The sequence below is a fragment of the Lysinibacillus sp. VIII_CA genome, from assembly GCF_049943995.1.
Classification (GTDB): domain Bacteria; phylum Bacillota; class Bacilli; order Bacillales_A; family Planococcaceae; genus Lysinibacillus; species Lysinibacillus pinottii.
The window spans coordinates 57,672-103,612 of the sequence record NZ_JBNFXM010000015.1; the positions used below are offsets into that span (position 1 = coordinate 57,672).

General features: G+C 39.5%; 49 protein-coding genes, 1 pseudogene and 2 riboswitches (1 of these 52 only partly in view). Of the genes and pseudogenes, 37 read left to right on the forward strand and 13 right to left on the reverse strand.

Features of this window, described 5'->3' with window-relative positions; all coding sequences use genetic code 11:
* Positions 1-73: the 3' end of a hypothetical protein gene (locus ACP3VS_RS17525; RefSeq protein ID WP_036161547.1), read on the forward strand. Its footprint begins 284 nt before the window's first position; 73 of the gene's 357 nt are visible here — the last part of the coding sequence; its start codon lies off the left edge, out of view; its stop codon occupies positions 71-73.
* Positions 74-629: 556 nt separating this feature from the next.
* Positions 630-2,543, forward strand: coding sequence for a threonine--tRNA ligase (gene thrS, locus ACP3VS_RS17530; protein ID WP_012294302.1), 1,914 nt, complete (start codon positions 630-632; stop codon positions 2,541-2,543).
* Positions 2,544-2,650: 107 nt separating this feature from the next.
* On the opposite strand, the gene ACP3VS_RS17535 is transcribed toward thrS, so the two are convergent.
* Both ACP3VS_RS17535 and ACP3VS_RS17540 read right to left on the reverse strand, forming a co-directional pair.
* Entirely contained in the window at positions 2,651-3,121 is a 471-nt protein-coding gene (locus ACP3VS_RS17535) for a hypothetical protein (protein ID WP_036161549.1), read from the reverse strand.
* A 165-nt stretch (positions 3,122-3,286) separates the two neighbouring features.
* A complete protein-coding gene (locus ACP3VS_RS17540) occupies positions 3,287-3,457 on the reverse strand; it encodes an aspartyl-phosphate phosphatase Spo0E family protein (protein WP_025117185.1) in 171 nt (56 codons plus the stop codon).
* Between the two features lie 1,019 nt (positions 3,458-4,476).
* Here ACP3VS_RS17540 and ACP3VS_RS17545 point away from each other — a divergent pair.
* Positions 4,477-5,034 carry a histidine phosphatase family protein gene (locus tag ACP3VS_RS17545; RefSeq protein WP_031419699.1) on the forward strand — a complete coding sequence of 186 codons (558 nt, stop codon included), beginning with the start codon at positions 4,477-4,479 and terminating at the stop codon, positions 5,032-5,034.
* A 154-nt stretch (positions 5,035-5,188) separates the two neighbouring features.
* Here ACP3VS_RS17545 and ACP3VS_RS17550 read toward each other — a convergent pair whose 3' ends face one another.
* Positions 5,189-5,743, reverse strand: a complete 555-nt coding sequence (locus ACP3VS_RS17550) for a GNAT family N-acetyltransferase (RefSeq protein ID WP_426389378.1) — start codon at positions 5,741-5,743, stop codon at positions 5,189-5,191.
* Between the two features lie 173 nt (positions 5,744-5,916).
* Here ACP3VS_RS17550 and ACP3VS_RS17555 point away from each other — a divergent pair, with 173 nt between their 5' ends.
* From ACP3VS_RS17555 to ACP3VS_RS17565, 3 genes are read left to right on the forward strand one after another with little or no spacing between them, the layout of a single operon-like run.
* Positions 5,917-6,507 (forward strand): SMI1/KNR4 family protein, encoded by a 591-nt coding sequence (locus tag ACP3VS_RS17555; protein WP_031419703.1) that lies wholly within the window; start codon positions 5,917-5,919, stop codon positions 6,505-6,507.
* Positions 6,507-6,995 (forward strand): GNAT family N-acetyltransferase, encoded by a 489-nt coding sequence (locus ACP3VS_RS17560; protein WP_426389381.1) that lies wholly within the window; start codon positions 6,507-6,509, stop codon positions 6,993-6,995. The genes ACP3VS_RS17555 and ACP3VS_RS17560 overlap by 1 nt, the downstream gene beginning before the upstream one ends.
* Positions 6,992-7,420 (forward strand): GNAT family N-acetyltransferase, encoded by a 429-nt coding sequence (locus ACP3VS_RS17565; RefSeq protein WP_031419708.1) that lies wholly within the window; start codon positions 6,992-6,994, stop codon positions 7,418-7,420. The genes ACP3VS_RS17560 and ACP3VS_RS17565 overlap by 4 nt, the downstream gene beginning before the upstream one ends.
* Before the next feature lie 141 nt (positions 7,421-7,561).
* Here the strand turns inward: ACP3VS_RS17565 and ACP3VS_RS17570 are convergent.
* Positions 7,562-7,735 (reverse strand): annotated as a pseudogene (locus tag ACP3VS_RS17570) (transposase); the annotation flags it as partial.
* 301 nt (positions 7,736-8,036) lie between these two features.
* On the reverse strand, positions 8,037-8,774 hold the full coding sequence (locus ACP3VS_RS17575) for a class I SAM-dependent methyltransferase (protein WP_036161554.1): 738 nt from the start codon (positions 8,772-8,774) through the stop codon (positions 8,037-8,039).
* A gap of 897 nt (positions 8,775-9,671) precedes the next feature.
* Here ACP3VS_RS17575 and ccsB point away from each other — a divergent pair.
* On the forward strand, positions 9,672-10,841 hold the full coding sequence (gene ccsB, locus ACP3VS_RS17580; protein WP_289449045.1) for a c-type cytochrome biogenesis protein CcsB: 1,170 nt from the start codon (positions 9,672-9,674) through the stop codon (positions 10,839-10,841).
* A gap of 122 nt (positions 10,842-10,963) precedes the next feature.
* Positions 10,964-11,374: a hypothetical protein gene (locus tag ACP3VS_RS17585; RefSeq protein ID WP_031419870.1), complete on the forward strand. Its 411-nt coding sequence runs from the start codon at positions 10,964-10,966 to the stop codon at positions 11,372-11,374.
* A gap of 61 nt (positions 11,375-11,435) precedes the next feature.
* Here ACP3VS_RS17585 and ACP3VS_RS17590 read toward each other — a convergent pair whose 3' ends face one another.
* The 3 genes from ACP3VS_RS17590 to ACP3VS_RS17600 form a co-directional block, all read right to left on the reverse strand.
* Positions 11,436-11,636 (reverse strand): cold-shock protein, encoded by a 201-nt coding sequence (locus tag ACP3VS_RS17590; RefSeq protein ID WP_012294314.1) that lies wholly within the window; start codon positions 11,634-11,636, stop codon positions 11,436-11,438.
* A 214-nt stretch (positions 11,637-11,850) separates the two neighbouring features.
* The gene (locus ACP3VS_RS17595; protein WP_416277755.1) at positions 11,851-12,477 is read right to left on the reverse strand and encodes a response regulator; all 627 of its coding nucleotides are present in this window, start codon (positions 12,475-12,477) and stop codon (positions 11,851-11,853) included.
* Positions 12,452-14,650 (reverse strand): sensor histidine kinase, encoded by a 2,199-nt coding sequence (locus tag ACP3VS_RS17600; protein WP_426389384.1) that lies wholly within the window; start codon positions 14,648-14,650, stop codon positions 12,452-12,454. The genes ACP3VS_RS17595 and ACP3VS_RS17600 overlap by 26 nt, the downstream gene beginning before the upstream one ends.
* A gap of 189 nt (positions 14,651-14,839) precedes the next feature.
* On the opposite strand from ACP3VS_RS17600, the gene ACP3VS_RS17605 reads away from it, so the two are divergent.
* From ACP3VS_RS17605 to ACP3VS_RS17700, 20 genes are all read left to right on the forward strand, one after another.
* Positions 14,840-15,763: a hypothetical protein gene (locus tag ACP3VS_RS17605; protein ID WP_031419867.1), complete on the forward strand. Its 924-nt coding sequence runs from the start codon at positions 14,840-14,842 to the stop codon at positions 15,761-15,763.
* Between the two features lie 78 nt (positions 15,764-15,841).
* A complete protein-coding gene (locus ACP3VS_RS17610; protein ID WP_012294318.1) occupies positions 15,842-16,819 on the forward strand; it encodes a thymidylate synthase in 978 nt (325 codons plus the stop codon).
* A 139-nt stretch (positions 16,820-16,958) separates the two neighbouring features.
* The gene (locus ACP3VS_RS17615; RefSeq protein WP_230584398.1) at positions 16,959-17,186 is read left to right on the forward strand and encodes a hypothetical protein; all 228 of its coding nucleotides are present in this window, start codon (positions 16,959-16,961) and stop codon (positions 17,184-17,186) included.
* 44 nt (positions 17,187-17,230) lie between these two features.
* Positions 17,231-17,437, forward strand: coding sequence for a hypothetical protein (locus tag ACP3VS_RS17620; protein ID WP_031419865.1), 207 nt, complete (start codon positions 17,231-17,233; stop codon positions 17,435-17,437).
* A 114-nt stretch (positions 17,438-17,551) separates the two neighbouring features.
* Positions 17,552-17,965, forward strand: a complete 414-nt coding sequence (locus ACP3VS_RS17625; protein WP_426389387.1) for an Rrf2 family transcriptional regulator — start codon at positions 17,552-17,554, stop codon at positions 17,963-17,965.
* 72 nt (positions 17,966-18,037) lie between these two features.
* The gene (locus ACP3VS_RS17630; RefSeq protein WP_012294322.1) at positions 18,038-18,667 is read left to right on the forward strand and encodes an NAD(P)-dependent oxidoreductase; all 630 of its coding nucleotides are present in this window, start codon (positions 18,038-18,040) and stop codon (positions 18,665-18,667) included.
* Positions 18,668-18,952: 285 nt separating this feature from the next.
* Positions 18,953-20,374, forward strand: coding sequence for an aspartate ammonia-lyase (gene aspA / locus ACP3VS_RS17635; protein ID WP_012294323.1), 1,422 nt, complete (start codon positions 18,953-18,955; stop codon positions 20,372-20,374).
* Between the two features lie 158 nt (positions 20,375-20,532).
* Positions 20,533-21,777 (forward strand): methyl-accepting chemotaxis protein, encoded by a 1,245-nt coding sequence (locus ACP3VS_RS17640; protein ID WP_031419862.1) that lies wholly within the window; start codon positions 20,533-20,535, stop codon positions 21,775-21,777.
* A gap of 467 nt (positions 21,778-22,244) precedes the next feature.
* Positions 22,245-22,547 carry an urease subunit gamma gene (ureA, locus tag ACP3VS_RS17645; protein ID WP_012294325.1) on the forward strand — a complete coding sequence of 101 codons (303 nt, stop codon included), beginning with the start codon at positions 22,245-22,247 and terminating at the stop codon, positions 22,545-22,547.
* 14 nt (positions 22,548-22,561) lie between these two features.
* Positions 22,562-22,930, forward strand: coding sequence for an urease subunit beta (locus tag ACP3VS_RS17650; RefSeq protein ID WP_012294326.1), 369 nt, complete (start codon positions 22,562-22,564; stop codon positions 22,928-22,930).
* Positions 22,927-24,642, forward strand: coding sequence for an urease subunit alpha (ureC, locus tag ACP3VS_RS17655; protein ID WP_426389390.1), 1,716 nt, complete (start codon positions 22,927-22,929; stop codon positions 24,640-24,642). Before ACP3VS_RS17650 ends, ureC begins: the two co-directional genes overlap by 4 nt.
* A 52-nt stretch (positions 24,643-24,694) precedes the next feature.
* Positions 24,695-25,141 carry an urease accessory protein UreE gene (locus ACP3VS_RS17660; protein WP_197223982.1) on the forward strand — a complete coding sequence of 149 codons (447 nt, stop codon included), beginning with the start codon at positions 24,695-24,697 and terminating at the stop codon, positions 25,139-25,141.
* Complete coding sequence (locus ACP3VS_RS17665; protein WP_227256840.1) at positions 25,083-25,823, forward strand: urease accessory protein UreF; 741 nt, start codon at positions 25,083-25,085, stop codon at positions 25,821-25,823. The genes ACP3VS_RS17660 and ACP3VS_RS17665 overlap by 59 nt, the downstream gene beginning before the upstream one ends.
* 17 nt (positions 25,824-25,840) lie before the next feature.
* Positions 25,841-26,470 (forward strand): urease accessory protein UreG, encoded by a 630-nt coding sequence (ureG, locus tag ACP3VS_RS17670; RefSeq protein ID WP_036168136.1) that lies wholly within the window; start codon positions 25,841-25,843, stop codon positions 26,468-26,470.
* Entirely contained in the window at positions 26,463-27,269 is an 807-nt protein-coding gene (locus ACP3VS_RS17675) for an urease accessory protein UreD (RefSeq protein ID WP_426389402.1), read from the forward strand. The genes ureG and ACP3VS_RS17675 overlap by 8 nt, the downstream gene beginning before the upstream one ends.
* A gap of 28 nt (positions 27,270-27,297) precedes the next feature.
* Entirely contained in the window at positions 27,298-28,884 is a 1,587-nt protein-coding gene (locus ACP3VS_RS17680) for an ABC transporter substrate-binding protein (protein ID WP_230591388.1), read from the forward strand.
* A complete protein-coding gene (locus ACP3VS_RS17685) occupies positions 28,874-29,842 on the forward strand; it encodes an ABC transporter permease (protein WP_426389391.1) in 969 nt (322 codons plus the stop codon). Before ACP3VS_RS17680 ends, ACP3VS_RS17685 begins: the two co-directional genes overlap by 11 nt.
* Entirely contained in the window at positions 29,839-30,648 is an 810-nt protein-coding gene (locus ACP3VS_RS17690; RefSeq protein WP_289449042.1) for an ABC transporter permease, read from the forward strand. Before ACP3VS_RS17685 ends, ACP3VS_RS17690 begins: the two co-directional genes overlap by 4 nt.
* The gene (locus ACP3VS_RS17695; protein ID WP_289449041.1) at positions 30,641-31,387 is read left to right on the forward strand and encodes an ATP-binding cassette domain-containing protein; all 747 of its coding nucleotides are present in this window, start codon (positions 30,641-30,643) and stop codon (positions 31,385-31,387) included. Before ACP3VS_RS17690 ends, ACP3VS_RS17695 begins: the two co-directional genes overlap by 8 nt.
* A 13-nt stretch (positions 31,388-31,400) precedes the next feature.
* Complete coding sequence (locus ACP3VS_RS17700) at positions 31,401-32,126, forward strand: ABC transporter ATP-binding protein (protein ID WP_325881999.1); 726 nt, start codon at positions 31,401-31,403, stop codon at positions 32,124-32,126.
* A 42-nt stretch (positions 32,127-32,168) separates the two neighbouring features.
* On the opposite strand, the gene ACP3VS_RS17705 is transcribed toward ACP3VS_RS17700, so the two are convergent.
* A complete protein-coding gene (locus ACP3VS_RS17705; RefSeq protein ID WP_243432698.1) occupies positions 32,169-32,399 on the reverse strand; it encodes a hypothetical protein in 231 nt (76 codons plus the stop codon).
* A 44-nt stretch (positions 32,400-32,443) separates the two neighbouring features.
* On the reverse strand, positions 32,444-32,572 hold the full coding sequence (locus ACP3VS_RS17710) for a hypothetical protein (RefSeq protein WP_268988248.1): 129 nt from the start codon (positions 32,570-32,572) through the stop codon (positions 32,444-32,446).
* A gap of 101 nt (positions 32,573-32,673) precedes the next feature.
* Here ACP3VS_RS17710 and ACP3VS_RS17715 point away from each other — a divergent pair, with 101 nt between their 5' ends.
* The 4 genes from ACP3VS_RS17715 to ACP3VS_RS17730 all read left to right on the forward strand — a co-directional run bounded on the left by ACP3VS_RS17715 (position 32,674) and on the right by ACP3VS_RS17730 (position 35,990).
* Positions 32,674-33,054 (forward strand): PH domain-containing protein, encoded by a 381-nt coding sequence (locus tag ACP3VS_RS17715; protein WP_012294339.1) that lies wholly within the window; start codon positions 32,674-32,676, stop codon positions 33,052-33,054.
* A 319-nt stretch (positions 33,055-33,373) separates the two neighbouring features.
* A complete protein-coding gene (locus tag ACP3VS_RS17720) occupies positions 33,374-33,637 on the forward strand; it encodes a DUF4190 domain-containing protein (RefSeq protein ID WP_036216056.1) in 264 nt (87 codons plus the stop codon).
* Between the two features lie 232 nt (positions 33,638-33,869).
* Positions 33,870-34,103 carry a hypothetical protein gene (locus tag ACP3VS_RS17725; RefSeq protein ID WP_031419854.1) on the forward strand — a complete coding sequence of 78 codons (234 nt, stop codon included), beginning with the start codon at positions 33,870-33,872 and terminating at the stop codon, positions 34,101-34,103.
* A 712-nt stretch (positions 34,104-34,815) separates the two neighbouring features.
* Positions 34,816-34,999, forward strand: a riboswitch (cobalamin riboswitch).
* A gap of 232 nt (positions 35,000-35,231) precedes the next feature.
* Positions 35,232-35,990, forward strand: a complete 759-nt coding sequence (locus ACP3VS_RS17730; protein WP_325882000.1) for a hypothetical protein — start codon at positions 35,232-35,234, stop codon at positions 35,988-35,990.
* 108 nt (positions 35,991-36,098) lie between these two features.
* On the opposite strand, the gene ACP3VS_RS17735 is transcribed toward ACP3VS_RS17730, so the two are convergent.
* Positions 36,099-38,039 carry an elongation factor G gene (locus ACP3VS_RS17735; protein ID WP_197148379.1) on the reverse strand — a complete coding sequence of 647 codons (1,941 nt, stop codon included), beginning with the start codon at positions 38,037-38,039 and terminating at the stop codon, positions 36,099-36,101.
* 175 nt (positions 38,040-38,214) lie between these two features.
* A riboswitch (cobalamin riboswitch) is annotated at positions 38,215-38,402 on the forward strand.
* A 164-nt stretch (positions 38,403-38,566) separates the two neighbouring features.
* On the opposite strand from ACP3VS_RS17735, the gene ACP3VS_RS17740 reads away from it, so the two are divergent.
* The 3 genes from ACP3VS_RS17740 to ACP3VS_RS17750 all read left to right on the forward strand — a co-directional run bounded on the left by ACP3VS_RS17740 (position 38,567) and on the right by ACP3VS_RS17750 (position 42,352).
* Complete coding sequence (locus tag ACP3VS_RS17740; protein ID WP_036168159.1) at positions 38,567-39,562, forward strand: ABC transporter substrate-binding protein; 996 nt, start codon at positions 38,567-38,569, stop codon at positions 39,560-39,562.
* 52 nt (positions 39,563-39,614) lie between these two features.
* Entirely contained in the window at positions 39,615-40,292 is a 678-nt protein-coding gene (locus tag ACP3VS_RS17745; RefSeq protein WP_012294345.1) for a precorrin-3B methylase, read from the forward strand.
* A gap of 71 nt (positions 40,293-40,363) precedes the next feature.
* Positions 40,364-42,352, forward strand: coding sequence for a S9 family peptidase (locus ACP3VS_RS17750; protein WP_426389395.1), 1,989 nt, complete (start codon positions 40,364-40,366; stop codon positions 42,350-42,352).
* A gap of 86 nt (positions 42,353-42,438) precedes the next feature.
* On the opposite strand, the gene ACP3VS_RS17755 is transcribed toward ACP3VS_RS17750, so the two are convergent.
* Entirely contained in the window at positions 42,439-43,635 is a 1,197-nt protein-coding gene (locus ACP3VS_RS17755) for a class I SAM-dependent rRNA methyltransferase (RefSeq protein WP_426389397.1), read from the reverse strand.
* A 62-nt stretch (positions 43,636-43,697) separates the two neighbouring features.
* Complete coding sequence (locus ACP3VS_RS17760) at positions 43,698-44,615, reverse strand: alpha/beta hydrolase (protein ID WP_198695980.1); 918 nt, start codon at positions 44,613-44,615, stop codon at positions 43,698-43,700.
* A 161-nt stretch (positions 44,616-44,776) separates the two neighbouring features.
* On the opposite strand from ACP3VS_RS17760, the gene ACP3VS_RS17765 reads away from it, so the two are divergent.
* Positions 44,777-45,253 carry a dihydrofolate reductase gene (locus tag ACP3VS_RS17765; protein WP_031419846.1) on the forward strand — a complete coding sequence of 159 codons (477 nt, stop codon included), beginning with the start codon at positions 44,777-44,779 and terminating at the stop codon, positions 45,251-45,253.
* 59 nt (positions 45,254-45,312) lie between these two features.
* Positions 45,313-45,807, forward strand: coding sequence for an HIT family protein (locus tag ACP3VS_RS17770; protein ID WP_031419845.1), 495 nt, complete (start codon positions 45,313-45,315; stop codon positions 45,805-45,807).
* The last annotated feature ends 134 nt before the right edge of the window (positions 45,808-45,941 follow it).

The window sequence follows — 45,941 nt, forward strand, 5'->3', positions numbered from 1 at the left end:
GCAGAATGCTACGCCAATTATTCATATGCAATGGCAATCTGAAAGTGAGACTTTAGAAATAAAAAATCATTAATGACTAATAATAATACACTATTGATTAACAGGCATGTTTCCTATGCCATAGGCTTATTGTGCATGATGTGCCATGGTATATAATCGACCAGAACAAATGGATAATTTATTTATTTCTATGTTTGACAAAAAAAACTGTATTCGTTATAGTAATTAACAATTTCATGCAAAAATGAAATGGGCAATGATGAGGACAAGAGAATCGATTAACCATTTTCAGAGAGGGAGGCATTCGCTGCAAGCTTCCTAATGTTGTGATCCCTTCTTACTACCTTGGAGCTGTGCTTGGAAACTTGCACCGTCTTTTGCAACGTTACAGCAAAATCAATGAGCCACTAGTCTATTTACTAGTGGGAATTTGGGTGGAACCACGGGTAATGAACACATACTCGTCCCTATGCAGGGGCGGATATGTGTTTTTTTTATTTTGATTCCCATTCTAAAGCTGAATGAGGATCGTGTCTCGGGTAGGTCCATAGAATTTCGAATTGTGTGAGCACAAACAGGACTTCTATGACGCCAGAGCAAAATTGATAAAAATTAAAGGAGTCGAGAACATGTCAAATCAAGTTATTCACATTCAATTTCCAGATGGTCAACAGCAAGCATTTACAAAAGGCGTGACACTTACCGAAATTGCCCAAGCGATTCGTCCTGAGCTTCGCAAAAAGGCAGTCGCGGGGAGTGTTAATGGAACCATCGTTGATTTGACGCGCCCGATTATGGAAGATGCTCAAATTACATTGTATGATGCAAGCTCTAAGGAAGGGATTGAGGTTATTCGTCATTCAACGGCCCATTTGTTAGCACAGGCTGTCAAACGGCTATACCCCCATGCACGGTTTGGGGTAGGACCCGTGATTGAAAACGGCTTTTATTATGATATTGACATTGCGGATACACTGACACCGAGTGATTTACAACAGATTGAGAAAACGATGAAACAAATTGTGCGGGAAAATGTGCAGATCAAGCGACGAGAGGTTTCACGGAATGAAGCCAAGAAGCTATTTGCTCATGATGCGTTAAAGCTGGAACTGTTGGAGTCTATTCCCGCCGATGAAACCGTGACAATTTATGAGCAGGGGGAATTTTATGACTTATGTCGAGGTTCCCATGTTCCATCTACGGGGAAATTACAACACTTCCAATTAATGCATGTTTCGGGTGCATACTGGCGAGGCGATAGCAACAATCAGATGCTACAACGTATTTATGGGGTTGCCTTTGCTACAAAAGAGGAACTGCAAAAATACTTCGTGTTTTTAGAGGAAGCTGAAAAGCGAAATCACCGTAAACTGGGCAAAGAGCTGTCATTGTTTATGTTTTCAGAGGAAGCACCGGGAATGCCCTTTTATTTAGCAAACGGTCAAATTTTACGTAATGAGCTGGAATCCTATTTACGAAATTTACAAGCAAAATATGACTACCAGGAAGTACGAACACCTCTAATGATGAATCAGCGTTTATGGGAACAGTCAGGTCATTGGGATCATTATAAAGACAATATGTACTTTACGCAGGTGGATAATCAAAGCTTTGCCTTAAAGCCAATGAACTGCCCAGGACATATGCTAATCTTTAAAAATAACCTACATTCTTACAGAGATTTACCGATACGAATGGCGGAATTCGGGCAAGTGCATCGACATGAATTTAGCGGAGCGCTGAATGGATTGTTACGTGTTAGGTCATTTTGTCAGGATGATGCACATATCTTTGCTACACCTCAGCAAATTGAGGATGAAATTGCATTGGCACTAAACATAATTGATGAGGTGTACGACGTATTTGGTTTCCAATACACGGTTGAATTATCGACACGTCCAGATGACTATATGGGAGAATTGGCGCTATGGGATCAGGCAGAAGAGGCGCTTGAAAATGTTCTGTTAAATTTAGGCATCGACTATACAATTAATGAGGGGGATGGCGCTTTTTACGGACCTAAAATCGACATCCATATTAAAGATGCTATTCAACGAAGTCATCAGTGTGCCACAGTACAACTCGATTTCCAGCTACCTGAGAAATTCGATTTAACATACATTAATGAACACAATGAAAAAGTTCGACCGATTGTCATCCATCGTGCGGTGTTTGGTTCCATTGATCGTTTCCTTGGTATTCTCATTGAGCACTTTGGAGGGGCGTTCCCCATTTGGCTTGCACCGCAACAAGTGCAAGTCATTGCAGTAGCGGATGCACATCAAGACTATGCCATACAAGTAGTAAAAGCCCTGCAACATGAGCAAATTAGGGTGCAAATTGACGATCGTCAGGAAAAGCTCGGTAAAAAGATTCGGGAGGCACAATTGCATAAAATACCCTATATCATTGTTATCGGTGATCGGGAGACGGCCAATCAAAACGTCTCCGTCCGTAGACACGGACAACAAGCCTCTGTTGAATATACAGTATCACAATTAATGAAAGAAATAACAGAAGCCATCAAACAAAAGAGCTTATAAAAGAAAGCTTGCTTTGAATAGATTTACTATTCAGAGCAAGCTTTTAAAAAATAATTTCTATTTTTTTGAAATGACTACTAGAATCTAGATGCGATGCATACAATGAATTAAAGGTCCTTGGTCCTCTCTTGGAATTGGGATTGACCAAGTAAAACGGTTTGTGTTTCAGCGTCGATGATTAGAAATTTTCGATAGGTCTCATCGGTATTGTGCTGAAAAGATGCTAAAAAATAAACTTGTCGATTGGGATGAACAAAAGTATGTTGAGAGAGGTCTATTGTTTCTTGTTTACTATTGGTTTTTAAATAAAAGCTTTCCATCGCCTCCGCTATATCTCTATAGGCTATTTTTTGCCGAATATTCCATGAAGCATGGGGATATTCCTCGTAAATTGTACGATTTAGTTGCTGATAAAATTCGTCCTCATCACGAAACGATTGAAATTGGTTGTTTGGATATTGATATAGTGTATTTATTTCAGTTGGTGTGCAAAGTGTGGGTGCCGTAAGGTCTACTGAATGTTGGGGTGGCAATAATATTTTGGAAACAACCATAAAAGTTAAGATGAATACATGCATTATTCAACCTCCAAATGTCTTCTTATCCAAAACATCGCCTACTTTTTTTGGATCTATACATAAGAGAGGTTGTGCTAGCATGATGCAAAGATAAAACCAGCCAGAATAATGTAGGTCTGGCTTTACCCATATCTATACTTTCTTCTATTATATGCCTCGTTATGATTAGGAAGCTTGTGCTTGTTTTAAATATCTATTTAGTAGGACGTCCAATTCTTGACTGTAATCTACTACAGCCGGGTGAGTGAAACCAAGATCCTTTGCTTTTTTATACATAATTCTACGTTTGATCTCAATTTCCGCCTTCAAGAATTGTTTAAGTAATAAGTTTACCAAGATATTTTCCTCCTAATTTTTTATCCTTATTCATAAAATTAATTCCCTATGACCTCGATTCAACTTTTTCATTGTATATCACTTATATTAAAAAAAATGTCATATTGTGTATCGTAAATCAAATTCGTAATTTAGTCACAGATAGGGACCTTCATCCTGCAAAGTAAAAAACAAACTATTTTTACCTAATAGTAAAATAGTTTCTGATAAAAAACCATTTATTAAATATTAGCTAAGTATTATGACCCTAAATAAGAAGTTATTGGGGTTATTTTCATGTTTTTATTTAGAAAAAATTAAGTGTGAAAAAGATGGGGCTTAAACCATTTATACTATGAAAAAAGTTGTTATTTGATATTGAATTTTCTAACAATTCATGGCGTTATCCGTATCTTGTCACATTTTATCAAATTAGCTTTGATGTTGTTTAGAAATGGGGACATTTCATTGTGTGTGGAGAATTATTGAGAATCTTTGAAATTAATGGAATAATAGAAGGTGGAATGAGGTGGGGAGGTGCATGCTGAAAATGCTAGCTTCTGTCGTTTCTTTTCTATTTCACTAGTAGGAGGAGCCTTTTACAGGAACCATCCATTATGTATATCCAGTCAACCTCCATTCATTTTAGTTATGTAGAAGATTTCCTTTAACAAAAAAGAAGCCTACCCTCCATTTTTAAAATGATGGAAAGCAGGCATTTTCATCAGAGGAAATGCTGTTAATGATAGGAATGAGTGCTGGAGTCCGTATGGATGCATTATATGCCATTACATATAGCGAAAAAAATTTCCAAAAAAAAGCAGTACTATGATGAATCCCTTGAAGGTGATTTGCTCAAAGCGCATGTATTATATAGGTTTATGACCGAATAGTATTCCTGAAGCGATAGGCAGATTGCCCAACTGGAAATTTATGTAGGTAGCCAACGCTATATAGAGGCCTTTACATTACAATTGCAAGAGCGTATTTGGAAGATTCATTTACCTTGATTCAGCAAATGATGAATAGAGGTGACAGGAATGACCGAATTATATTTTGTGAGACATGCACATGCCGATTATTCAGAGGATGAGTATCACCGTCCGCTATCCTTAAAAGGGATTAGGGATGTGGATCGAGTAACAGCCTTATTGAACGATCAGCGAATCGATGCGATATATTCGAGCCCTTATAAAAGAGCCATTCAAACAGTACAGGGTATTGCTAAGTATCATGATGTGCCAATTAAAATAGTGGATGCACTAAAAGAACGACGGCTTGCCAATGGAACGATGGAAGATTTTCAGGAAGCGATACAACGAGTTTGGCAAGAACCAAGTTTTGCGTGGGCAGGTGGGGAATCTAATGAGCAGGCAATGAGGCGTGCTATACAGAGCTTACAATCCATCATTCTTTCTCACCCCCATGACAGCTTAGTTATTGGTACGCATGGCAATATTATGGTGCTGATGATGCAATCCTTTGATGCCCAATATGGTTATGATTTTTGGCAAAGGCTGTCTATGCCTGATGTGTATCGATTATCTTTCCGTGGGCTAACTTTAGTAGAGGTAGAACGTGTATGGCAAAAGGGCTGACAGACAACCAGTGAAGGTTTTTTTAAAGGACTATTACTGAGGCAGTTGGGCAAAACAACAATGTGTCTGTGGGGCAACGTGTTATGCCGATTCGTTAAATCTAGGAGAACCCCAAAGAAGACAAGATTTATGTATCTCCCTTGGGGAACAGCTACTATTTGATTTGTGTCCATTCAGAACGTAATAGACCAAATACTAATATGTCATGGAAGGTGCCGAAGCGGAATATTTCTTTTCGTAAATGCCCTTCCTTAGTAAAGCCGCATTTTTCATAGGAGCGAATAGCTGCCGTATTAAAGCTAAAGACTTGCAGCTTGATTTTTTGGATAGCCATGTATTGGAAAATGAATTCAATAAGTGTTTTCATAGCATCCGTGCCATAGCCCTTTCCTTGCCATTGCTGGCCAATTGAAATACCTACAGAGCAAGTGCTGTTTTGCCAGTTAACGGCGAAAACACCGCAGGAACCAATTAATTGCTGAGTCTCTTTTTCATAGATACCAAAGAAGAATTCATCTTTTTTTCCACTGATAGAACGGAAGAATGTGGAATAGTCCTCCATAGTTTGGGGAAAGGGAATTTCATCATTGGCTAGGAGTAAAGATTTTGTTTCACTTTCAATGGCTACAAATGATTCTAAATCAGCGGGGGCCATTTGCTGTAAAGTAATTAATTGACCCGTTAAAAATGTTTTTTCATAATGTTCCATGTATTATTCTCCCTTTAATAAGGGCTGCAAGTATTGTTACAACCCCTAGATTGATAGCAAAACGTTAGCATCTACTACATTTTTCGCACTCACAGGCACTACTCCTTTAATTAGAATGTTTAAATTGTACCATGTCTACCAATTTCGGGGAATATTTTTTAAGAGAGGAAGGAATGGCAGTGCATACAGCCTATTTTAAAAATTTACTACAATTTTTACCGCAGGAGGAGCAACAACAATTACAGAAGGCACAAGGTGCCTCAGATGCACAAATTGAAAGTTTACTAGAAATATTTCCTCATAGTCCGCAATCCTTAATTGAACTACTACAGGATGTCAACGGCACTTATCATTGCAAGCATGGAAAAGAAACTATCAGTGTGCTTGTACTAGGCTCTGATTTGGGAGATTACCCGTATTATTTAAAGTCAGTTGAACAAATCCTAGCAGATTTTCAACATCAGCGTGACACAATTTTTGAGCGTTATCAGGACTTTTTAGAGTATGTGGACATAGATAATAAGATTAATATGCATGTACCGTTGAATGAGCGATTATGTTTTGCAGATTGCATGAATAATGGGGGAACATCTAGTTTGTATCTTGATTTTTCGCCAACTGAAAGGGGCCAAATAGGGCAAGTGGTTCGATATGTCCATGATCCCGATGGCTTTGAAGTCATTGCCTCTTCGTTTGATGAATATTTACAGCAGCTTGTTGAGGGGGATTATGAATTTACAGCTCTCTACGAGGAGGAGTTTTGATGGCTCTGACTTTAATGCTTTATGAGGACAAGTCTCAATCGTTAGTAGAGCAATATACCATTACAGAAGAGCAGCTTCGTTATACAAAGTCACCAAAGGATAGCATTGAACTTGCTAAGTCGGATGACAGTAGACATGCTGTTTTAGCTTTAGATGGAGATAAGCTAGTAAGCTTTTTTGTGTTACATGAAAAAGAAGGAGTGAGGCCTTATTCCTCGAATGAACAGGCATTATTAATTCGCTCATTTTCTACCGATTATCATGAACAGGGCAAGGGCTATGCTAAGGAAGCTCTACAATTGTTACCAACCTTTGTTCGTCAGCATTTTCCATCAATTAACGAGCTAGTACTAGGCGTTAATATTCCAAATGTAGCGGCACAAGCACTCTATGCAAAATGTGGGTTTGTAGATGAGGGTAAACTGGCGATTGGCTTTAGCGAAGAGCTTAAGGTCATGAGTTATTATATGGAGGATGTGGAGATTTGAGCGATATAAAAGTGGCAAGGTTGGAGCATTTGGAGGCACTATGTGCAATCGATCATGAGGTGATTGGGAATTCATCCAGAAGTGATGAAATTCAGCAAGCGATTGAGGAGAAACGTTGTCTGCTTCACCATTTTGCTGATGATATTACAGGATTCTTAATTTTTACTCAGGACTTTTTTGGCTATGATTTCATTTCCTTGGTCATGGTTAAGCCATCAGAGCGAAGAAAAGGTATAGCCTCTGCATTAATTAATGCTTATGTAAAAACGTCCACAACGTTGAAAGTTTTTTCCTCTACGAATCAGTCTAATAAAACGATGCAAAATGTATTTCAGACGTTAGGGTTTGTCAAAAGCGGCGTTATTGAAAACCTTGATGACGGTGACCCGGAAATTATTTATGTAAAAATAGCCTCACCACAGTAGTAGGGTGAGGCTTCAGACTATAGACAAAAGCCGTCGAGAAGTTCATTCTCGATGGCTTTTGTTATTTTTCTATCTCTTTCATTTTCAATATTTGGTAAATCATTGCTGTATCCAACATACTCTTCGAGCATAGATGCTCTCTTAAGCTGTCTGCCACGTCCAAGTAGCTAGTTTCTTTAAATTCATGGCAGCAAAAGTAAGCATCGCCTGCATGGACCATTTTTTTAGACCTCTTAAGGTTGTCCATCGCATACCATGCTTTTCTTTTGCATCCGCAAAGACACGCTCAATCGTTTCTTTGCGCTTGGCATAAATTATCACCTCAAAAATTTACTTTTCAACTCCCTATATAGATAAAAGTAAGTACTTTATGTAGAAGTTGATTGGAACGAAGGGCGGCGACTCCTGCGGGAAAAGCGGGAAAGTCGAGATCCTGGACTGAGCGAAGCGAGGGAAGCAGCTCGACCCCGCCCGCGGAAAGCGTCCGCCCGTAGTGGAAATCAACGGCTTTACTTTATTTCATTGTAAAAGAAAAAAGACTGTAAGCAAACTCTCAAATTTTTTGAGTTTGTCTACAGTCTGTAGCCTCACCACAGTAGTAGGGTGAGGCTTGCATTTATTTTTTTGCTTTTACGAATAAAAAGGATGGTCGACGAAGCTCCTTTTCAATAGAAGGTAGCTGTTGAATAGCTTCATCGCTTGGATGAGGTTCAACAATTTTGTCAATTGATAAGCCATGATCAATTAATGTATTGATGATGGTAGCAATCGTGCGATGATATTTGACCACTCCCTCCACCAGCCATGTTTGCTGTCTTATGCCTTCCTCTTGGTAGTGATCCATTGCATAATGTAGCTGTTTACCTTGTTCATCATACATCCAATTATCCTCCGTCGTTCGACGAGCGGTAGCAATCGGGTGCTCCACTGAGAAAATAAAAACGCCGTCTGGACGTAGCATTCGGGCTATTTGACCAATGACTGCCTCAAAATTTTCAACATAATGAAGCGAAAGTGAGCTTGTGATACAATCAAAACGATTGGCGGATGCTTCATAATCCTCAATAGCTTGTAGTTTATAATCAATTTGTGGATGTGCATTTTCTGACTGAGCGATGGATAGCATATTGCTTGATACGTCCAAAGCAGTCACATGCTTGGCGTGGTGTTGGATACAGTATTGGGCGAATTCTCCCATGCCACAGCCAATATCGAGTACTTGTAAATTCGTTAAAGGTGGCAGTAAAGACTTCATGGTAGGTTGCTCTAAAAGACGATTATAATTAGTTGGTCTTTGACGTAATGCCTTGTATTGATTGAAAAATTCAGGATTGTCATAAATATTTTGTTTCATTTTAACCTCCAGCTTGTGAAACATAACGTTATGTCATTTGTGCGCACTATTATTTTCCCATGGGAAATGAAAAAGAAATAGACTTATAATACAATTTTTTGTAAGATGTAGATAGAGGCATGCCATTATTAAATCGTGTTTTAGTTCCAATTATTAACAATTATTTTTTCGGAAGAAAGCTAGTGGGTTCTACTCATCACAAAGTTTTCTATATAGCCTCACGTCTTTGGTGTATTATTTTCTAACTTTCCTGGAGCATGGTAGAGCGTTACTTGGTGCTACCATGATGATCCCCATGTCTATCGGTGATTCATGTTTAAAAGAATTTCACCCAGCGACCTGTTTTTTTACAATGTTTTCCTTCATAAAGCCTATATAATTATGGCTCCTATCCAGTATTTTCATATCCTTTTTGTTAAACCTCCTAATACTTTACGCATCATACTTCTTTTCATCATCACTCTTTTTCAACTCGTTTTGTTATACCTAATAGGGTTCACCATTGGTTCAGCCTCCGCGCTTTACTAAATTGACTGTCGAGGTAACGTACCTGTTTATTTACTGCCCCTATAGCTGAACTAGATAAGCCCATCCTATGCCAGCAGTGTGGATAGCCGCTTTTTTGTTGCTTACTTTCAATAATTCGTGAATGAGGTCAATCCATTGTGCCTGTTGCTATTTTTCATGGAAGGATGAATGTCTTTTATGGTTAGAATATGACCGTTTCTTCAGATAAACAAGACCTTGTCAAATATCTTATGATTTGTTTCGTCATAAAAATGTAACAATTCTTAAAAATAAAAAAATTTAAAAGGAAATTATGGCACTTCCTGTCATCCGAAGCGTTCTTATTATTTGGAAGCAAATTCCGTATTAAAAGACGTTGGAGGGATTCCGTTGAATCAAGAAACCTTATTAGCCATTAGTAGTAATGCCTTATTTTTTGCCTTCATCCTATTACTGATTGCCATTGTGCCATTAGGACTTGCTGTCAAATCGAAGGGGAAGATGTTTGGTCAGTTTGGTATACTCCTTACCTCTGTTGCCTTTGTCCTACAGCTCGTTTATTTTGTGGTGAGATGGATAGCTGTAGAACATGCACCCGTCAGCAATATGTACGAATTTATGACGTTCTTTGGCATCATGCTCACAGGGAGTTATCTCATCATCCATTTTTTATACAAGCAACTTGTTGTGGGGTTATTTACAATTCCTGTGTCCTTAATCATTCTTGGCTATGGAAGCGTTTTCGCAAAAGAAGTGTCACCACTCGTTCCGTCTTTACAAAGTCACTGGTTAACTATACATGTGATGACCGTCGCTTTTTCCAGTGCTATTTTATCGGTGTCCTTTGCCACTGGATTAATATTTTTATTAAAAACATTGGATGTTTCCAAAAAATCCATCAGTACATATTCGTTAGAATTCGTCTTGTATTGCTTGGTTGTCGTAATTGGATTTATCGGCATTTCGACTTTTTTTAGCCTTGCAGCGGATGACGTACAGGTACAATTCGAAAATGCTCAAGGTCAGTCAGAAAAAGTAATCTATTCCATGAAACCCTTGATTGTGAATAAAGGAGCGGTCACAGAAACTGGTGATGCGGTTGGATTCATCCAAATGACAAATAAAATAGATGCTAAAAAGTTCAATTCAATTGTCTGGGCATTTATGATTGGTACGGTCCTCTATGCTGCCATTCGTCTGGTCACAAGAAAATCGGTGAGTGCCATATTAAAGCCATGGACAAGTCGCGTACAGCCACAATTAATGGATGAAATCTCCTATCGAGCAGTTGTCATAGGCTTCCCGTTATTCGCATTAGGTGGACTGTTGTTTGCCATGATTTGGGCACAAATAGCTTGGAGTCGTTACTGGGGATGGGACCCTAAAGAAGTTTGGGCATTGATTACTTTTTTATTTTACGCAGCCTTTCTTCATTTCCGTTTATCCAAAGGCTGGGAAGGAGAGAAAACAGCATGGCTTGCCATTATTGGCTTCGGTATCATCGTGTTTAACCAAGTGTTTGTTAATCTAGTGATTGCAGGCTTGCATTCTTATGCGTAGGAACTCCTTTTCTAATTTGCAACAGGACCCCACTCCTAAATAAATGAGGGAGCCACTCATTCAGATAGATGGCGTGCTTCGAAGTATTCAAGCTAAGCCATACTTATGAAAGGAAAATTGCGATGAAGATGTCCTTTTTTCTAAAATTGAATATGGTTAGTCTGCTGTATGGTTTGATTTTCTTTCTATCTATGGCCTTACAACTCAATTATTATCGACTACTACGACTTACGGGCTGGGCAGGGGATAAGTTGGATCTTTTCCTTCTTATTGTTCAATTAGTGGGGCTTATTGTAGCGACGATATTTATGTATAGGCTCTCAGTTACATGGCTTGGGCATCGTCGATGGGTTTATGCAACAATGATTTTATGGTTCCCGTATACTGTGATGTTCACAATGATTTTTGCCTATCTGTTTCCTATTTCCCATCGAGGAGATATGCCAGTCCCAGTGCAAGGACTTATCCTGTTGGTCATGCTTGGGGGGTACCCGTTGTATATTGCCATCATAAGTCTTACTGCGAGAACATGAAAAAAGAGACATCCAATTTAAGGATGTCTCTTTTCATTTGCTCGTCTATGTGAGGTGAATATTATAGTTTCACTACATTCGTTGCTTGAGGTCCACGGTTGCCTTCTTCTACGCCGAATTCAACTTTTTGGCCCTCTTCTAAAGTTTTGAAGCCATCTGTTTGGATAGCTGAGAAATGTACGAATACATCATTGCCACCTTCCACTGCGATGAAGCCAAAACCTTTTTCTGCGTTAAACCATTTTACTGTCCCTTGTGTCATGTAAACACCCTCCCAAAAAAATTCAACAATCAATTTCTTCAATACATATAAAAAGCGTATTCCCTTTGAATACTCGTTTTTAATCGTAGCAATGAAGTAATGTAATTATTAGTTTTATTATAGTACAGAATTGTTTGTATATCCAGTAAATTCCGTTTTTAGTAAGAAAAAATTTACAATTGTAATCTATTAGTAATGAAACGATCTTCTAGCATTAGTCAATCCATGCCTTTTCCTTTGCAACAATCACTGCCTCCGCACGAGATTCAACGTTTAATTTAACGAATAGCTTGGATAAATAATTCTCAACGGTTCTTTGGGTAACACCGATGGCAGATGCAATGGCTTTATTTGTACAGCCTTGAGCCACGAGCTGTAAAATCTCCTGTTCTTTATCACTGAGCAATACTTCCTGGCGGTTATTCGGCAAGTTAGAGCGTTGCTGGACAAAGTCTAAGAAGTCTGCTGCCAGTAAAATTTCACCACGAAGGGCAGCTTGAATGGTTTGAATGACTTGCTCTTTGGTTGCCAGCTTTGATAATAAACCGTCGATCTTTTTCTCAATTAATAGCTCATAATAATCAGAAAGCTCGTAGCCTGTATATAAAATAATGAGGGCATCTGGTTGTTTTTTCTTAATCATTTCGGCAAGTTGGATACCGTTGATGGGTTTCATATTAATATCAATGAGAAATAACTGAAAGGCTTCTGTATCCATTCTTCGTATAACTGCTGTACTATCCTGTTCGGTTTCAATCTGGACATTGACTAAATCCTGTAACAATGTTTTTGTACCATCTAAAACGACAGGATGGTCATCTATAATAAGTATGTTCATCATATGAATCCCCGTCCTCTTGTATTTGAATAAAAATATGCATTCCTTCATTATGGCTAGATTGGATGGTAATGTCCCCATTAAAGGCACGGACACGCTCACGAATTCCATTGATGCCCATAGAAGCGGAAGACTGAATTAAATCCTCTATATTACAGCCTACACCGTTATCATCATATTGAAGAATAAAGCCTTGAGGTATCGCTTGAAGGATTAAAGACACTTCTGTCGCATTGGCATGTTTAATCGCATTATTTAATAGCTCCTGTACTAGGCGATAGACGACTAGATGGAGTGTGACATCCTTAAATTCTACTCGTTCAATTTGAGAGCTTACTAAAAAATTGGCTCGTATTTTTACCTTTTGAATTAATTTTTTTAAGGCCATTTGTAAGCCAAAGGTATCCAATAGGGGCGGGCTTAAATTCTCACAATATTCCCGTAAATCCTTTGTGGCATTCAGGAGCTGTTCACGAATATCCAAAATGGTTTCCCTTTGAATTATAGGGGTGCCAGCGAGGACATCAAGTTCTCTTGCTAAATGTAGCTGCTCCTGCAAAACCGTATCATGTAGTTCCTGTGCTAAAATACTCTTTTCCTTCTCAATGATATTCCATAATAGTTTATCAAGCCAAGGAAGGGGTGTATCACTCGTATTTTTCATTTGTTGAACTTCAAGTACTAAATCTTCAATTTGCTGTAAATTATTAATAGACATTGAAACATATAGTGCAAGTAGCTCGAGCCACAGCAGTTCTTCCTTTTGTAGCACATGCTTAATTTCTAACACTATTTTTTCGTCACCTGCATCATGTAGCAGCAATTGAGTATAGTGGGTTTCGGGCAGGGGAGCAGGTGTATCTTCTGTGACTATGCTTATATTGAAGGCTGTCGTGCCTAGCTTTTCGGTGATTTCATACTTAAAGCGCTCCAGTAAATCTTGTTGATTTTTAGCCTTCCCCATACGTTGAACGGCGGCATATAAATTATGTACATAATTTCCAGTAGAAGAAAAAATAATTTTTCGATACTTAAAATCAATACGTTCCTTTATATAAAAACTAGCCATCATCACCATGAAAACTAGTAAAAAAATACTTGTAACATGCACTATGGATAATTGTCCCATAAACAAAAGAGCAATACCTGTCGTCAGTAGGAGAGCACTGAAAAACGCCAGAGTCGAATAATAACGTAATCGAGATAATTGGTATTCAATATCAAATAATCGTTCGTTCACTTGGATGAACAGAAATGAAAAAGGTATAAATAATAAAAATAACGAGGCTATGTCAGCGTGTAATAACGGCTTATGCCCTAAAATTTCAGGTGTCACGAAAAACATCAGAAATGGTAAAAACGGAATGATAAAGGCAATGGCAATCAACCGAATTTTAGCCAATTTTGTGCGCAAATAACTCGTTAATAAAATATAAATAGCATATAGCACAAGGATGGCGAATATACCTAAGTTCAGGAGAGGGGTAATCTCTCGGAATGACGGTTTTAAGCCTTCCAATAAGTAACAACCAGGGATGATGAATGGTGAAAAATACAGCCACTTGCTGTCCATATAAGTCCATTGAATTTGAAGATAATGGAAAAAATGCTGTAAAAAATGAATGAAAAGCACCATGCATAAAATAATACCTATACCAATAACTACTTGGCCAATGAGATTGCCCCTTGCTGATGCCCCTGTACTAATATAAGCCAAGGAGCAGGTTAATAAAAATAACGTCAATAAAAATGTTGGAGGGTTATCCTTGTTGCGTCGCCATAAATAAATAGCTACACCAAAAGCGAGAAGAAAATAGAAAATCGGGAATAGAATTTGCAAATATAATTCTTCTGGCATATCTATATGCCTCACATCAATTGTTTGAATCGTCCCATCAGACTTTTGGATAGTTAGTTGTTTGGCACTTCTAATCAGTGAGAATAATTGCACAGAGCGATTTTCCCAGGAAGGTTGCCCATCAACGGCTAGAACAATATCACCCTGTTCAATATTTTGTTGAGAAGCCCAGGAAGAATAGTAGCTATCCATAATAGCTGCTTGCCCGCTTGTCGTATCTAGGGTGAGACTAATAAAAGGTGTTTTTATGGCAATTGCTAATACGTAGGTGCCGAGCATTAAATAGGTAAGAAAAATACCATATGTCCATTTTTTCATTATGAAACCTCTGTTTGTTAGATGATAATAAACTCCTATATATTATCGCTAATTATTGATAAATTTGGAATACCGAAATATAGGCTTTCGGAAAACCACTATTGCGTTTTCGGAATGACGAAATAGTTTTTTCGGACATGGCTATGATAGTGTAAATTTAATAATTATGACGAAAAGGGGGACTTTTACGTGAAAAAAGGCGTTTTAACACTGATTCTTTTTTTCTTGATTGCGTTGATTACGAGCCCATTGACCACGAAGGCTAAGATGGTTAATGAAGATAAAGTGGAAGTTGAAATTTGTCTAATCGGTAGTGATAACCATTTTGTTTATAAAATTCCAAAGAGATTACATAAAGATATCCCATATACGGAGATGAGAAATGGCATTCAAGCATCCCTAGCCAGCCATTGGGAAATTGAAGAGGCTCGTTACGATACCAATAAATCAGATGTATCCTATACCTTTTACATTCAGGATCTATTTCAAGAAAAACAAGATGGACAGCTAAAAGTAGCCATTCCTTATAGTATTTTGGTAGGAATGTTTGGCGAGCAAGATCCAATTCAATTGAAAATTTTAGCGAGTAAATTATCGAATTGGACGGTGAATACGAAGGATTGGGCAGCACTCGGTTTTATGGAGCCTTTTCCTTTTTTAAGTGAACGTCAATATGTGTATGAAGGAGCCGTTAATGATTTATTAAACCAAAGAGTCGGTCATTTTGATGGTACGATACAGAAACGTCCATTTATCCTTTATGCGGTCATTTATTTTAGTTTTATGGTGGTTCAATTGCTTGCTTGTTTTATTTTATCGAGACGGTTAAAAAGGAAAGTCATCGACAATCCAGCCAATTTACATCAGTTCCGTAAGCTAAATTACATGTATCAATCATTGCCAATCATGATTATTGTTGCGCAAATTGTATTCCTTGTTTTTTCGGGGCTGATTACAGCATTCGGTCTATATTTTAGTCCAGGCATCGATTTATTAGTGATTGTAGGCCCTGTTTTATTAAATATTATTTTGCTTCCTACCTTTTTTGTCACGACAGAGAATGAGATTTCGAGAGAGCTGAAGAACTCTTCCTCTCATTCAGGCTTACAATGAAATAATTTCTTCATACGAAAATCCGGGATGAAATGGTATAATGGTCAACAGCAAACTGGAAGGAGCTGTTGAAGAAAAATGACGCATCCAGAAATGGCGTACTTAAATTTACTACAACATATATTAGAAAATGGCACGAAAAAAGAGGATCGAACTGGGACGGGGACATATAGCGTCTTTGGTTATCAAATGCGTTTTGATTTAAGCAAAGGGTTTCCACTTTTAACGACAAAGCGCGTACCTTTTAAGCTTGTCGCGAGCGAATTGTTATGGTTCATTAAAGGGGATACGAATATCCGTTATCTATTGCAACATAATAATCATATTTGGGATGAATGGGCATTTAAAAGATGGGTGGAATCAGATGATTATACTGGCCCGGATATGACCGATTTTGGTCGACGTTGTTTAGTCGATGACGCATTTAATACCATGTACCAACAAGAGTTAGCCTCTTTTTGTGAGCGTGTTTTAGCCGATGATGATTTTGCTCAAAAATATGGAGAGCTTGGTAATGTCTATGGCAAGCAATGGCGTCATTGGTCAACTTCTACTGGGGAAAGCATCGACCAGTTACAGGATGTCATTCATCAAATAAAGCATAATCCAGATTCACGTCGGATTATTGTCAATGCGTGGAACCCTGAGGATGTAATCAATGCAGGTGCGAAGGGCAGTAAAGCCGCATTGCCACCATGTCATGTTATGTTCCAATTTTATGTATCTAATGGCAAATTAAGCTGTCAGCTTATGCAAAGAAGCTTAGACACTTTATTAGGCTGTCCTTTTAATATAGCTTCTTACGCATTGTTAACTCATTTAATTGCACATGAGTGTGGATTAGAGGTGGGTGAATTTATTCATAGCATTGGGGATGCTCATATTTATGCGAACCATGTAGAACAAGTAAAAGAACAGCTTGCTAGGGAGCCAAAGGACCTACCGACATTACACATCAATCCAAATAAAACTTCGATTTTTGATATCGAGCTTGAGGATTTATCAATCGAGGGCTATGACCCACATCCCGCTATTAAAGCGCCGATTGCGGTCTAACATAAGCAGCAGCCAGTTTGGCTGCTGTTTTTTAGGCTCAATAAGTAGGTCAAAATATATGTTTTACTAAATAGGCTAGCAGTTGGATGACTGATTGCTAGGAACTTGATTATAGTAATTGTGGGATTGTTAGCATGATTTGAAATGGAATGTCGGTCAAATTTATGGTAGAGGTGAAATGGTGAAGAAAACAACAGTACTTCAAGTGGAGGATAATCCCCAACAGTCTAATCATCTAGAACGAAAAATGGTTTCCGAGCAAAAGGCGCAGGACGCTCACACTTCCCATTTATCCCGGCAACAACTTTTCGACATGATGCAAGTGATTGAAGAAATTCGTATGAAAGGCTATAAAGAAAGACTATAAATGTAAGCGCCTTCTAAGCTATAATAGCTGTGGAGGTGTTTTTTATGAACGTAATCTTTCTAGATTCAGTCACGGGCGATGAATTATTACACATGGTTTCACACGATGTGGCAGGTATACTTGCGGCTGTACAGGGAGAAAGTGTGACTTTTCCGGTAGGTCATTTTAAATATGAATTTCATAATTTAGATTTTTATGAGGACAATGGGCAAATACGACAGGAGCTAGTGATATATGTAAATAAAATCTAAGTTGTATGTATAATGACATGAAGAAACGTAAAAATAAAGACAGGTAGTGAAAAACAAAGTGCTTGCTTTTTTACTTACCTGTAACTATAATGGTTACAACAGGTGGTGATACATATGGTGAACAGTCGATTTTCGGTGGCGATCCATATTCTTTCGCTAATTGCTACAACATCTGATAAAAGCTTACTTACATCGGACTTTATCGCTGGGAGTGTAAATACAAATCCAGTGGTCGTAAGACGAATGATTGGTGTTCTGAAAAAGGCAGGATTACTTTTATCACATTCCGGGGTTGCAGGGTACGAGCTTTTAGTGGAGCCAAAGAATTTAACACTTTTAGCAATTTATCAAGCAATCGATGGGCCAGAACAGCTTTTAGCAATTCATGATGAGCCAAATCCAGCGTGTGCAGTGGGACGAGAAATCCAACATACTTTGGAAGATGTGTATACATCTATTTGGCAGGCAATGGAAGCACAGCTACACGCACAAACTTTGCAGGATGTGCTAGATCAGCTTCGTACTTAAGCGAAGATGGTCTTTCTGTATCTAACCTGTAACTAAAATAGTTACAACTAATAATTTAAGGAGGAACATACAATGAAAATTGCTGTAATTGGTGCAACAGGTAAAGCAGGACAAAAAATAGTAGAGGAAGCGGTGCAACGTGGTCATGAAGTAACAGCCATCGTTCGTTCTGCAGCAAAAGTAACAACAGCTATCCCCGTAATTGAAAAAGACGTGTTTCATTTAACGCAAGAAGAAATGAAAGGCTTCGATGTAGTGGTGAATGCGTTTGGCGCACCAGCAGGTCAGGAGGATTTACATGTGAAAGCTGGTCGTCATTTAATCGAAATTTTTAAAGGCATTGATACAAGATTATTTGTTGTCGGAGGGGCAGGCAGCCTTTTTGTAGACCCTGAAAAACAAATTCGTGTGATGGAAACACCAGATTTCCCAGCTTTGTACCTAGCAACTGCGCAAAATCAAGGACAAAACCTACAGGATCTACAACAATCTGCTATCCATTGGACATTTTTAAGTCCGTCTGCATTTTTTGATCCAGAAGGTCCACGTACAGGTCACTATACAGCAGGGGTAGATCATTTATTAGTAAATGAAGCTGGTGAAAGTTATGTAAGCTACGCAGATTATGCAGTGGCAGTATTGGATGAGCTTGAAAATCCTCAACATCAAAATAGCCGTTTTACTGTCACATCGAATAAATAATAGAAGAAGGAACAAACCAATAGAATGGACCTAGTCGGTTATTCTATTGGTTTTTTTGGCATAATTGCTGAACGAGACAGTAGCTGTTGTAATACGATCTCAAACAGTTGCCTAATTATTTTGGTAATCGGCTAATAATGCTAGGGCATTATTAAAATGTGCTCGGTTTTTAGCGATTTCTTTGCTTTTTTGAAGGATTTTTTTCGTTTACAGAAAAATGACTGTTTACAATACGACTTTTATTAGCTACTATCAAGTGTGAGTATTACATAAAAGGAGACGACAATGATGTCAACACAACGTATAGAAAAAGATTTTTTAGGTGAGCGCGTATTACCAGCAGAGGCTTATTACGGAATTCAAACATTACGTGCAACGGAAAACTTCCCGATTACAGGCTACACAATTCACTCTTCACTTATTAAAGCGATGGGGATTGTGAAGAAAGCAGCTGCTTTAAGTAATATGGAAGTACACCTATTATCAAAAGAAATTGGTGAGGCAATTGTCGAAGCAGCACAAGAAGTAATTGATGGCAAATGGGATGCAGAATTCCTTGTAGACCCAATCCAAGGTGGAGCAGGAACATCCATCAATATGAATGCCAACGAAGTCATCGCCAACCGTGCCCTAGAAATTTTAGGAAAAGAAAAGGGTGACTATCATACAGTAAGTCCAAACAGTCATGTCAATATGTCACAATCAACAAACGATGCTTTCCCAACAGCTATTCATATCGCTGTGTTAAATTTAATAGATGAATTATTAGAAACGATGGATTATATGCAATCTGTTTTCCATCAAAAAGCAGAGCAATTTGCACATGTCATTAAAATGGGACGTACGCATTTACAGGACGCTGTGCCAATTCGCTTAGGACAAGAGTTCGAAGCTTATTGCCGTGTCATCAACCGTGATATTGTACGTATTCGTCAAACACGTCCAAACTTATATGATGTAAATATGGGCGCTACTGCTGTAGGAACAGGTTTAAATGCCTTCCCAGATTATATTAAATCTGTCGATGAGCACCTTGCAGAAATCTCTGGTTTACCATTAAAAGGTGCGACACATTTAGTTGATGCTACACAAAATACAGATGCTTATACAGAAGTATCGGGTGCGTTGAAAATTTGTATGATTAATATGTCGAAAATTGCTAATGACTTACGCTTAATGGCTTCTGGTCCACGTGCCGGCTTAGGGGAAATCCTTTTACCAGCTCGTCAACCAGGTTCTTCTATCATGCCGGGTAAAGTGAACCCTGTGATGCCAGAAGTACTGAACCAAGTGGCTTTCCAAGTAATTGGTAACGACCATACAATTTCATTAGCTTCTGAAGCTGGTCAATTAGAGTTAAATGTTATGGAGCCTGTTTTAGTATTTAACCTTATCCAATCTATCAGCATTATGAATAATGTCTTCCGTGCGTTTACAGAAAACTGCTTAAAAGATATCGAAGCAAATGAAGAACGTATGAAAGAATATGTAGAGAAAAGTGTAGGGGTACTAACTGCTGTGAACCCTCATATTGGCTATGAAGTTGCTGCTCGTCTTGCGCGTGAAGCGATTCTAACAGGTCGTTCAATCCGTGAACTTTGTATTGAAGCGGGTGTCTTAACAAATGAACAGCTAGACCTAATTTTAGACCCATATGAAATGACACACCCAGGTATCGCTGGCTCTAGCATCATGAATTTAAAATAATGGTAAGGACTGTAGATATGCCTTCGTGGCTGTCTACGGTCTTTTTTATGGAGATTTAGACCTTTATTCTTATGAAAAGGGGGCTTTTTCTTATGTTTTTAGGATTATTCAACTATAATAATGGTATGGAAGTAATATTTTAGTTGGAGGAATTTGTTATGAGTTTACGAAATAAGAGTTTACTTGGCTTTTCAGCTTTAAATGTGTTAATGATTATTATTTTATTTTTAGATTTGGCCAATGTAACAACATTAGAATGGCTTGCAACTGTTTTAACCATTTTAGGAATTGTCCTTACACTTTCGTACACGGTCTATGTCCATTTTAAAGTGATACAGCCCATCAAACAGCTGACGGAGGCTGCACAAGGGATTACTACTGGCAAATTAGATACAGTTGTCATTGAGGTACATGACAAAGGTGAAATCTCTCAGCTAGCACAATCTTTTTTAGACATGAAAAATCAATTACGAACAATGACGCAAAAAATTGCGAATAGCTCTACAGATTTATCGACGAGTATTGAAGAATTATCAGCAAGTACAAATGAAATTACGCTAGCTGTGGAAGAAGTAGACCAACAGATAGAGAAAACATCGGATGGCTTGAAGCAAGCTGCACAATCCGCTAGTGATAGTGCCCAAGCTATGCAAGAAACTGTTGATGGAATTGAACGAATTACGGTAGCTACACAGGATGTTTTTAGTCATGCCAAAGAGGCGAATGAGGTTGCTGGAAACGGGGTAAGCATTTTACATGTAGCGAAAGAACAGATGCAATATATTTCATCGTCAACAGAGATAACTAGTGGTCTTATGCAGCAGCTATCCACTAAAATGTCAGATATTAAATCGATGACTGATATGATTACAGCGATTACAGATCAAACGAATTTATTAGCTTTAAATGCTGCCATAGAAGCAGCAAGGGCGGGAGAACATGGTAAAGGCTTTGCAGTAGTGGCCGAAGAGGTGCGCCAATTAGCTGAGCAATCGAAGCAATCTGCTACGCAAATCGTTGACTTAGTCGTAGGTATTGAACATGATACAAAACAAGTCGCTTCCTCTGTGGACGAGGATTTGAAAAATGTTCAGCAAGGTGTTTATGTCATTGATGAGGCGACAAAATCATTTGGGACAATCTCTCAGCATGTAAGTCGAATGAATAACCAGCTTGAAGACATTTCCGCAACAGCTGAACAGCTCGCTAGTAGCGCGAATGAGGTGGCATCAACCGTCATAACGATTGCGGATGGAATGGGCAGATTATCGAATTATACAGAGGCTGTTTTGCAATCAATGGATGAGCAAACTGCGTCTATGCAAGCTGTCAATCACGTCACACAGGATTTAAGCATACAAGCTGATGATTTACAAAAATTAACAAATAAGTTTGGGGTATAAGATATAAGTGAAAAATTTCAAGGGTTTATAGCCCTGAAATAATAACCCTAATAACATAAAATTACAATTTTTTTAGTATAATTTTATTTTCACTTTACTCAACATGATAAGAGGCTTATTTACAGTTGACCGATTTTCTGTAAAATAAGCCTCTTTTTTTGTGAGTTATTTATAAAACTTGTAAATTCACAGATAAATAAAAATGTTGAATTTTTTAATGTAGTTTTTTATAATGGACTAGCTGTTACCTCTATTACTCACTTCAACTATTGCAACCCGCGTTTGCCGGGTCAACAAGTCATTTCTATTTCTCTTCGCATATCCCTTGCGAAATCATAATTTGTAAGACAACAATTATATGCTAAAAAACTAAATGGTTATTAAAAAGCACATGCAATTGAAAGGAAGTATGCTTCGAAAATTGTTATTGAAAGATAATTCTGAATATAGGAAAGAGAGAGATTAATTTGAAGCTATCACCAGTAGAACAAGAAAAACTACTCCTCCATGTAGCAGGAGAACTTGCGCTGAAAAGAAAAGCTCGCGGCTTAAAGTTGAATTATCCAGAAGCAGTTGCTCTTATTAGCAGTTTTATAATGGAGGGTGCTAGAGATGGAAAAACTGTTGCACAGCTAATGAGTGAGGCAAAGCATGTTCTGACAGCAGAGGACGTAATGGAGGGTGTCGGTGACATGATTTCAGATGTACAGGTGGAATGTACCTTCCCAGATGGTACGAAACTGGTCACAGTTCACCGTCCAATTCAGTAAAGGAGTGTGGGTAAATGATTCCTGGAGAAATCCGACCAAAGAAGGGTGTAATTGAAATCAATGTAGGCAGGGCAACCAAAAAGGTACTAGTAGCCAATACAGGAGATCGCCCGATTCAAGTAGGTTCACATTTTCATTTTATCGAAGTCAATAGATTTCTAGAATTTAATCGAGAAGATGCAATCGGTATGCATTTAAATATTCCATCGGGGACGGCCGTTCGCTTTGAACCTGGGGAAGAAAAAGAAGTAGAGCTTGTCGAATTTGGTGGTAAGCAGCATGTCTTTGGCTTAAATAAGCTAACAGAAGGGTCTACCCATCATAAAGATGAAATTTTAGACAAGGCAATTGAAGGCGGCTTTAAAGGAGCGGAAGAAAAATGAAGGTAACACATGAAGCTTACGCGAAAATGTTCGGTCCTACAGTTGGCGACAAATTGCGTTTAGCCGATACGGATTTGTGGGTCGAAATTGAGAAGGACTATACATCCTATGGAGATGAAGGTGTCTTTGGTGGTGGTAAATCATTGCGTGTTTCGATGGGGCAAAACGGTAAAAATACACGCAATGAAGGTGTGCTAGATACCGTCATCACAAACGTCGTCATCATTGATTATACGGGTATTGTGAAGGCTGATATCGGAATTAAAGATGGTCGAATTATTGGCATCGGCAAAGCTGGCAATCCGAATAGTATGGATGGTGTCGATCAGGACATGATTATCGGCGTAGGGACAGAGGTATATGCAGGTGAAGGGCTTATAGCTACAGCAGGTGCTATTGATACCCATATCCATTTCATCAGTCCCGATCAAGTAGAGACGGCCCTATTAGCAGGAACAACTACTTTTATTGGCGGCGGAACAGGACCAGCAGCAGGTTCAAAGGCGACAAGCTTAACTGCAGGTGAATGGCATCTACATCGCATGTTACAGGCCATGGAAGGCTTTCCAATCAATGTTGGACTACTTGGAAAAGGCAGTGCCTCAGACCCAGCACCAATTATTGAGCAAGTTCGTGCAGGTGCCATTGGTTTGAAAATTCATGAGGACTGGGGGGCAACACCTTCTGCACTAGACCAAAGCTTAACTGTTGCAGATGAATACGATATTCAAGTAGCCCTGCACTCCGATACATTAAATGAAGCAGGATTTGTAGAAGATACAATCAATGCCATCGGTGGACGTGTTATTCATATTTTCCATACAGAAGGTGCTGGTGGTGGACACGCGCCAGACCAGCTAGTAATGGCATCTTTACCAAATATTTTGCCAGCTTCGACGAACCCTACGAAACCATTTACAACGAACACGATTGATGAGCATTTAGATATGCTGATGGTGTGCCATCACTTGAAGCATGATGTGCCAGAAGATGTCGCATTCGCAGATTCACGTATTCGTCCTGAAACGATTGCTGCAGAAGATATTATGCAGGACTTAGGAATCCTGAGCATTATGTCTTCGGATTCACAGGCGATGGGCCGTGTGGGAGAGGTGACGATTAGGACGTTCCAAACAGCAGACAAAATGAAAAAGCAACGTGGACCTTTACCACAGGATGAGGGCAAGGAGCATGATAATTACCGTGTCAAGCGCTATATGGCGAAGCTAAATATTAACCCAGCAATTGCACATGGTATTAGCCATGAAGTAGGTTCAATGGAAGAAGGAAAATTAGCCGATATCGTTTTATGGGACCCAGCATTCTTTGGCGTAAAGGCAGAAGTGGTCATCAAGGCTGGTATTGCCGTCTATGGGATTACGGGAGATCCAAATGCATCCATTCCAACACCACAGCCAATGAAAGGCCGTCAAACTTATGGCTTCTATGGACAGGGTCCTCAAAATTGTGGCATGACATTTTTACCAAAAATAGCTGTCGAAGAAGGTTTGCCAGAAAAATTAGGCTTGAAAAGAATGATTGGGACGGTTTTGAATTGCCGAAATATTCAAAAATCTGACATGAAACTAAATAGTGAGACGCCAAAAATAGATGTGAATCCAGAAACCTATGAAGTAAAAATTGATGGAGAATTAGCAACATGCGAGCCAGTGGATGTACTACCGATGGCTCAACGATATTTCTTATTCTAAGCAATTAAAGTGAGCGTAACAGCCAATAAAAAGACGATGAGGTGCTAAACATATGTTAATTGAAAAAATCATGGGGAACATTGCACATGAAGAAGAACATCATGAAAAGAAAACAGAGTGGATTGAACTAGAGTGGGAGGAATTAAGCAAACGAATCCTACGCACAGAAACAGATCAAGGTACGGACATTGCTTTACGTTTAGAAGGGGATGAACCATTAAAATATGGCGATTTATTATGGGAGGATGAACACCGTCGTATCGCCGTCCGTACAAAATTAGAGCCTGTTATTGTTATAACGCCAAACGACATGCATGAAATGGGAAAATCAGCTTTCGAATTAGGGAATCGCCATACCCCTTGCCTAATTGAAAACAATGAAATCATCGTACGAGCGGATCATACGATTAATCCATTATTAGATGAAATAGGGGTGCACTATGAAACAACAGAAAGACGTTTCAAGCAGCCATTCAAATACCGTGGACACTCTCACTAATTTATCTATACTGCAACTATTGCAAATTCATGATTCGGCATTTCCAATAGGTTCTTATACACATTCCTATGGTATGGAAACGTATATTCAAGCAGATCTCATTCGCACAAAGGATCAATTAATCGAATTTTGTCAGGGCTATTTATTTCATAATTTAGTGCATGGAGATGCGATACTAATTCAAGAAGCATTCCACGCAGCAAAAGACAGAGATCTTGCTCGTCTTACAGAGCTGGATGAACTTTGTGGGGCTATGAAGCTGGCCAAAGAATCTAAAGAGGCGAGTGTAAACGTAGGGAAGCAATTTGTGCGAACGGTGACACCACTTATGGAATGCCCTTTTTTATTGCAATGGAAGGAGAAAATTGAGCGTGAAGAAGTGAAGGGACATTACGCTGTGCTTTATGGAATTTATTGCGAGGCACTTGGTGTCAATGTCTTTCACGCAGTGATGACCTTTATGTATGCTTCAATTAGCGGCTTAGTACAAAATGCTGTACGTGCTGTACCATTTGGTCAAAATACAGGTGTCCAAGCATTGAATGAGCTATTGATTTCGGTAGAAGAAGCAGCGCAAACAGTGATGTCGTTAACGATGGATGATTTAACGAATAATGCGTTAGGGATTGAATTGGCATCCATGAAACATGAGTTTTTATATTCCAGATTATTTATTTCATAGAAAGAGAGAGGATAACAATGAAACCAATACGTATTGGCATCGGCGGCCCAGTTGGGTCAGGAAAAACGTCATTAGTAGATCAATTAACACGTGTGATGCATGAGCATTATCAAGTAGCGGTAATTACCAATGATATTTACACAAGGGAGGACGCCCAATATTTAATTACGAATGGTGTTTTAGCCGAAGAGCGTATTATTGGGGTAGAAACAGGAGGTTGTCCTCATACAGCTATTCGTGAGGATGCATCAATGAATTTTGCAGCGATTGATGATTTAACTAAACGCTTCAAAAATTTGGATATAATTTTCATTGAAAGTGGTGGGGATAACTTATCTGCAACATTTAGTCCTGAGCTAGTGCATGGCTATATTTACGTCATTGATGTGGCAGAGGGACAGGATATCCCACGTAAAGGCGGTCCAGCGCTAACGCGTTCAGACTTACTGCTAATCAATAAAACATCATTGGCGCCTCATGTGGGGGTCGATCTAGACATCATGGATCAGGATGTGAAAAAAATGCGTGGTGGCCGTCCATACATTTTTGCAGATGTTCGTTCTCAAACGAATGTAGATAAGGTGGTTGAATGGATTCAGCACCATATGCTACTTGAAGGTGCAGAAGCCGTTGACAACCATGGTTAATCCACAGAAAATAAATCATTTTGGCAAATTAGAAATGGTCTTTGAGCCTAGGAGGGGCTATACACGACTGGTTCATGTGTACCAACAGCCTCCTCTAAAGGCTAGCCGTGAATTATATGAAGGTAGTGATCCAACTGCCACAGTATTCTTGATGGAATCCTCTGGTGGGATGGTAGCAGGAGACCGCAATGAAATCAATGTCAAACTTGCGTCAGGAAGCCGAGTAAGGCTGAAGCAACAATCGGCATTGAAAATCTATCCCTCGCATACAGGCAATCATTGTACCCAGGTTATTACCGTTGAGATGGCTGATGAGGCACGATTAGAATGGCTCCCTGAAGTGACTATTCCATTTGAACGAGCCAAGTTTCAAGCAGATACAACCATTCGCATGAAGGAGAGCTCGACATTAATTTGGGGTGAAATTGTTGCACCAGGTCGAGAAATGCGAGGGGAAGTCTTTGATTATCAAGCCTACCAGTCGAAATATAAGGTCTATGTAGAGGAACAACTTATTGCGTTTGATTCCATCCATTTCAAACCACAGGAAATGAATTTTGCAGCGCTTGGCTTGCTCGAAAAAGCACTTTATATCGGCTCTTTATGGATTGTGTCACCACTAGTGAAAAATCTTAACATGCGAGATTTACAGGATTTAATTCAACAGGAGCAATCTCTTCAGGCAAGCGTAACAAAGCTAACAGATCAGGCGATTCATTGTAGATGGCTCGCCAAAGAGCAACGAACACTTCACAAGGAAATAAATCGTATGTTTGAACAGATGACAGCATTATTGTAATTTCTGTTGTGATAAAGGAGATAGTGAATTGAAAAAGTTTTCAGTATGGATCCTTCTAATGATACTTTGTCTTGCGGGCTGTACGAAAGAGTCCAGTCAAGGCGAGGAGAAACAGTCATCTGCTTCGTCAGCTTCTCAGGCGAATGAGCTTGTTTTTGCTTCTGAGTCAGAGTTTGCAGGTTTAAACCCTCTTTTAGAGGAAACGAATTTAGATGCCTTTTTATTTAGAGGTTTGATGCGTTTCGATGAACACAATGTACCAGTATTTGATATGGCTAAAAGTATTCAAATATCAGATGACCAGATGACGTATACAATTGTGATTAATGATCATGTGCTATTTCATGATGGGCAGGCTTTAACGGTGGACGATATTATTTTCACCATTGAAAGTATTCTTGACGATGCAAACGGCTCCTATTTAAAATCTGATTTTATCCATGTGACGGGCATGAAAAAAATCGACGACACGACAATGACCATCCAATTAGATGAACCATTTACACCGATGCTAGACAAATTAACTGTGCCTATTTTGCCAAAGCATGCCTTCGAAGGACAGGAAATGAGAACCGCTTCATTTAACCAACAACCAATCGGCGCAGGGCCTTATAGGTTTGAACAATGGGATAAAGGGACAAGCCTGACGCTAAAAGCATTTCCTACTTTTTATGGGACAAAGGCTTCGATTGAACAAGTCATTTTTAAATTTATCCCTGATAGCAATGTGCGTGCCCTACAGCTAAAATCGGGTGAGGTGGATATTGCATTACTTGATCCAAATCAGGTTGAGGAACTGTCAAAAGTCGAACGTTTAAAAATGTACGAGGTTGAATCCGCTGATTATCGAGGTGTTTTATTTAATATGAAGTATCCTATTTGGAAGGATGTTTCACTAAGAAAAGCAATTAGCTACGCAACGGATCGTGCAGGCATTGTAAAAGGTATATTACATGGCTATGGAACAGAAGCTTATTCACCGCTACAACAACATAATTTTGTAAATGAAAAAATCGAACATTATACTTACGATGTAAAAAAAGCAAATAAGCTGCTCGAGCAAGCAGGCTGGCAATTAGCCGATGACGGTTTCCGCTATAAGGATGGTCAAAAATTAACATTTACCATTACTGCGCCCATAACTGATACTGTGCGTGTAAATATGGCCAATTATGTGGCAGAGGGCTATAAAGCTGTTGGGGCAGATGTGAAAGTGGCCGCGCTAGATTGGAGCAATATTGTTATTGAAGAAACAGAAGCCTTTATGGTTGGATGGGGAAGTCCCTATGATGCGGACCATCATACCTACAGCCTATTCCATTCTGGAGAATCCAGTCTCACAAGTGCTGGCTATAATTACGGCAGCTATGCCAATGCAAAAGTAGATGCATTGCTAGAGAAAGGCCGTACTACAGTCGATCCTGAGCAACGTAAGAAGGTCTATATGGCATTGCAGGAGGAGCTAGCTCAAGACCCACCTTTTGCCTACTTTGCTTATGTAGATGCTGTATATGGTATCGATAAACAAATTAATGGTGTTAAAGAGCGAATTTTAGGTCACCATGGGGCAGGCTTCTTATGGAATGTTGAGGAGTGGAAATGGAATGATCGCTAAATGGCTTGGGAAGCGAATGATAATGGGGACAATTGTCCTCATTATCGTGAGCTTCCTCTCTTTTTTCATGATGCATGCCGCTCCTGGTAATCCCGCAGCAGCTTATTATGGAGGCAATGCCCAAACATTATCGACCGCAGAGAAGGAACGTATTGAACAAGCCTTTGGACTCGATCAACCTGTTCTCTTACAGTATGGACGGTGGTTAGGTGAAGCACTACAAGGTAATTTGGGATATTCAGCTAAAGAAGGAAGACCTGTTTTGACGATTTTACTTGAGCGGTTACCCAACACACTACAGCTCGTTGTTCTGACGTTATTTCTAGTAACGATTGCCTCTATTTGGCTAGGCTTACAGGCTGGCATGAGGGAGGGCTCATTACTCGACCGCGGACTTTCCATCTTTAGTATTGCAAGCTCAGCCATACCACCATTTTGGCTAGGCATAGTAATCATCATGGTCTTTTCCATAACATTAGGGTGGTTTCCATCTTCAGGAATGAATGATGTGCGGGGCGATGGAGGGTTCATGGATCGTTTATATCATATGGCACTCCCGCTTATAGTCCTCGTGATGTCGCATGTGGGCATCTTTGCCCGTTTTTTGCAGGATAGTGTGAAAGTAGAGAATCATAGCTACTATGTTCAAGTAGCACGCGCGAATGGAGTACCAGAACGTGAAATTCGAAGGATGATTTTACGAAATGCTGTCATTCCTTATATCAATTATGTTGGGGTGACCATCCCATCATTTTTCGGAGGCTCCATTGTGGTCGAAACATTATTTGGTTGGTCAGGCTTAGGACAGCTTTTGGTAAAATCCGTCATGCTCAAAGATTTCCCCGTTTTGATGGGGGCTATTTTAATCATAGGCGTGGTCGTGGTCATCTGTTTATTCGTCATTGACATACTGATGATTGGTTTGAACCCTCGATTAAGAAGAGGGGGCTTTGTATGAGAAAACAGCGATATCCGATTTTTTGGCTTGTGCTTTTAGCTCTTATTTTTACAACGACTATTTTTTCTTCATTATTAGCTCCTTTTGAGCCTAATGTAATGGATATGAATCAAATTTATCAAGCACCTAATGCCACACATTTATTAGGGACTGACCAGTTGGGTAGAGATGTCCTTTCTCGCTTATTGGTGGGGGGGAAGGTGACGCTATTTATTGCCATTGTATCGGTCGTCCTATCTAGCATAATTGGTATCATATATGGGGGCATAAGTGGTTATTTTGGTGGTGCCATTGATGCAGTAATGATGCGTATTCTCGAAGCCTTTTTAACAATTCCTTCATTGGTCATCGTGCTAGCTCTACAGGCAATGATGCAGGGCAGTATGTGGCGTATGGCGATGGTGATGGGTATCACGGGATGGTTTGTGACAGCTCGTATCGTCCGCTCAGAGTTTATCCGATTAAAGGAAAAAGAGTTTGTGCAGATGGCGAAAATGTTCCGCACACCGTTGTGGAAAATTCTCTTTGGCCATTTATTACGTAATTGTATGCCTGCGATATTTGTGGTAACCATTTTTAATTTTGCTGGGGCTATTTTTACCGAAGTTTCCTTAAGCTTTTTAGGAATTGGTGTCCCACCAGCTACTCCATCATGGGGAACAATGCTGTACACAGCGCAAAATGATTTACTTGTGGGGGCTTGGTGGATGGGTCTTTTCCCTGGACTGTTAATCTTTATAACGATTTTATGTGTGCAAGTTATTGGAGGTACTTTCAAACAAGGAGGGAACCGAACGCATGTTTAAAGTTGACAATTTGGCTGTTCAATTAGACGGCAAATCCCTTATTCAAGGCTTGACTTTTACTGTACCTAAAGGTCAAATTACCGCTATCATTGGCGAGAGTGGCAGCGGCAAAAGTACGACCCTTTCAGCTCTGCTTGGGATGCTACCAGCACGAGCAACTATGGAGGGTTCCATTGTATTTAATGAAAGAAATGTCATGACAATGTCAGAACAGGAGCGTGTGAAGCTACGCAAAAAGCACTTTTTTACCATTTTTCAGGATGCAATGAATAGTTTTTCACCCACCCAAAAAATAAAGCATCAACTCTATAGGTTGACCGCTTCGAGACTAGGGCAAAAGGAAGAGGAGTTTTTAGATAAAATCACAGCCATTTTAAAGGAGTTAAACCTACCTAAGGATGTGTTAAATCGCTATCCATTTGAGCTTTCAGGTGGCATGCTACAACGCTGCATGCTTGCCTGCGCCTTCTATCATGAACCAGACGTTTTGATGGCGGATGAACCAACCTCTGCTCTAGATATGCTCCATCAACAAGAATTTATCAAATTGCTAAAAAATCTCCATGCCCGCTTAGGGACGACGATACTATTGATTACGCATGATTTAGGAGTTGCTAAGATGGCTGATTCTATTCTGGTGATGAAAAATGGCGAAATAGTAGAAAGTGGGAGAATGTCTGAAATTTTTAAGGAGCCCAAGCATCCATATACGAAGCAGCTTGTCGCTCATCATTTTTAGGAGGCGGTTGATATTGTTGCTTCATGTAAATCATGTTAGTAAAAGCTATCGAGCAGGACAGCAAGTATTACAGAATATAAACCTAACCGTGGGAAAAGGTGAAATCGTAGGACTCGTAGGAGAAAGCGGCAGTGGGAAAAGTACTTTAGCCAAAGTGATAATGCAGCTAGAAAAGCCTGAAAAAGGGGCGGTGTTTTTTGAAAATCAATTGATGACGAAGCAAAATCGCTCGCATTTTTATGAGAACTGCCAAATCATTTTTCAAAATGCTACGGCTGCCTTAAATCCCGTATGGACCGTCAAGGAATTGTTACGTGAGCCTCTAATGGCAGCACATAAGTCTTTGACTGATCGCGAACTACAGATAATGCTAGAAAAAGTGATGCTCCCAACCGATATATTAGAAGCCCTGCCATCTGAGCTAAGTGGAGGGGAGCGACAACGGGTTAATTTACTAAGGTCGATTTTAGTCGAACCCCAACTATTAGTTTGTGATGAAATTGTTTCGAGTTTAGATCGCTTGATTCAACGAGAAATGATAGATTTACTAATAACTTTAAAAAAAGAAAAAAACATGGCCATTTTATTTATATCGCACGACTTAAAGGCGGTTTCTTATTTGTGTGATCGTATTTATGTCATGAAGTCGGGTAAAATTGTCGATGTGAGCCATAAAGGCGAAGGTGGCTTTGCTTTTACAGACCGATATGCGCAAATGCTGTTTCAAGCCGTAGTATGATTAATCCAAAAACACTTTCCTTATTTGAATGGAAAGTGTTTTTTATTCTTGCAGCAATGATCTAAGTGGGGCAATCAAATCTTCAGAGATGCTATAAATCGTATGGGTATCCTTCACGTTCATCAACGTTCCCTTTTGACCCATTTCCCCTACCCAAAGATGGAAGCCATATTGGTTTCCATCCATATCCACTACTTGTACATCATATGGAGGGGTAGCCATATTAACAATTCCCTTATTTCTCACAGCAGTAGTAATGACTTCATGGAACATTTCAAGAGACTCTTCATCCTCATATTCTTAGATAAAATCAGTATTCACAGTGTCAAATCCTTCGCCGTTAGAAATGCTGACCTTCGCCATTTTTCCACTGCTAGCTCTTTATCCGTACAGCCTAAAACAACTGTAGCTAGGAGGGACATGATAATAAATAGAAATGCTCGCAATGAACCCCCTCCTTACAGAAAAAATAATACCAAAACTTGGAGTCGTAGCCCGGTTCTCTTCATAATATATTAAACAAACAAAAGCTGAAAGGGGATAAAGCATGGGCTTATTTGATGGATTAATCGGCAATGCAAGCGAGGTGAATTTTGAAAAATTACAGGAGGAGGTCAAAGATTTATTAATTCCAAACGAAACCATCAAAAATGCCTATAAAATTATTAGAGACATATTTATTTTTACGAATAAACGATTAATCCTCATTGATAAGCAAGGAGTTACTGGTAAGAAAACGGAATACCATTCGATCCCCTATAAAAATATTATTCATTTTTCAGTAGAAACGGCTGGTACATTTGATTTAGACGCAGAGCTAAAAATATGGGTATCAGGCAGTTCGCTACCTATCCAAAAAAGCTTCAATAAGGCGACCAATATTTATAAAGTGCAAAGTGTTTTAGCGCAGTATGTTTTAGTCTCGTAATAATGAAATAAAGCCACAATCACGAATCACATACAAAGCCCGCATAGATGCGAGGCTTTTTTGGCTGTGCTTAGAAAGGGGGAATAGGGATGGGGAAATTACTATGTGAGGGGTGTTGCTGTCGCCCCGTTCCAATTAGGGAGCAAGCGCACAGAGCTTAGAAATTAGCAAAGAAACGCTGACTGGTTCTACCTTACGCATAACCTTTTATATTGTAAAATAATAGATATATTTCAATAATATTGATAGAATTCAATGGATGGAACTGTTTTTTGAAGAAGTGTGATTCGTAACATTAGATTGTTGGGGGGTGAGGGAAATGGTTGAAAAAATTGAAATGAATAATAAATCTATCATTTCATTAACGCTTGGTATTCTTTCTATCATCGTACCATTTATTGGATTAGTTCTTGGGATTTTCGGAGTAGTTTTATCAAGAATGGCAACAAAGGAAATTGCTAAAAGAAATGAAAATGGCAGAGGTTTGGCAATTTCTGGTTTAATTTGTAGCGTGATCGGGATTATCATTCAAACCTTTGCAGTATTGTCTATTATCCTTTTTTATTCAATTACTGGTGTTTAGCTTAGTATTTGACCTTAGAAAATACCGTTTTAAGTTGGACGGGAAGAGGAAAAGTGGAAATGGCCATGAGTCAGGATACCAGCCTGTTACGAATACACACCATAAACCTCTTTTTTTGTGTTGAAAATGCATGACCTTCCCAAGCCCCCTGTTTTTAAGATTTTGCTCAAAGCTTTTTTCTTTTTGAAGAATAATAGTTATACACATTACTATTTGTAAAGATGGTGAAACGATGGAACAGATGCTAAAGGAAATAATGTCTCCAAGTCATCAATATAAAGTTCAAATTATAAAACGGAGAGATGGTCTTTTTACAACAGACGTATATATGTGGCAAGAAGACTGCGGATATGAATTTTGGAGTCCTATTAAAAAAGGATTGAGTTTGATTGAGACTGAGGAAGTAGCCGTAACAGTAGCCATTGAACAATTAAGACAATACTCTGGTGAAGTTATTACTCTTTAGTTACATCACTCAACGCTGTCAGATGTAGCGAGAATCGTTGAATCGCGTAGTTGTGCGTATAGGTTTGTCTAAGGTGCGTTTATAGGTTGTTTATGTTAGTATTTCAAAATGATGCAAGTGTCTTATCCCGATTTAACTTGCGGTTTTGCGTTAAAAAAATGAGCGCAGGAATCCCCTGCGCTCGTAACTTATTTTATCAAATATTACATAACTAATAACCTAAATTAAAAGTGTCGTAAATCCTTTTTTAAAAGCCGTTAATCATTCGCTAAAATTTATTCTCATGCGAGTATATACGCCGAAAAATAGATGAAGGTGATACGGATGTTAAAAAGAAGATATTCGGTAAAGGACGTATTAGGAGAAAACATTAACTAGTTTCGCTGATTTAATATGTGAAAAAGACGACCATTTTGCTGATTCGTTGGAAAAGACCAGAACGTATAGCGGTAAAGAAATCGAAGCTATTCAGTATTATGCTGCGTAGAAAATTCGAGGGGATTTCGAAAGAGATGACCCACATGAAGCTGAGGAAGTATCATACCATGAAAGTAAATAGGAAGACATGTTGTCAGAATTTCAGAGTTTGTAAGATTAAGTGAAGAAATGGTTTGGAAAATATTGTGATATTTGACTTTAGAAATCCACTACTTTACAATTGATTTTAGTAATCTAATAGGAATGTGGAGCACACCCGATTCCTATGACAATTGAATAGCGTGTAGTAATAGGTGTAAATTGCGTGCAATTTGCTTAAAAGGGAAGTCGGTGTGAATCCGACACTGTCCCGCAACTGTAAATGTGAGCGACTTTTCAGCAACCACTGTCAAATGATGGGAAGGGGAAAAGTGGCGATGACCATGAGTCAGGATACCTGCCTGTTATGAGTACACACCATAAACCTACGAGGAATAGGAGGTGGCATGTTGACAAAACAGAATGCTCTGTTCGTCACAGTACGTCAAACGCCCAAAGTTCATGAAAGGGTTCATTTTCGAACTCCTTCACATTTACTTAGGGTTTGTTTGGCATTGTGTGATGAATCACATTAAAGCGAAGGATTTCCTCAAACATAGAAGGAAGTCCTTTTTGTTTTGAAAATATGTACGCAAAGGGGATGCACATAGGATGAATATTCATGCAACGATAACACAGGAAACGCCTTTTGTAGATATGACCATTTGTAAGCAGCCAAGGACAGAAATTGCTAAAAAAGCGAAAACAAGAATGGTGGTTGAATCACTGATTGACCAATTATTAGCAACGAAGCTGATTCGCAACAACCGCTTTTTTGAGCGAATTTTATATAATAAAGACATTATTTGGATAAGAAATGGTGAGGTAGAAGGCCATCTTTTTGCTCTGGCAACGTTAACGGATCAACTGAAAACGAAGACGAATAGCTTTATGATGTATATGCCGACGAACCCTATTATATATGAGGTGAACGGGGAACCTTATCACTTAATTACACGCATTGATTCAACACGAGCAAAGCCTAACCTTGATCGCCTTTCACAAGAGCCCAATCCCGTGTTAAGCGCTGCACGTGTCAATGACTTACTATGCTCGATTGTTATACGTTTTTATGAAACTTATATAAATGATTTAATGGAAATTTCTCATCAGGATCAACTAATCGCATTCGCGCAGCAGGAATATAAACAATTTCTGGATGCGGTTCAGGAATTAAATAGTGATCACTTAAATTGGCATCCACGAGGGAACGGCCATGAGCTATTGTTAACATTAATTGATCAACTACAACTATTAAAAAGTCAGCCTGGTAAAGTTTTAATCGACTTCACTAATACGCAGGGCTATGTGGTGGTTGAACCTGCTTATCAGGTCCATAAGCCCTCAAAGAAAGCTGTCGGTGCGATATGAAAACAAGCCCTCCATGAAGCGGGGGGCTTGTTTTATTTATGCCAGCGTATCATGCTTCATCTGAGGCTATTAGCCTAACACACCGTCCTTGCAAATACTTTACTTGACTTATCCCTGACAGTGCATGGCTGCTTGAGCCTCTTGCCAAGGGACAGTATAGCCTTTGCCTTTAGCGCAAAAAATGCTGGAAGAACTGTATTCAGGGTCCGCATTTTTATCATAGCCTATCTGGGCTATTACTTCTTCTGCATTATGACACACATCATAGCCATCAAATTGGAGGGTAAGTGAGCCTTTCCCATTGGTATAGGCAGCAAAGATTGTGCTATAGCTCATAAAGGTTGCTACAGGTGCACGTCCTGTCAAAACAACGTCAGTTTCGGTGAGGTCTGGGTCGTCGAATGTGCCGGCAGCCTGTTGAATGTCAGTCATCATACGGCCAATAAAATCATTGGAAGCTTTCATTTTAAAGCGATAATATGGCTCAAGCAGGATGTTCTGTGCTTGTTCTAGTCCTTGACGTAGTGCTCGGAAAGTAGCTTCTCGGAAATCACCACCAGAGGTATGCTCATTGTGACCACGCCCCGTTAATAGCGTAAAATGAATATCTGTGACGGCGTAGCCTGTGAGTAAGCCGTGATGATCACGCTCAAACAAGTGCTTCTCAACGAGACGCTGGTTGCCCACTGATAAATCATCGGCATGACAGGCATTACTAAAGGTAATTCCTGCTCCGCGTTCATTAGGCTCCATTAATAAATGAACCTCTGCATAATGCTTGAGTGGCTCAAAATGACCGTAGCCTGTAACGGTTGTCCCAATTGTCTCCATATATAATATTTGCGGCTCTCCAAAAGAAATGTGTAATGCAAAACGTTTCAATAACACGTCAATCAGGACTTCTAACTGAATGACACCCATTATGTGCACATGGATTTCCTGAAATTTTTCCTGCCACACGACACGCAATGACGGCTCCTCGGCCTCTAGTAAACGGAAAATCCTTAATACTTCTTTTATATGTTGCTCACCCTCATATTGAACTTTTGCCTGTAATGTAGGGACAAGCTCATAGGGCAGTGATAGCAATTTACTGCCAATTCGATCCCCAATATTTGCCTGACTGAGCCCTTTAACAGCGAAGATTTCACCAGCCTCAACTTGCTGAACAGTTTCAAATCGACTGCCGTTATATAGGCGAATTTCTGTTACTTTTTCTGTGATATCTCCAAATGTAAATTCATCCCGAACATGTAACTTGCCTGTAAGGGCCTTGATGAACGTTAAACGTTGATGTCCATCATGGCGTATTTTAAAGACCTCTCCTTGAAAAGGTGCTTCTGGCTCGAAGTGAGTACCCGTTAGGAATGGAAGTTGAGCAATAAATTCCTCAATGCCTTCATCCTTCAACGCAGAACCTATAAAACAAGGAAAGGCATCCTCATTTTTAATCATCGTTTGTAGTCTAGTCATGCATTGGCGATGTTCCAATGTTTCATTCAAAAAGTTATCTAGCAGTTCTTCATCACGCTCTGCCAGCCATTCCATAATCGTGCTTGAAACATAGTTTTCCTGCAGTGGTTCATCTATGAGGATTACATGTTCTGAGAAATCCTTATGCAGCTGAGTCATAACAGCTCTCACATCTGCTCCGTCACGATCTATTTTATTAATAAAAAAGAATGTAGGGACATGATAGTTCCGTAAAAGCTGCCATACAGTTTCTGTATGACCCTGTATACCCTCTACAGCACTAATAATAATGATGGCATAATCCATGACACGAATGGCACGCTCCATCTCAGGGGAGAAATCGACATGCCCTGGTGTATCGATCAGCGTATATGTATCGTCGCCGATAGTCATGCGACCTTGCTCGGCAAATATTGTAATGCCACGTTTACGCTCAAGCTCATGATTATCTAAATAGGCATCCTGATGATCGACACGCCCCCGCGCTTGAATACTATTGGTATGATAAAGCATTTGCTCAGAAAAGGTTGTTTTTCCTGCATCAACATGAGCAAGAACCCCAATCGTCTTGTACATACTAAATCCTCGTTTCTATAGGTGGCTATGTTCTCATTGTATCAGAATACTAGCACAAATAATTCTTGTAAAATGATTCGTCTTTTTGTCGAAATAGTGCTAATATAATGATGATTGCAGATTTTGCAATTTACTCTGATTGCGAATTAACTCATGAACTGCTAGTCTATCAATAGAATGAATAGAACATATTGGTGCAAATGGCATTTGTCATTTTGCTTAAAAGGGAAATCGGTGTAATTCCGATGCTGTCCCGCAACTGTAAATGGGGAGTCTATACAGGATGCCACTGTAGTTTAACTATGGGAAGGTGTATAGATGATGAACCTAAGCCAGGATACCTGCCAGTATGTGTATGCTAACTAAGAACCACGAGGATGGGGATAGTGATAAAGGTAACTATACCGTTTTTTCACTATGCTACTCTCTTGGCGACAAGAGGGTTTTTTTATGCCCTTCCAATGATCCTGGTAGCAAAGAAGTCTCTGATTTCTTTCTATATTTATGACAACAAAGGAGAAAAGGACATGAAAAAATGGAGAAGTATATGGCTGGTCATGCTCATCGCGCTCATCGCAGTTTTAGGAGCGTGTGGTACAAAGGACAAGCCTGATTCAGCAACGCAAACTGAAAAAGTTGAACCGTCTGAGGCGACAACGACTGAGGTAATCATTAAAAATAATGGAACTACCCAAACCTATAAGGAAGCACCTACAAAGGCAATCAGCTTAAATCAGCATGTGACAGAAATTATGCTTGCATTAGGGCTAGAGGATTCCATGGTAGGGACTGCTTATTTAGATGACGAAATCTACGAGCCGCTTCAAGCAGCCTACGATAAAGTTCCTGTTCTTTCAGATCAATACCCAACGAAGGAGCAAGTCATTGATGCCGGGGCAGATTTCTTGTATGCAGGCTGGAAAAGTGGCTTTGGTGAAAAAGGTGTAGGAACACCAGAGGAGCTTGAGGAATTAGGAATTCATACGTATTTACATACAGCTTCTAATATGACAAAGCCAACATTAGAGGATATTTTCACTGATATTCGTCATATTGCAGAAATATTCCGCGTGGAAGATCGCGGCGAAGCATTCATTGAACAAATGACAAAAGATGTCGAAGAAGTTCAAGCTAAATTACCAAAAGATAGAGAAAATTTACGTGTGCTAGTCTTTGACAGTGGTGAAAAAGATGTATTCACAGCTGGCCAAAACTTTATGAATGAGCTGGTGACAATCGCTGGCGGTCAAAATATCTTTGGAGATGTGGAGTCAGGGTGGACAACCGTGTCGAAGGAAGATGCAGTAGATCGCAATCCAGAGGTGGTTGTCATAATTAATTATGGTGAAACAACGGCTGAACAAAAGATAAATTTCTTAAAAAATGATCCAGCCTTGAAGGAAATGGAAGCAGTCAAAAATGATCGCTTTGTCATCCTTCCACTTTCAGCGGCATCTGAAGGGGTCCGTGCAGCAGAGGCCATTCAAATTTTAGCTAAGGGCTTCTACCCAGAAAACTTTTAAAAATTTCGAGCTAGCAAAGTGCTAGCTCCTTTTTCTTAAGGAGCGATAACTATTGAACGCATTTCGTCAAAACATACCAGATAAAACATTTGAGACCCTTAATCAGCAAGGTGGATTTTCGCGATTAGCAGTAAGCCCTGGCATTATCAATAAGCATTACACACCAGCCCAATTTCAAAAAATAGCAGAAATTGTAGGGGAGAAGGGAGCCATTAAATACTCGGCTTCCTATAGCATATTATTATCGATTCCCTCTAGCGAATTAACTGAAGCTACCCGTGCCTTACAGGAGGCTGGACTGTTTGTTGCATCGTCAGGGCCTCATATTGTTATGAAAGCATGTGATTTTTGTGACGGTGAAAAAATGGAAGCAGTTCCTCAAACAGAACAGCTCTATCAGGCGCTGGATGGTATAACCGTGCCTGTAAGAATGCGAGTCAATGTGAATGGCTGTGCATCCGCCTGTTATAATCCCACATATGATGACATCGGTTTGGTCTATCAGCATGAGAGCTTTGATGTTTATCTAGGAGCCATTCCTATGGGGACGAAAGCACAGGCGGGTACTCTCTTTGCAAAGAGAGTAGGGATCGACCATATTGAAGATTTTTTGCTACAAATCATTCGTCTTTATCAGGACCAAGCTCGTTCCAATGAACCTTTTTATAAGTTTTATCGCAGAACAAAATCGAATGCTGATTGGGAACTAGTAAAAAAATCGATCGAGTAGCAGGAATAATACTTAGGGTGTCGAAATATTGTAGTAGAGCATAGAAAATGACAATACAAAGGAGCAAGAACATGACATCTAAACAAGTGATTCAACCAGAGGATCTTTATCGCTTGAAATCAGTGGCAGATCCACAGCTCTCACCTGATGGGACTGAGGTAGTTTATGTAGAGACACGTATTGATGAGAAGAAAAAAGACTATATATCTAATCTGTTTTATATAAATTTAAAAGACAAACGTCCTCAGCAATGGACATATGGTGACTATCGAACAAGCTCTCCTGTGTGGTCGCCGGATGGCAGTCAAATTGCTTTTTCTTCTACAAGATCAGGCAAGCCGCAAATTTTTGTGCTTTCGAAAACAGGTGGGGAGGCAAAACAAGTAACGTATTGTAAAAACGGTGCGTCAACGCCTGTCTGGTCTCCATGTGGAGAGAAAATTGCCTTTTCCGTTATGCTCGGTAAAGATGAAACTATTCTAGATAAAGCTGAAGATGACAAGAAAGAAGAAAAAGAACTAAAGCCGCTAGAAATCGATAAGATGAAACATAAATCAGATGCTGGTGGATTTACGGATATGGACCAGCATACCCACATCGCTATTGTCGATTTAAAATCTGGTGACTTAGAGCAAATGACAGAAGGGAACAAGCATTGCCATCTGAGTACATGGTCGCCCGATGGCAACTATCTTACGTACTTAGCAGATCAAGCAGAGGATTTAGATTTTTCATTTAATGCGGATATTTACTTATTAGATATAGAAACAAAAAAGAGTCGCAAGGTAACCGAGGGAATTGGCTCTTATTACCAAACATCATGGTCTCCTAATAGCCGCTTCCTTTCCTTCGTTGGGGGAAAACGTGAGTTTGAAAATGCCACACAAGCGAAGCTATGGATTTATGATATGGAACAAAATCTGCTAAACTGTGCCACAAGTGAATTTGATGCCCCTGTCGGTGACTATGTCATCGGTGATTTCCTGCAAGGGGTAGCAGCTCCACCTGTGCAATGGATGAATGATAATCATAGTTTCTACTTCCAAGTAACAGATCACGGCAATGCAGCAATTTATTTTGGTAATGTGGATGGAGAGATTTATCCAGCTATTCACGATGATCAATATGTTTATGGATTTTCATTAGATGCTCAAAATGACCAAGCAGTTGTCGCAATAAGTACGACAACAAATCCGGGCGATTTATATTACGTCAACTTAAAGACGGGTGAAAAAGAACGGTTGACAACCGTCAATGAAGAAGTTTTAAAGACGAGAGAGATAGCTGTTCCTGAGAGTATTGAGTTTGAAGGAGCTGAGGGCTGGAAGGTCAATGGCTGGATCATGAAGCCAGTGGGCTATGAAAAAGGGAAGAAATATCCTCTTATTCTTGAAATCCATGGTGGTCCACATGCGATGTACGGCAACACTTATTTCAATGAATTCCAAATCCTAGCTGCTCAAGGCTTTGCGGTGCTGTATACAAATCCGCGCGGAAGTCATGGCTACGGACAAACGTTTGTGGATGCAGTACGTGGTGATTATGGTGGCAATGACTATCAAGACCTAATGGCTGCAGTGGACTATGCTTTAGAGCACTATGATTTCATTGATCAGGATCGACTAGGTGTAACAGGTGGGAGCTATGGTGGCTTTATGACCAACTGGATTGTTGGGCATACGAACCGCTTTAAGGCAGCAGTTACACAACGCTCAATTTCAAACTGGATTAGCTTTGCAGGTGTGAGTGATATCGGCTATTACTTTACAGACTGGCAAATACAAGCGGGGCTCGATAATATGGAGAAGCTATGGCATCATTCTCCATTGAAGTATGTAGACAATGTTGAAACACCGTTGCTCATTTTACACGGTGAAAAAGATTATCGTTGTCCGATTGAACAGGCGGAGCAATTATTTATCGCCTTGAAATATCGTAAGAAAGAAACAAAATTCGTCCGCTTCCCTGAATCGAATCATGAACTGTCAAGAAGCGGAAAACCAACATTAAGAATTCATCGTCTGGAATATATACGAGATTGGTTTGTGGAAAAACTTTAACAAAGAGGTGGCTTAGGAAGTGAACATACTTCTTAAGCCTTTTTTATCGAAAAAAAGAATCACAGCAAAGTGTGATTCTAGATCAGTTAGTCGATTTTTTGAATAAAAACGACCTTCAAATAATTAAATTCAGGATATTCACGAGGCACACGGAAATCCTTTGGTAAACCGTATTCCTCTACAATTTTATAGCGTGTACGAGTCTCTTTAAATGCTTGGTCGATAAATCCTTTAAACTTTTTCATACCGAAGCTTGCATTATTTGTAGAAGCCACAATAATACCATTTTTGGCTGTAATCGCAATTGTATCCTTCAGTAATTTTGGATAGTCCTTCGCCGTTGAGAACGTCATTTGCTTTGTACGAGCAAAGCTAGGTGGATCTAAGACAACAAGGTCAAATTTTAATGCGTGACGCTGTGCATATTTAAAATAATGAAAAACGTCCATTACTTTTATATCCTGGGCTTCATAATCAATTTGATTGACGCTAAACTGCTCAATTGTTTTGGCTAAACTGCGCTTCGCAACATCAACACTTGTTGTTTTAATAGCTCCTCCAAGCGCGGCTGCTACTGAAAATGCCCCTGTGTAGGAGAAGGTATTAAGCATATTGGCTGTGTTTGCATAGCGCTCACGAATAGCTAATCGTACTTCCCGTTGATCAAGAAAAATCCCTGTCATCGCACCATCATTTAAATGGACTGCATAGGTCATCCCATTTTCCTTGACCAAAATTGGAAATTCGCCAGGAGTCCCCATAACAAAATCATCCTGTTCCATATATTGGCCTTTACCATCAAATCGTTTTTTCTCATAAATAGCTTGGTAGTTGATGGTTTCAGCAAGCGCCTCATAAACGACTTCTTTCAATGAGTAAATACCCTCGCTATACCAACTCACCATATAGTAGCCATTAAAGAAATCAATCGTTAGGCCACCAATGCCATCACCCTCACCATTGAAAACACGGAAGGCTGTTGTATGTTCATTCTGGAAAAATGTTTCTCGGAGTTGTATGGCTTTTTTGAACTTTTTAATGAAAAAAGCTTTATCGATGGTTTCATTGATATCAGTCGTCAAGACCCAGCCAATCCCTTTATTTTGAATACCGAAGTAACCTGTACCAATACAACGATTATGGTGATCCATCAGCTTAAGTAGTGTCCCTTGCTCGGAAGGGAGTTGTCGTGCATCCACCGCATCTTTTGAAATTAATGGGTAGCCTTTTTTTAATTGATCAGCAAAAGGCTGCTTTATTTGTAGGGCAATTGTTTGTGTCATGTTGTCATCCTTTAAAAAACGTTTTGCTCTATTATCGCACTGTTTGGACGGGATAGCCAAACTTATTTCAGGAATTCAGCAATTTTTGCCACTGTTTCGATGGTCGCCTCTTCAAAATAATTCATCTTGCTAAAATAGCTATGAATCAAACCAGACATGGTCATATGCTCTACAGGTACTCCTGCGTCCGCCAGTTTTTGGGCATAACTTAAACCTTCGTCAAAGAGTACATCTGCCTCTGCTGCAATGAGGAGGGTTTTAGGCATATGGCTTACATCCTCAAGTTGTAGAGGAGATACAAATGGATTCGCATAGTTGGATTCCTCTGTATAGTGCTGAGAAAACCATTGCATACCTTTTTTATCGAGGCCGAAATTTTCACCATAAGCCTGATAGGAAACGGTCGTGAAATCTACATTCGTAACGGGATAAATGAGTACTTGTGCTTGCAAAGACGGACCACCCGAAGAAGCAGCTAAGTGGGTCACGACCGTTGCTAAATTTCCGCCGGCACTGTCCCCAGCAACCGTCAACTGAGCAGCATCGCCGCCAAATGCTTTGATATGGTCATGCACCCATACTAAGCTATCGTAGGCATCCTGTAATGGAGTTGGAAAAGGAAATTCTGGAGCTAAACGATAATCTACGGAAACGACAATAGCTTGTGCTTGTTCTGCTAATAGCTGACAGCCAGCATCAACTGACTCTAAATTACCATATACCCAGCCACCACCATGATAATAGACAATAACCGGTAATGGTTGGTGATGAATAGGGATATAGAGTCGTAGCGTAATTTGAGCACCATCACGCACTGTAATTGCTTGTTCTTGTATGGACGCAAGTGTTGGTTTGTGTACGGATTGCCATGGCATAACCGTCCGCATCGCACGAGCTTCCTGTGGTGTGACTTGATAGTAAGGTGTCACACCATGCTGAGCTTGAATATAATGAACAGCTTCTTTTCTTAATGTAGTCATCCTCATCATTCCTTTATCTTGACGTTTATGTCTTATATTATAAACTATTCATATAATTTTACTAGGATTTAATTGTAGAAAAAGAAAAATCTTTTATAAAAGAGGTGAAATGATTGAATTGTGTTTATAATAAAAGGGAAGAAAGTATTTGGAGGGACAGTATGATTTCTTTAATTGTGGCACATGATGACAACCATGTAATTGGGTATAATAACGGAATGCCTTGGCATTTACCTGGAGATTTGCAGTATTTTAAAAACAAAACAATGGGCAAGCCAATGATTATGGGCCGAAAAACGTTTGAATCCATTGGTCGTCCACTACCAGGACGTCGTAATATTGTTATTACACGAGATGAAAATTATCGTGCAGAAGGCATTGAAATTGTGACAAGCCTAGAAGAAGCAATAGCAATGGCAGGGGATGTACAGGAAATTATGATTATTGGCGGCGAGCAAATTTTCCGTTTATCGATGGAAATAGCAGATCGCTTATATATTACGAAAATCAATCATTCTTTTCAGGGCGATACCTTTTTCCCAAGCTATGAGCAGGATTTTGTAGAGGTTGCTGCTGAACAGCCTGAAACAGCTTCAGAAGGCTATACATTCCAATATCAAATTTTTGAACGTAAATAACATGGAGAGACGCACGGTTTTGCTAGACCGTGCTACTTCTATATTTAGGGGAGATATTGATGCGCAACATAGTATTATCGAGTGGAGAAAATGTTTATGTTGATTGCTTGAGCTGTGCAATCATAAGTGGACAAATCGAGCCCAATGGGGGTGTTCTAATTGAAACGGATTATTTTCACGCCCATCAGGATATAGCTTATCCAATAAAGGGATTAGTTATAGTAGCCTCAAAGCGTCATATTCATTGCTTGGATGAATTAAATAATGACGAAAAACTGGATTACATCCATCTCTTAACAAAAATAAGACAAGCTCAAAGGGAAGTATTGGGCATAGCATACGTTTATTATTTTTACAACGAAGATACGACTCATCATTTCCACATTTGGATGGTGCCCCGCTATGAATGGATGAATGCATTCGGGCGATCCGTTGAATCCTTGAGGCCCGTGTTACTTCATGCCAGGAAAAATATGAATAATGAGGAGCATGAAAAAGAAGCAAGGGACTCGATTAAGCTTTTAAGAGATTCCATAAAAAATCGCTCCTTGTGAAGAAGGGCACTGAAAAAGTCCATCTTTTTTTCATTTGGCACTGTGACTCTACTGTTTTTTTCCGAAGCATTCCGCTCGCTTTCCGCGGGCGAGCGCCGAGTCTCCTCCTACGCTTCGCTTCGTGCGGGGTCTCG

Bases quoted from the DNA above. Each gene is read 5' to 3' on its own strand.
- thrS (WP_012294302.1), top strand. From the start codon at position 630: ATGTCAAATCAAGTTATTCACATTCAATTTCCAGATGGTCAACAGCAA.
- ACP3VS_RS17535 (WP_036161549.1), bottom strand. From the start codon at position 3,121: ATGCATGTATTCATCTTAACTTTTATGGTTGTTTCCAAAATATTATTG.
- ACP3VS_RS17545 (WP_031419699.1), top strand. From the start codon at position 4,477: ATGACCGAATTATATTTTGTGAGACATGCACATGCCGATTATTCAGAG.
- ACP3VS_RS17550 (WP_426389378.1), bottom strand. From the start codon at position 5,743: ATGGAACATTATGAAAAAACATTTTTAACGGGTCAATTAATTACTTTA.
- ACP3VS_RS17555 (WP_031419703.1), top strand. From the start codon at position 5,917: ATGGCAGTGCATACAGCCTATTTTAAAAATTTACTACAATTTTTACCG.
- ACP3VS_RS17560 (WP_426389381.1), top strand. From the start codon at position 6,507: ATGGCTCTGACTTTAATGCTTTATGAGGACAAGTCTCAATCGTTAGTA.
- ACP3VS_RS17575 (WP_036161554.1), bottom strand. From the start codon at position 8,774: ATGAAACAAAATATTTATGACAATCCTGAATTTTTCAATCAATACAAG.
- ACP3VS_RS17585 (WP_031419870.1), top strand. From the start codon at position 10,964: ATGAAGATGTCCTTTTTTCTAAAATTGAATATGGTTAGTCTGCTGTAT.
- ACP3VS_RS17590 (WP_012294314.1), bottom strand. From the start codon at position 11,636: ATGACACAAGGGACAGTAAAATGGTTTAACGCAGAAAAAGGTTTTGGC.
- ACP3VS_RS17595 (WP_416277755.1), bottom strand. From the start codon at position 12,477: ATGATGAACATACTTATTATAGATGACCATCCTGTCGTTTTAGATGGT.
- ACP3VS_RS17600 (WP_426389384.1), bottom strand. From the start codon at position 14,650: ATGAAAAAATGGACATATGGTATTTTTCTTACCTATTTAATGCTCGGC.
- ACP3VS_RS17610 (WP_012294318.1), top strand. From the start codon at position 15,842: ATGACGCATCCAGAAATGGCGTACTTAAATTTACTACAACATATATTA.
- ACP3VS_RS17620 (WP_031419865.1), top strand. From the start codon at position 17,231: ATGAACGTAATCTTTCTAGATTCAGTCACGGGCGATGAATTATTACAC.
- ACP3VS_RS17625 (WP_426389387.1), top strand. From the start codon at position 17,552: ATGGTGAACAGTCGATTTTCGGTGGCGATCCATATTCTTTCGCTAATT.
- ACP3VS_RS17630 (WP_012294322.1), top strand. From the start codon at position 18,038: ATGAAAATTGCTGTAATTGGTGCAACAGGTAAAGCAGGACAAAAAATA.
- aspA (WP_012294323.1), top strand. From the start codon at position 18,953: ATGATGTCAACACAACGTATAGAAAAAGATTTTTTAGGTGAGCGCGTA.
- ACP3VS_RS17640 (WP_031419862.1), top strand. From the start codon at position 20,533: ATGAGTTTACGAAATAAGAGTTTACTTGGCTTTTCAGCTTTAAATGTG.
- ACP3VS_RS17650 (WP_012294326.1), top strand. From the start codon at position 22,562: ATGATTCCTGGAGAAATCCGACCAAAGAAGGGTGTAATTGAAATCAAT.
- ureC (WP_426389390.1), top strand. From the start codon at position 22,927: ATGAAGGTAACACATGAAGCTTACGCGAAAATGTTCGGTCCTACAGTT.
- ACP3VS_RS17660 (WP_197223982.1), top strand. From the start codon at position 24,695: ATGTTAATTGAAAAAATCATGGGGAACATTGCACATGAAGAAGAACAT.
- ACP3VS_RS17665 (WP_227256840.1), top strand. From the start codon at position 25,083: ATGAAACAACAGAAAGACGTTTCAAGCAGCCATTCAAATACCGTGGAC.
- ureG (WP_036168136.1), top strand. From the start codon at position 25,841: ATGAAACCAATACGTATTGGCATCGGCGGCCCAGTTGGGTCAGGAAAA.
- ACP3VS_RS17675 (WP_426389402.1), top strand. From the start codon at position 26,463: ATGGTTAATCCACAGAAAATAAATCATTTTGGCAAATTAGAAATGGTC.
- ACP3VS_RS17685 (WP_426389391.1), top strand. From the start codon at position 28,874: ATGATCGCTAAATGGCTTGGGAAGCGAATGATAATGGGGACAATTGTC.
- ACP3VS_RS17690 (WP_289449042.1), top strand. From the start codon at position 29,839: ATGAGAAAACAGCGATATCCGATTTTTTGGCTTGTGCTTTTAGCTCTT.
- ACP3VS_RS17695 (WP_289449041.1), top strand. From the start codon at position 30,641: ATGTTTAAAGTTGACAATTTGGCTGTTCAATTAGACGGCAAATCCCTT.
- ACP3VS_RS17705 (WP_243432698.1), bottom strand. From the start codon at position 32,399: ATGTTCCATGAAGTCATTACTACTGCTGTGAGAAATAAGGGAATTGTT.
- ACP3VS_RS17715 (WP_012294339.1), top strand. From the start codon at position 32,674: ATGGGCTTATTTGATGGATTAATCGGCAATGCAAGCGAGGTGAATTTT.
- ACP3VS_RS17720 (WP_036216056.1), top strand. From the start codon at position 33,374: ATGGTTGAAAAAATTGAAATGAATAATAAATCTATCATTTCATTAACG.
- ACP3VS_RS17725 (WP_031419854.1), top strand. From the start codon at position 33,870: ATGGAACAGATGCTAAAGGAAATAATGTCTCCAAGTCATCAATATAAA.
- ACP3VS_RS17730 (WP_325882000.1), top strand. From the start codon at position 35,232: ATGAATATTCATGCAACGATAACACAGGAAACGCCTTTTGTAGATATG.
- ACP3VS_RS17735 (WP_197148379.1), bottom strand. From the start codon at position 38,039: ATGTACAAGACGATTGGGGTTCTTGCTCATGTTGATGCAGGAAAAACA.
- ACP3VS_RS17740 (WP_036168159.1), top strand. From the start codon at position 38,567: ATGAAAAAATGGAGAAGTATATGGCTGGTCATGCTCATCGCGCTCATC.
- ACP3VS_RS17750 (WP_426389395.1), top strand. From the start codon at position 40,364: ATGACATCTAAACAAGTGATTCAACCAGAGGATCTTTATCGCTTGAAA.
- ACP3VS_RS17755 (WP_426389397.1), bottom strand. From the start codon at position 43,635: ATGACACAAACAATTGCCCTACAAATAAAGCAGCCTTTTGCTGATCAA.
- ACP3VS_RS17760 (WP_198695980.1), bottom strand. From the start codon at position 44,615: ATGACTACATTAAGAAAAGAAGCTGTTCATTATATTCAAGCTCAGCAT.
- ACP3VS_RS17765 (WP_031419846.1), top strand. From the start codon at position 44,777: ATGATTTCTTTAATTGTGGCACATGATGACAACCATGTAATTGGGTAT.
- ACP3VS_RS17770 (WP_031419845.1), top strand. From the start codon at position 45,313: ATGCGCAACATAGTATTATCGAGTGGAGAAAATGTTTATGTTGATTGC.